This window comes from Lentilactobacillus kribbianus (assembly GCF_013184075.1).
GTDB lineage: Bacteria > Bacillota > Bacilli > Lactobacillales > Lactobacillaceae > Lentilactobacillus > Lentilactobacillus kribbianus.
In genome coordinates, this window is the sequence record NZ_JABEQQ010000001.1 from 690,339 (window position 1) to 748,009 (window position 57,671).

60 protein-coding genes (2 of these 60 cut by a window edge) are annotated in these 57,671 nt (G+C 40.0%); 39 read left to right on the forward strand and 21 right to left on the reverse strand.

Annotated features, from left to right (window positions below; all coding sequences use genetic code 11):
- The 3 genes from HII32_RS03510 to greA form a co-directional block, all read right to left on the reverse strand.
- Positions 1 to 623 carry the 5' portion of a class I SAM-dependent methyltransferase gene (locus HII32_RS03510; protein WP_172188347.1) on the reverse strand. 91 nt of this gene lie to the left of the window's left edge, so the window shows 623 of its 714 coding nt (coding positions 1–623); the start codon lies at positions 621 to 623; its stop codon lies beyond the left edge, outside the window.
- Between the two features lie 132 nt (positions 624 to 755).
- Positions 756 to 1,613 (reverse strand): DNA/RNA non-specific endonuclease, encoded by an 858-nt coding sequence (locus HII32_RS03515; RefSeq protein ID WP_172188349.1) that lies wholly within the window; start codon positions 1,611 to 1,613, stop codon positions 756 to 758.
- Between the two features lie 152 nt (positions 1,614 to 1,765).
- Positions 1,766 to 2,275: a transcription elongation factor GreA gene (gene greA / locus HII32_RS03520; RefSeq protein WP_172188351.1), complete on the reverse strand. Its 510-nt coding sequence runs from the start codon at positions 2,273 to 2,275 to the stop codon at positions 1,766 to 1,768.
- A 36-nt stretch (positions 2,276 to 2,311) separates the two neighbouring features.
- On the opposite strand from greA, the gene HII32_RS03525 reads away from it, so the two are divergent.
- Entirely contained in the window at positions 2,312 to 2,815 is a 504-nt protein-coding gene (locus tag HII32_RS03525) for a VanZ family protein (RefSeq protein WP_172188353.1), read from the forward strand.
- Positions 2,816 to 2,890: 75 nt separating this feature from the next.
- Here the strand turns inward: HII32_RS03525 and HII32_RS03530 are convergent, their stop codons facing one another.
- Positions 2,891 to 3,340 carry a universal stress protein gene (locus HII32_RS03530; RefSeq protein ID WP_172188355.1) on the reverse strand — a complete coding sequence of 150 codons (450 nt, stop codon included), beginning with the start codon at positions 3,338 to 3,340 and terminating at the stop codon, positions 2,891 to 2,893.
- Positions 3,341 to 3,544: 204 nt separating this feature from the next.
- On the opposite strand from HII32_RS03530, the gene HII32_RS03535 reads away from it, so the two are divergent.
- Together HII32_RS03535 and HII32_RS03540 are read left to right on the forward strand one after the other, a co-directional pair.
- Positions 3,545 to 3,919, forward strand: a complete 375-nt coding sequence (locus HII32_RS03535; protein WP_172188357.1) for an aggregation-promoting factor C-terminal-like domain-containing protein — start codon at positions 3,545 to 3,547, stop codon at positions 3,917 to 3,919.
- Between the two features lie 238 nt (positions 3,920 to 4,157).
- Complete coding sequence (locus HII32_RS03540) at positions 4,158 to 5,468, forward strand: nucleobase:cation symporter-2 family protein (protein WP_172188359.1); 1,311 nt, start codon at positions 4,158 to 4,160, stop codon at positions 5,466 to 5,468.
- A 51-nt stretch (positions 5,469 to 5,519) separates the two neighbouring features.
- Here HII32_RS03540 and HII32_RS03545 read toward each other — a convergent pair whose 3' ends face one another.
- Positions 5,520 to 6,458: a LysR family transcriptional regulator gene (locus HII32_RS03545; RefSeq protein ID WP_172188361.1), complete on the reverse strand. Its 939-nt coding sequence runs from the start codon at positions 6,456 to 6,458 to the stop codon at positions 5,520 to 5,522.
- Positions 6,459 to 6,761: 303 nt separating this feature from the next.
- Between HII32_RS03545 and rpsN the strand changes: the two genes are divergently transcribed.
- The 3 genes from rpsN to HII32_RS03560 all read left to right on the forward strand — a co-directional run bounded on the left by rpsN (position 6,762) and on the right by HII32_RS03560 (position 8,501).
- Entirely contained in the window at positions 6,762 to 7,031 is a 270-nt protein-coding gene (gene rpsN / locus HII32_RS03550; protein WP_172188783.1) for a 30S ribosomal protein S14, read from the forward strand.
- Positions 7,032 to 7,320: 289 nt separating this feature from the next.
- A complete protein-coding gene (gene argR, locus HII32_RS03555; protein ID WP_172188363.1) occupies positions 7,321 to 7,809 on the forward strand; it encodes an arginine repressor in 489 nt (162 codons plus the stop codon).
- Positions 7,810 to 7,925: 116 nt separating this feature from the next.
- The gene (locus HII32_RS03560) at positions 7,926 to 8,501 is read left to right on the forward strand and encodes a methylated-DNA--[protein]-cysteine S-methyltransferase (RefSeq protein ID WP_172188365.1); all 576 of its coding nucleotides are present in this window, start codon (positions 7,926 to 7,928) and stop codon (positions 8,499 to 8,501) included.
- On the opposite strand, the gene HII32_RS03565 is transcribed toward HII32_RS03560, so the two are convergent.
- Together HII32_RS03565 and HII32_RS03570 are read right to left on the reverse strand one after the other, a co-directional pair.
- Entirely contained in the window at positions 8,473 to 9,330 is an 858-nt protein-coding gene (locus HII32_RS03565) for an SAM-dependent methyltransferase (RefSeq protein ID WP_172188367.1), read from the reverse strand. The genes HII32_RS03560 and HII32_RS03565 overlap by 29 nt on opposite strands.
- Positions 9,331 to 9,332: 2 nt before the next feature.
- On the reverse strand, positions 9,333 to 9,761 hold the full coding sequence (locus tag HII32_RS03570; RefSeq protein WP_172188369.1) for a helix-turn-helix domain-containing protein: 429 nt from the start codon (positions 9,759 to 9,761) through the stop codon (positions 9,333 to 9,335).
- A gap of 144 nt (positions 9,762 to 9,905) precedes the next feature.
- Between HII32_RS03570 and HII32_RS03575 the strand changes: the two genes are divergently transcribed.
- Together HII32_RS03575 and rny are read left to right on the forward strand one after the other, a co-directional pair.
- Positions 9,906 to 10,853, forward strand: coding sequence for an alpha/beta hydrolase (locus HII32_RS03575; RefSeq protein ID WP_172188371.1), 948 nt, complete (start codon positions 9,906 to 9,908; stop codon positions 10,851 to 10,853).
- A gap of 107 nt (positions 10,854 to 10,960) precedes the next feature.
- Complete coding sequence (rny, locus tag HII32_RS03580; protein ID WP_172188373.1) at positions 10,961 to 12,574, forward strand: ribonuclease Y; 1,614 nt, start codon at positions 10,961 to 10,963, stop codon at positions 12,572 to 12,574.
- A gap of 266 nt (positions 12,575 to 12,840) precedes the next feature.
- Here rny and HII32_RS03585 read toward each other — a convergent pair whose 3' ends face one another.
- Positions 12,841 to 14,130, reverse strand: coding sequence for an adenylosuccinate synthase (locus HII32_RS03585; RefSeq protein WP_172188375.1), 1,290 nt, complete (start codon positions 14,128 to 14,130; stop codon positions 12,841 to 12,843).
- Positions 14,131 to 14,302: 172 nt separating this feature from the next.
- Between HII32_RS03585 and purB the strand changes: the two genes are divergently transcribed.
- Positions 14,303 to 15,601 (forward strand): adenylosuccinate lyase, encoded by a 1,299-nt coding sequence (gene purB, locus HII32_RS03590; protein ID WP_172188377.1) that lies wholly within the window; start codon positions 14,303 to 14,305, stop codon positions 15,599 to 15,601.
- 37 nt (positions 15,602 to 15,638) lie between these two features.
- On the opposite strand, the gene HII32_RS03595 is transcribed toward purB, so the two are convergent.
- Complete coding sequence (locus HII32_RS03595; protein WP_172188379.1) at positions 15,639 to 17,210, reverse strand: bifunctional metallophosphatase/5'-nucleotidase; 1,572 nt, start codon at positions 17,208 to 17,210, stop codon at positions 15,639 to 15,641.
- Positions 17,211 to 17,348: 138 nt separating this feature from the next.
- Positions 17,349 to 19,394 (reverse strand): cation:proton antiporter, encoded by a 2,046-nt coding sequence (locus tag HII32_RS03600; RefSeq protein ID WP_172188381.1) that lies wholly within the window; start codon positions 19,392 to 19,394, stop codon positions 17,349 to 17,351.
- 226 nt (positions 19,395 to 19,620) lie between these two features.
- Between HII32_RS03600 and spx the strand changes: the two genes are divergently transcribed.
- Both spx and HII32_RS03610 read left to right on the forward strand, forming a co-directional pair.
- Positions 19,621 to 20,016 (forward strand): transcriptional regulator Spx, encoded by a 396-nt coding sequence (gene spx, locus HII32_RS03605; RefSeq protein ID WP_172188383.1) that lies wholly within the window; start codon positions 19,621 to 19,623, stop codon positions 20,014 to 20,016.
- 176 nt (positions 20,017 to 20,192) lie between these two features.
- Positions 20,193 to 21,008 (forward strand): Cof-type HAD-IIB family hydrolase, encoded by an 816-nt coding sequence (locus HII32_RS03610; RefSeq protein WP_246224809.1) that lies wholly within the window; start codon positions 20,193 to 20,195, stop codon positions 21,006 to 21,008.
- Positions 21,009 to 21,081: 73 nt separating this feature from the next.
- Here HII32_RS03610 and HII32_RS03615 read toward each other — a convergent pair whose 3' ends face one another.
- The gene (locus HII32_RS03615; protein ID WP_172188385.1) at positions 21,082 to 22,041 is read right to left on the reverse strand and encodes a nucleoside hydrolase; all 960 of its coding nucleotides are present in this window, start codon (positions 22,039 to 22,041) and stop codon (positions 21,082 to 21,084) included.
- Positions 22,042 to 22,182: 141 nt separating this feature from the next.
- Between HII32_RS03615 and HII32_RS03620 the strand changes: the two genes are divergently transcribed.
- Together HII32_RS03620 and HII32_RS03625 are read left to right on the forward strand one after the other, a co-directional pair.
- Complete coding sequence (locus HII32_RS03620) at positions 22,183 to 23,250, forward strand: PrsW family intramembrane metalloprotease (protein WP_172188387.1); 1,068 nt, start codon at positions 22,183 to 22,185, stop codon at positions 23,248 to 23,250.
- Position 23,251: 1 nt separating this feature from the next.
- Entirely contained in the window at positions 23,252 to 24,244 is a 993-nt protein-coding gene (locus HII32_RS03625) for an NAD(P)/FAD-dependent oxidoreductase (protein WP_172188389.1), read from the forward strand.
- A 46-nt stretch (positions 24,245 to 24,290) separates the two neighbouring features.
- On the opposite strand, the gene HII32_RS03630 is transcribed toward HII32_RS03625, so the two are convergent.
- On the reverse strand, positions 24,291 to 25,073 hold the full coding sequence (locus HII32_RS03630; protein ID WP_246224811.1) for a potassium channel family protein: 783 nt from the start codon (positions 25,071 to 25,073) through the stop codon (positions 24,291 to 24,293).
- A 9-nt stretch (positions 25,074 to 25,082) separates the two neighbouring features.
- Positions 25,083 to 27,230, reverse strand: coding sequence for a sulfatase-like hydrolase/transferase (locus tag HII32_RS03635; protein WP_172188391.1), 2,148 nt, complete (start codon positions 27,228 to 27,230; stop codon positions 25,083 to 25,085).
- Between the two features lie 170 nt (positions 27,231 to 27,400).
- Here HII32_RS03635 and HII32_RS03640 point away from each other — a divergent pair, with 170 nt between their 5' ends.
- Genes HII32_RS03640 through HII32_RS03655 form a run of 4 tightly spaced genes read left to right on the forward strand, consistent with a single transcriptional unit; the run spans position 27,401 to position 29,677 of the window.
- Positions 27,401 to 28,060 (forward strand): histidine phosphatase family protein, encoded by a 660-nt coding sequence (locus tag HII32_RS03640; protein WP_172188393.1) that lies wholly within the window; start codon positions 27,401 to 27,403, stop codon positions 28,058 to 28,060.
- Positions 28,050 to 28,493: a GNAT family N-acetyltransferase gene (locus tag HII32_RS03645; protein WP_172188395.1), complete on the forward strand. Its 444-nt coding sequence runs from the start codon at positions 28,050 to 28,052 to the stop codon at positions 28,491 to 28,493. Before HII32_RS03640 ends, HII32_RS03645 begins: the two co-directional genes overlap by 11 nt.
- 58 nt (positions 28,494 to 28,551) lie before the next feature.
- The gene (locus HII32_RS03650) at positions 28,552 to 29,043 is read left to right on the forward strand and encodes a hypothetical protein (protein WP_172188397.1); all 492 of its coding nucleotides are present in this window, start codon (positions 28,552 to 28,554) and stop codon (positions 29,041 to 29,043) included.
- Entirely contained in the window at positions 29,030 to 29,677 is a 648-nt protein-coding gene (locus HII32_RS03655; RefSeq protein ID WP_172188399.1) for an ATP-binding cassette domain-containing protein, read from the forward strand. Before HII32_RS03650 ends, HII32_RS03655 begins: the two co-directional genes overlap by 14 nt.
- An 81-nt stretch (positions 29,678 to 29,758) precedes the next feature.
- Here HII32_RS03655 and HII32_RS03660 read toward each other — a convergent pair whose 3' ends face one another.
- Complete coding sequence (locus HII32_RS03660; protein ID WP_172188401.1) at positions 29,759 to 30,244, reverse strand: C40 family peptidase; 486 nt, start codon at positions 30,242 to 30,244, stop codon at positions 29,759 to 29,761.
- A gap of 196 nt (positions 30,245 to 30,440) precedes the next feature.
- Complete coding sequence (locus tag HII32_RS03665) at positions 30,441 to 33,170, reverse strand: MMPL family transporter (protein WP_172188403.1); 2,730 nt, start codon at positions 33,168 to 33,170, stop codon at positions 30,441 to 30,443.
- A 300-nt stretch (positions 33,171 to 33,470) separates the two neighbouring features.
- Between HII32_RS03665 and HII32_RS03670 the strand changes: the two genes are divergently transcribed.
- The 3 genes from HII32_RS03670 to trxA are packed head-to-tail and all read left to right on the forward strand — an operon-like array spanning position 33,471 to position 35,215.
- Complete coding sequence (locus HII32_RS03670; RefSeq protein WP_172188405.1) at positions 33,471 to 34,103, forward strand: glycoside hydrolase family 73 protein; 633 nt, start codon at positions 33,471 to 33,473, stop codon at positions 34,101 to 34,103.
- 49 nt (positions 34,104 to 34,152) lie between these two features.
- The gene (locus HII32_RS03675; RefSeq protein WP_425483264.1) at positions 34,153 to 34,932 is read left to right on the forward strand and encodes a TerC family protein; all 780 of its coding nucleotides are present in this window, start codon (positions 34,153 to 34,155) and stop codon (positions 34,930 to 34,932) included.
- Positions 34,883 to 35,215 carry a thioredoxin gene (gene trxA / locus HII32_RS03680; RefSeq protein ID WP_172188409.1) on the forward strand — a complete coding sequence of 111 codons (333 nt, stop codon included), beginning with the start codon at positions 34,883 to 34,885 and terminating at the stop codon, positions 35,213 to 35,215. The genes HII32_RS03675 and trxA overlap by 50 nt, the downstream gene beginning before the upstream one ends.
- On the opposite strand, the gene HII32_RS03685 is transcribed toward trxA, so the two are convergent.
- Positions 35,199 to 35,588 carry a hypothetical protein gene (locus tag HII32_RS03685; RefSeq protein WP_172188411.1) on the reverse strand — a complete coding sequence of 130 codons (390 nt, stop codon included), beginning with the start codon at positions 35,586 to 35,588 and terminating at the stop codon, positions 35,199 to 35,201. The genes trxA and HII32_RS03685 overlap by 17 nt on opposite strands.
- A gap of 75 nt (positions 35,589 to 35,663) precedes the next feature.
- Between HII32_RS03685 and HII32_RS03690 the strand changes: the two genes are divergently transcribed.
- From HII32_RS03690 to HII32_RS03700, 3 genes are all read left to right on the forward strand, one after another.
- Positions 35,664 to 36,218, forward strand: a complete 555-nt coding sequence (locus HII32_RS03690; protein ID WP_172188413.1) for a GNAT family N-acetyltransferase — start codon at positions 35,664 to 35,666, stop codon at positions 36,216 to 36,218.
- 325 nt (positions 36,219 to 36,543) lie between these two features.
- A complete protein-coding gene (nhaC, locus tag HII32_RS03695; RefSeq protein ID WP_172188415.1) occupies positions 36,544 to 37,944 on the forward strand; it encodes a Na+/H+ antiporter NhaC in 1,401 nt (466 codons plus the stop codon).
- A 232-nt stretch (positions 37,945 to 38,176) separates the two neighbouring features.
- Positions 38,177 to 38,830, forward strand: coding sequence for a LysM peptidoglycan-binding domain-containing protein (locus HII32_RS03700; protein WP_172188417.1), 654 nt, complete (start codon positions 38,177 to 38,179; stop codon positions 38,828 to 38,830).
- 57 nt (positions 38,831 to 38,887) lie between these two features.
- On the opposite strand, the gene HII32_RS03705 is transcribed toward HII32_RS03700, so the two are convergent.
- The gene (locus HII32_RS03705) at positions 38,888 to 39,121 is read right to left on the reverse strand and encodes a CsbD family protein (protein ID WP_172188419.1); all 234 of its coding nucleotides are present in this window, start codon (positions 39,119 to 39,121) and stop codon (positions 38,888 to 38,890) included.
- A 384-nt stretch (positions 39,122 to 39,505) separates the two neighbouring features.
- Here HII32_RS03705 and HII32_RS03710 point away from each other — a divergent pair, with 384 nt between their 5' ends.
- From HII32_RS03710 to HII32_RS03770, 13 genes are all read left to right on the forward strand, one after another.
- Complete coding sequence (locus HII32_RS03710; protein ID WP_172188421.1) at positions 39,506 to 40,342, forward strand: metal ABC transporter solute-binding protein, Zn/Mn family; 837 nt, start codon at positions 39,506 to 39,508, stop codon at positions 40,340 to 40,342.
- Between the two features lie 229 nt (positions 40,343 to 40,571).
- Entirely contained in the window at positions 40,572 to 41,525 is a 954-nt protein-coding gene (manA, locus tag HII32_RS03715; RefSeq protein ID WP_172188789.1) for a mannose-6-phosphate isomerase, class I, read from the forward strand.
- 11 nt (positions 41,526 to 41,536) lie between these two features.
- On the forward strand, positions 41,537 to 42,130 hold the full coding sequence (rdgB, locus tag HII32_RS03720) for an RdgB/HAM1 family non-canonical purine NTP pyrophosphatase (protein ID WP_172188423.1): 594 nt from the start codon (positions 41,537 to 41,539) through the stop codon (positions 42,128 to 42,130).
- 1 nt (position 42,131) lies between these two features.
- Positions 42,132 to 43,241 (forward strand): PfkB family carbohydrate kinase, encoded by a 1,110-nt coding sequence (locus HII32_RS03725; protein ID WP_172188425.1) that lies wholly within the window; start codon positions 42,132 to 42,134, stop codon positions 43,239 to 43,241.
- Positions 43,242 to 43,395: 154 nt separating this feature from the next.
- Complete coding sequence (locus tag HII32_RS03730) at positions 43,396 to 44,349, forward strand: PfkB family carbohydrate kinase (RefSeq protein ID WP_172188427.1); 954 nt, start codon at positions 43,396 to 43,398, stop codon at positions 44,347 to 44,349.
- 27 nt (positions 44,350 to 44,376) lie between these two features.
- Entirely contained in the window at positions 44,377 to 45,069 is a 693-nt protein-coding gene (locus HII32_RS03735) for a phosphoribosylanthranilate isomerase (protein ID WP_172188429.1), read from the forward strand.
- 5 nt (positions 45,070 to 45,074) lie between these two features.
- A complete protein-coding gene (locus HII32_RS03740; protein ID WP_172188431.1) occupies positions 45,075 to 45,722 on the forward strand; it encodes a YczE/YyaS/YitT family protein in 648 nt (215 codons plus the stop codon).
- Between the two features lies 1 nt (position 45,723).
- Positions 45,724 to 46,884: an iron-containing alcohol dehydrogenase gene (locus tag HII32_RS03745; protein ID WP_246224812.1), complete on the forward strand. Its 1,161-nt coding sequence runs from the start codon at positions 45,724 to 45,726 to the stop codon at positions 46,882 to 46,884.
- Between the two features lie 18 nt (positions 46,885 to 46,902).
- A complete protein-coding gene (locus HII32_RS03750; RefSeq protein WP_172188433.1) occupies positions 46,903 to 48,087 on the forward strand; it encodes a NupC/NupG family nucleoside CNT transporter in 1,185 nt (394 codons plus the stop codon).
- A 19-nt stretch (positions 48,088 to 48,106) separates the two neighbouring features.
- A complete protein-coding gene (locus tag HII32_RS03755) occupies positions 48,107 to 48,499 on the forward strand; it encodes a hypothetical protein (RefSeq protein ID WP_172188435.1) in 393 nt (130 codons plus the stop codon).
- Positions 48,500 to 48,514: 15 nt separating this feature from the next.
- Entirely contained in the window at positions 48,515 to 49,456 is a 942-nt protein-coding gene (gene rihA / locus HII32_RS03760; RefSeq protein ID WP_172188437.1) for a pyrimidine-specific ribonucleoside hydrolase RihA, read from the forward strand.
- 192 nt (positions 49,457 to 49,648) lie between these two features.
- A complete protein-coding gene (locus tag HII32_RS03765; protein ID WP_172188439.1) occupies positions 49,649 to 50,827 on the forward strand; it encodes an MFS transporter in 1,179 nt (392 codons plus the stop codon).
- Positions 50,828 to 51,838: 1,011 nt separating this feature from the next.
- A complete protein-coding gene (locus HII32_RS03770) occupies positions 51,839 to 52,702 on the forward strand; it encodes an alpha/beta hydrolase (RefSeq protein WP_172188441.1) in 864 nt (287 codons plus the stop codon).
- Here the strand turns inward: HII32_RS03770 and HII32_RS03775 are convergent.
- Entirely contained in the window at positions 52,674 to 53,330 is a 657-nt protein-coding gene (locus tag HII32_RS03775; protein ID WP_172188443.1) for a YczE/YyaS/YitT family protein, read from the reverse strand. The two genes, HII32_RS03770 and HII32_RS03775, sit on opposite strands and share 29 nt — an antisense overlap.
- 124 nt (positions 53,331 to 53,454) lie before the next feature.
- On the opposite strand from HII32_RS03775, the gene HII32_RS03780 reads away from it, so the two are divergent.
- Positions 53,455 to 54,078, forward strand: a complete 624-nt coding sequence (locus HII32_RS03780; protein WP_172188445.1) for a hypothetical protein — start codon at positions 53,455 to 53,457, stop codon at positions 54,076 to 54,078.
- Positions 54,079 to 54,122: 44 nt separating this feature from the next.
- Here HII32_RS03780 and HII32_RS03785 read toward each other — a convergent pair whose 3' ends face one another.
- The gene (locus HII32_RS03785; protein WP_172188447.1) at positions 54,123 to 54,323 is read right to left on the reverse strand and encodes a hypothetical protein; all 201 of its coding nucleotides are present in this window, start codon (positions 54,321 to 54,323) and stop codon (positions 54,123 to 54,125) included.
- A 133-nt stretch (positions 54,324 to 54,456) separates the two neighbouring features.
- Here HII32_RS03785 and HII32_RS03790 point away from each other — a divergent pair, with 133 nt between their 5' ends.
- Both HII32_RS03790 and glpK read left to right on the forward strand, forming a co-directional pair.
- Positions 54,457 to 54,678 carry a hypothetical protein gene (locus HII32_RS03790; protein ID WP_172188449.1) on the forward strand — a complete coding sequence of 74 codons (222 nt, stop codon included), beginning with the start codon at positions 54,457 to 54,459 and terminating at the stop codon, positions 54,676 to 54,678.
- 190 nt (positions 54,679 to 54,868) lie between these two features.
- Positions 54,869 to 56,389 carry a glycerol kinase GlpK gene (gene glpK, locus HII32_RS03795; protein ID WP_172188451.1) on the forward strand — a complete coding sequence of 507 codons (1,521 nt, stop codon included), beginning with the start codon at positions 54,869 to 54,871 and terminating at the stop codon, positions 56,387 to 56,389.
- Between the two features lie 239 nt (positions 56,390 to 56,628).
- Here the strand turns inward: glpK and HII32_RS03800 are convergent, their stop codons facing one another.
- Together HII32_RS03800 and rlmD are read right to left on the reverse strand one after the other, a co-directional pair.
- The gene (locus HII32_RS03800; protein ID WP_172188453.1) at positions 56,629 to 57,042 is read right to left on the reverse strand and encodes a hypothetical protein; all 414 of its coding nucleotides are present in this window, start codon (positions 57,040 to 57,042) and stop codon (positions 56,629 to 56,631) included.
- Positions 57,043 to 57,056: 14 nt separating this feature from the next.
- A protein-coding gene (rlmD, locus tag HII32_RS03805; RefSeq protein WP_172188455.1) for a 23S rRNA (uracil(1939)-C(5))-methyltransferase RlmD crosses the window boundary here: on the reverse strand, positions 57,057 to 57,671 show its end. It continues 798 nt past the right edge of the window; 615 of the gene's 1,413 nt are visible here — the last part of the coding sequence; the start codon falls outside the window, past its right edge — the gene reads right to left on this strand; it ends in the stop codon at positions 57,057 to 57,059.

Here is a 57,671-nt window from a genome sequence, read left to right on the forward strand (position 1 = left end):
CCTAATTGTTTTAAGGTCGTAATGAATTCGGTATCCTTGTATTCAGTATCCACAATAATTAACTGACCGTTGGGTTTTAACACTCGCACCATTTCTGCTAGTGCCTGGTAACGATTACTGGCTGGTTTAACATTATGAATAGCAAAACTAGTGGTGATGCCGTCGAACGTATTATCGGCAAACGGCAATTCCTGCATATCAGCCGTTTGAACGCTAACTTGATGATTTAACCCGCGCGTTTGAATCTCTTCAGTAACTGCTTGAATGGAATTATGTGCTTGATCGCTATTATTCCAAATATCGATCCCAATGACTTGTCCCATTTGCAATCGCTTAGCTACTTCAAACATGACCAAACCATGACCGCAACCGATGTCTAGATAGTTTCCGTTAGCGTTAATTTTGGTTTGCTGTAAAACTTTTTGCCAAATTAATGGCTTGCCAACTAGGCTAGTATGTAAATAAATGAGACCACAAATAAGTAGCCAACCGCCACCAATCCAATTACCCAAAGAATGGGTGATGGTGATGGGCGGAATAAATCCTAGTGTTAGGATAATTAAGCCCCCGCCGCAAAATAAGATGGGGACCAGTGGTGCGTCCACGTTATGTGTTTTAAACATGATTTTCTCCTTAATTAAGAATTAACTTTTAGGATACAGTAATCATAATATAAATACCAGTTGTTACAAAAAGGGCGCTAGTTGCTGACCAATAAAAAAACCGTGACAAACTTTTAATTTGTCACAGCTTTTTTATTCGCTGACACTTGCAACTTTCATACTACGATCAATAGTGGAGCGACCAGTAGCATAATCGAATTTTACTTTAGGTTGAACGTTGAAGAGATAAACGTTGAAATTCAGCGAGCCGTCGGTACTAAGAGCTTGTAGGTGAACTCCTCGAGCCATCAATTCATTGCCCCGGAAAAGGGGTTGGGCCGCGTAAATGACTTTTTTATTGTTGTAAAGAGCATTTCTGACCTTTTGCTCATATTTGGTTTGTAGGTCTTGGTTGGAATAGGCCGTTTGGGTAAATAGATTTTTCGGATTGTTTTGATCGCCAGACTGATCATTAGGATTGTATTTACCGCTGGTGCTGATACCTTTAGAAATCGAATAGGCCATTAAATGCCCCCGGTTAATAATGGGATCATCATCCACGAATTTTTGGTGCCAGCCCGTTGGTTGAACATATTGGCGCACTCGTAAGCTACCATCAGCGATGTTGCGTTTTTCTAAGTAACCGGTGTTAGTACCACTAGTACGATTTAAGTTATCTAAGTCTTGGTAGTCGACCTTGTTAATCTTCCAATCACTAGCTTTTAAATCGGCCTTATTATGGTTCACAACGACGACCGGATTATCCCCGGATTTAAAATCCAGACTGGCTAATTTATCACTGGTCACGCTGTTTTTATTACTAGTTTTACTTTGACTAGCGCCGTTAAAAACATCGATGATTTGGTTGGCCAAATTAGCGTTAGGTTGATTATTCGAAACGCCTTTACCCGTAATCAAGCCCCCGATGACCACCACGGCCAATAAAATAATACTATTAAGGGTGATTTTAGTATTAGTAGGCAATTTTTGTTTCCGTTTTTTTCCTGACATTACTTTTCTCCATTCATGACTAATAACAAACTCATAGGGTTCTACTATATCATTTCTAGACTTAAATGGCGATTGGAATCAGGCAGTTAACACCGTTTCATTCAGCCTTTAAGCTTGATTTAACTTGGATTTAGTATGCTACTAATAGGTAGTTAATTCGGTAGGCTCACTGCTTGAATATTGATAGCAAATGTGGCCGCAGGAGCATGGACTGTCACAGTTTCGCCTAAATGATGATTTAAAACAGCTTTACCTAAGGGAGAGGCAATTGATAATTTATTTTGGTCCACGTCCACTTCTTGGGTGCCCACAATTTGGTAAGTCACGGTTTCGTGATCATCTAAGAATTCGACGGTCACTAAATTACCGATTTCAACGGTGTCACTATCCGTGGGTGTGACAATTCGGGCGTACTGGAGTTGTTTATTTAAGAAGCGCAACTGACTTTCTAAATGGCGTAAATCACGCTTAGCCGAACTATATTCGGCGTTTTCTGATAAGTCACCGAGAGCCCGCGCTGCCGCTAAGCTTTGAATTTTGTGGGGCCGATCAGCTTTTAGCGCCTCGATTTTAGCTTCGATTTGTTGGTAGCCGGCAGCAGTAATGGGATTGAATTCTGAATCGATGATGACGCACCTCGTTTTAGCAGATTTACCTATCATATTACCGCAAAATGAGTTTAAAAAAACTAAAAAAGATTGATTGAAAGAAGTGATTTTATGCGTTGGCTATTTGGCTTGATTTTGGCCTTATTGTTAACCGCCTGGTACTTACCTAAAGAAAATCGCAAACACCTTCATTTATGGGAATATCTTTATCTAATGACGGTGAATGTATTGGTGTTTACGCCATTGTCGATTACTGATTTTTGGATCAGTATCACTCCGTTAGGGACAGGGCGGGTATCTTTTGAAGTGTATCTTTGGCAATTTTCAGTTTTAGAAAATATTTGGTTAACCATCCCACTGGGAGCTATGATAGCCAAACATCGACCAGCTTGGTCGTTGATAATTAGTGGTCTTGTGGTTGGTGGTGGGATTGAAACGATACAATATCTCATTTCTCATTGGTGGTGGTTGAACCGAAGCTCTGATATCAATGACGTTATTGCTAATGCTATTGGGGTGATGATTGGGGGCGTTGTCTGGAAAGTGGGCAGTAAATTAAAGGGGAGCTTGACTACGGTCATGAAAGGAAACTAATCAATAAAAAAAGATTTTGACCATTTTAGTCAAAATCTCGTTGGGTTATTAACGTTCACTTACCGCAGTCACTAATTATTCATCTTGAGAAACAATCATAACGTTGTTATTAGCATAACGTGCCACGTAAGCAGTTGTCGAACCAATCATGAGTCTAGTTAAGGCGTTGGCCCCTGACTTACCCATTACCGTTAAATCAATATCATATTCTTCCGGAATATCCTTAGCAATCATTCCCTTAGGACTACCTTGGAAAACCTTAGTTTCGTAAGGAATATTACGGTTTTTCACTTCACTAACGGCCTTTTTGATGTAGCTTTCGGCTTCTTCAATCATTGGGCCAATTAATTGATCCGGACCCACGGCGGTATGTGCTTCTAACATTACCCCAGAAACACGACCAGGATCAACTACGGAGACGATGAAAACTTTAGAATCGAACTTTTGCGCAATAGTTAAAGCTTCATCTAATGCTAAACGTGAATTTTCGGAACCATCTAAAGGAACTAAAATATTTTTATACATAACATAACCTCCTGTTAGCTTTAATTAAAGTATTCTTTTACTATGTCTTAATTGTAAGGGAGAGTCAGTTCGTTTAGCAAAAACGACGCCTATTTAGATTCTGGTTTTGAATTAATCTATTTGTAACATGGTGTTAATTTGTCTGTAAATCCAGTTAGATATAATGAAAGTATTGAAGACGAATTTGGGGGAATTATTTTAACCATGAAAATTAAAAAAATGGCACTAATGGCTGTTAGTTCATTGGCCTTATTTACTTCAGGTGATTTGTTAAACTTTACTAACGTGACCACACCGATGACCCAAGTGGCAAGCGCTAAAACCAAGAAAAAGGTTTATAAGTGCAAATTATCTAAGAAAAATAAAGCAGCCAAAGAATGGATTGCTTATCGTGAATCTCGCGGCTCATACAGTGTTCGTAATGGTCAATACATTGGTCGGTATCAGTTATCACGCGCTTACTTAAAGGGCGATTTCTCAAAATACAATCAAGAAATGACGGCCGACCGGTACGTTAAAAATCGTTACGGTAGCTGGGTAAATGCGAAAAAGCATTGGCGTTGGTACGGATGGTACTAAATATTCTAGTCATTGAAACCTTCACAATTAGTTGTGGAGGTTTTTTTAGTATGCTTATGAAAGCGGTTAATATTCAGTAAGACCCGAATATTAATAGTGATTTAACCGGAAAACACGAACAAAAAGATGACGAAAACCATTATTTTTCCTGGAATTAAGAATAATCTTCGTATTTTACATTGAATTTCAAAAGCGAAGATGATAATATTAGTCTAATTTAAAACAAATGGAGGTTGTCATGGGAAATGATTCGGTTTCTAACCAAAAATCAGTAGTACGTAATGCAATTTTAGGGTTACAACATTTATTAGCAATGTATTCGGGCGATATACTTATTCCATTACTGGTTGGTGGAGCGCTTCATTTTACGGCCTTACAAATGACTTACTTGGTGTCGACTGATATCTTTATGTGTGGGATTGCCACTTTTCTACAAATTAAACGGACGCCGTTGACTGGGATCGGCCTGCCGGTGGTGCTGGGATGTGCAGTGGAGTACGTGGCACCGCTAGAAGCAATCGGCAAAAATTATGGCCTAGCTTATATGTATGGTGGCATTATTATTGCGGGGATTTTCGTGATGTTGATGGCCAAGCCGTTTGCTAAGATGCGCCGGTTCTTTCCTCCGGTGGTTACTGGTTCTTTGATTACTTTAATTGGATTTACTTTGATTCCAGTAGCCTTTCAAAATATGGGCGGCGGGGACTTGACCAGTAAAAACTTTGGACAACCACTTAGCTTAATGATTGCTTTGGTGACGGCGGTCACTATCTTGATTTTGAATATTTGGGGTCGCGGTTTCTTAAAGCAAATTTCAATTTTAATTGGAATTTTAGTAGGTACCTTGTTGGCCTTTGGGATGGGTATTGTTAATTTTAAAACCGTTGGTCAAGCTAACTGGTTACAATTGCCACACTTCTTTTACTTTGCGACACCTAAGTTTGAATGGTCCTCGGCCTTAACCATGATTATGGCAGCTTTCATCTGTATGATTGAATCCACTGGGGTTTATTTCGCCCTAGCTGATATTGTGGGTAAAGATTTAAGCGACAATGATTTGGAACGGGGTTACCGTTCTGAAGGGCTTTCTGCGATTTTAGGGGGGCTCTTTAATACTTTTCCATACTCTACTTTTTCTCAAAACGTCGGTATTGTGCAATTATCTGGAATTAAAACCCTCGCACCGGTTTATTATTCTGCCGGGATGTTAGTTATCCTGGGACTAGTACCTAAGTTTGGGGCAATTGCGACCTTAATTCCTACCTCCGTCCTCGGGGGTGCCATGTTAGTAATGTTTGGGATGGTGGGCGCTCAAGGAATTAAGATGTTATCGAACGTGGAAATGAACAATAAGAACATGTTAATTATTGCCATTTCAGTTGGGTTAGGCATTGGGGTTACTAGTGTACCTAGTTTGTTTCAATACTTACCAGCCAGCGTTCAAACTTTGATGAGTAACGGAATGGTTGTTGGTGGGCTAGCTGCTGTAATTCTCAATCTATTGTTAAATCATACTGGGGTTAAAGACCAGGTTGAAGAAGAACTTTAATAATGAACAATAAAAAACAACCATCAAAATGATGGTTGTTTTTTTGTGGTGCTATTTATTTTCGTTACCATGAACTTCATTAACTACGTTGGTAACAATATCAACTAAATCATTAACTGGTTCAGAGTTTTGCTTGGTTTTGATGTATGAAACCCCGAAGTTAGAAGTGAAGACATCTTCAGGAATTTCGATGAAGTTTAAGTCTTCTTTAGCTTCGTCACTAAGTTTATCTTCTTCAATCAAATGTTTTGGTGTAATGACGGCACCTAATTGATTTTCAGAAAGGGTAGTCGCCAAATGAATGTCTGGAACTTCTACGTTGTATTCAACTGAAATTCCTTGATCATTCAAGAAGTTGTTTACCATGCGTTGGTAATTGCTGTCATGTGGTGTACCGATGAAAGCTTCACCAGAAAGTTGGGAAACCTTAGCGGCACTGTAATCAGCCCAGAGCTTACCACGTTCATACAACTTAGAGTAACGTGGTACGATCAATACCAATGGGAAATTCATAATAGGAATGTATTCCACTTTATGGTTACGTAATGGTTGACCCATGAAGAAGTCAAGTGAACCAGATAATAACCGGTTTTCGGCATCCCGACTGGTCATTTTAAGCAGTTGGGCGTGAATCTTAGGGTACTTGTTATAAAATTGGGTCAAAACAGGGTTGAAGATGCTGTTATCAAGCACTTCATTAGAAGCAATCGTTAAATGACCGTATTTAAATTCTGACAAATGAGTCATTTCGCGATCAAGACTAGAACGGAGTCGATTTTCTTCTTGTAAATAGCTGAGTAATCTTTCGCCCGCATACGTTAACTGGATTGGATGAGATGAACGATCAATTAAACGAACGCCGAATTGAGTTTCAGCATTTTTAATTACCCGACTAATATATGGTTGGGTAACGAATAAAATTTCGGCCGCTTTAGACATGTTACCTTGAGCCTTAATTTCTTCAAGGAACGATAGTAATTTTCGATTCATATGGGCATAATCTCCTTAGTATAAGTTAGATTGGGTTGGCTAACGAACTATGAGTGGTTTGGTACTTTGATCAAATTGTCATAATCGTTCCTTAGTTATGGTTATGATACGCAAACCTTAATAACAAAACACTTTGAATTATATCAAGATAATCCCTACTCGTAAACTATATATACCAATTGACACAAAGTCGTAAAATAACTCACAAAAATTGACATTTTTTGTAAGTGTGGTATTCTTCTAAATGGTAATTATTACTTTTTAAAAGAACAACTACAATATATTTTGAAAGAAGGGTTTATTATCGCAAAAAAATCAAAGATTGAAAAGGAACGTAAGATTGAACGAACTGTTCAAAAGTACGCTGCTTTGCGGGCGGAACTAAAGGCTAATCACGATTATGAAGGTCTTAGCCGCTTACCTAAGAATGCTTCACCGGTTAGAATGCACCGTCGTGACAGTTTAGATGGTCGTCCACGGGGATTCATGCGTAAATTCGAGTTATCTAGAATTAATTTTAGAAAACTTGCACATGAAGGCCAACTACCAGGTGTTAAAAAAGCTAGTTGGTAGCAATGACTATAAGGGTTATCTTAAAGGTTGGGAATTAAATTCCCAACCTTTTTTCACAATCTAAGTACAATTTTAAGAATTGTAATTATAAATTATTGTTACTAATTATGTAGCTAATTTATAATTTAGGTTAGTTAAATATTTATGGACTATTGTTTTTTATTTAACCACTCATTCATACCAACATTATTGTTATTATTACACAGATTAGTGTATGATTAATGAATAATATTCATTTTTTTAGTTAAATATAGAATGATTAAACATTTAGTCAAAAGTAGGAGTTTATATGAAAAAAGAAACTCGTCAAGCTCGCATTGAGCAAATTATTAACCAAGAGGCCATCACCACTCAAGAAGAATTAATGGAAAAACTGAAACAAAATGGCATCGATGTTGCACAAGCGACTCTGTCTCGGGATATTCGAGAAATGAAAATCGTGAAACAACCAGATAGCTTTGGTAACTCCCGGTATATGATTTTTAAAACGGGTAATAAAAATGAAGTAGAACGGTTGGAGAGAATGATCAATAGTACTGTGACTGACGTTACGCAGGTGCAATTCGTGAACGTTATTCACACGTTACCCAGTTACGCGAACGTTTTAGCAGCGATTATTGATGATTTAAAACTAGAAATGGTAACTGGCACCATTGCCGGTCATGACACGATTGTGACGTTTAGTGCTTCTGAAGCGTTAGCACAGGAACTTAAGGAGTTTTTTGATAAGTTTGCTAACCCCGAATTAGCTAGTCAAATCCATGATACAAGTGAATAATTTCCAAACGCTGCGGAAACTACCGGAGCGTTTTTTTGGTTAACTAAGGTGCTAAATAAATGGTCGTTACCAAAAGATGTTACAATGTTAGTATTAAATATTGGAGATTTTTATAAATGAAACAAATTTATTGGGATGCCGTGGAAATTAGTAATCACAAATTCTTTTTCACAATGACCCAAGACGGGGTGAACTTTGTCTCGAGTCCAGAAAGTTATTTGTCTGAAATTTTTGATTTTTATCCGGATGACCACTTTAACTATCAATTTAAACATGATGAAACAGTTACTGCTGATGTGAAACGCCAATTTGAACATTACTTAACTGGCAAGCGAGAAACTTTTGATGTTAAGCTAGATTTGACGGTGGGCACAGCTTTTCAACATGAAATTTGGCAGGTGGTTAGCAAGATTCCGTACGGAACTACCATGACTTATGCCGAGGTGGCTAAAAAAGTCAACCGGCCTCGAGCTGCCCGAGCCGTAGGACACGCCTTAGCGTTAAATCCAGTATTGATACTGATCCCGTGTCATCGGGTGATTTTAAGCAACGGTGATCTGGGACGTTATCGAGGGGGCACTGACAGCAAAAAGGAATTATTGCGAATTGAAAAAAGTGTGGTCGCAAAAAAAGCAACTACCAAAAAATTGGTGTTGCCCAGAATTAGTCAATTAGGTAAATCTGATCTTTAATTAAATCGAATGGTTGGTGGTGCCGATTCAACTTAGCAGTGGCCTCTGGTTCAATATAATGAGCCATTTCCCAGAACTGCTTGGAATTGGTAGCACCATTTTTTTCGCCTAAAACGATTAACTTTAATGGTCGAGCTGATTGGCGCAGCGTTGCTAGAATTTCTTGATCAATCGGTAAACCGTCCGGGGACCAACTCATGATTACGTAGTCCACTTGATCTTGGTATTTTTGAATAGCAGCGATAGCATCCAGTTTTTCAACGTCGGTGACTTGGTGTTTCCCGGTTTGATTTTCAGTGGTCCAAGCTAAGCTATCAGTGGTGTAGACGGTTTTATGCAGGTCTTTGAGGCCTTTAGAAATATAGCCGTTGCCAGCCATTACTTCTAACACCGCGCTGTCGCCCACGTAACCAGCGATGTCAGCTACTAGTGGTGCTGATATGTAGGCCCACATACCGTATTGTTCTTCTAAGTAATCCCGAAAGCCCCGTAAATCAGCGTCTAGCTGAGGTAAAGCTGCTACCAATTGATTCCATTTTTGGTCGCCCGCGGTATCTCCCGGTGCAAATTGCTGATTTATTTTTTGGAAAATCTGATCTTGAATATCATCTGGTAACAAAAGATATGGTAAATCTTGAGGGAGCAAGCTTTGTTTAATTAAGCGATCGCTTTGCAAAACATGGTTAATCAAAAATTTGACGGTGGGATAATCACTAAATAACTCACCGTAAGCTTGCATCCGACTAATATAAGGAGCGGTAGCCACCGGAGCTGAATGGGTGATTTTTTTATTTTTTAGTAGCTTTTTTCTTTGTTTATTAGAAACCATTCCTAGTCCTTTCCATCCCGGTTATTTAAGCCTAAATCAAGTTGTACATCCCGGTTACGCTTGGTAGCGTGGCGTTGAGTTTTACCGTGCATGTAGCCTTCGATTAGTTGATAAATTTCGTAGCGGTCCTGGCTGGTTAGCATTTCTTGGTTAAATAACAGTTCTTTATCAGAAATAAAGAGGCGTCCTAAATCTACCTGGCTGTTATCAGCCAAGCCGGTTAAATAATCCATTGAAACTCGGAAAAAACGAGCGAGTTTTTGAACCTCTAAATACGAAGGGGTTCGCACGCCCCGTTCCCAGTTTCCGATTTGAGAGGCCGTATTTTCGTGTTCTTCATCCGTGGGGAATTGGACGTTTAATGCATCGGCTAATTGTGCTAGTGTAATGTTTTGGCCTTTTCGTAAGGCACGAAGTCGTTCGGGAAACATTTAATCACCTTCCTAACAAGTATCATTATACTTCATTTGCGCCAATTGGGCACCGTTAGAATGGTTGCGCTGCTGGCAGGGGGAGCATATAATTTGCTTAATTGACGAAAATTATTTGTTTTTAAGAAATGAGAGGTCCCTGTGATGAAGAAAAAAACCAAATATTGGTTAATTGGTGTGGGTTGCTTGGGTGGTCTACTGGCAGTGCTGGCTTTGGGGGCCGGTTGGTATTTCTTTAAGGTAGCGGTCGTGCCTAGCCCCAAGTCCTTTTTGTCCAAACAGGAACGAGTTACTAAGGCCAGTTCCTTATATCCGGCACAGAAATGGTATGACCATGCTGATAAACAACCGTGGCAACAACAAGCGGCGGGAGCTGACCTCACGTTAGTGGCTAACTACATTCCGGCCACTCAAAAGACCGTCAAAACAGCGGTCGTGGCTCACGGCTTTATGGGTAATAAGGACCAAATGTATCAATATGCCTACATGTTTCATAACTTAGGTTACAATGTGTTGGTGCCAGATGATCGTGCTCATGGTGATAGTCAAGGCGACTACATTGGCTACGGTTGGCCAGATCGGCGTGATTACGTGAAGTGGATCAAAAAAGTCGTAGCTAAAAATGGACCAGATTCACAAATTGTGATGTTTGGGACCAGTATGGGTGGGGCTACGACAATGATGGTTAGTGGCGAAGCAGATGTTCCTAAGCAAGTCAAAGCTTACATAGAAGATTGTGGTTACACCAGTGTTTATGATGAAATCTCCTACCAAGCGAAGTCCATGTATCATTTGCCTAAATGGCCAATGGTTCCTATCGTTAGCTTAATTACTAAGTTGAAGGCGGGGTATAGCTTTCAACAGGCTAGCTCGCTAAAGCAGGTACAAAAAAATCATCGACCAATGCTATTTATTCATGGTAGTAACGATAAATTTGTTCCTACCAGCATGGTTTACCCACTGTATCATGCTGATCATGGCCCTAAAGAGTTATTTATCATGAAAGGGGCGGCGCATGCCCGCTCCTATGAGAAAAATCCGGCATTGTATACAGCTAAAGTGCAGAAATTTTTAGCGAAATATGTAAACTAAGTTCGCGAACCCGCTAACTTTCGGTATAATAGGAAGTAGCGGCATTTATTGTCGCGTCAAATAAAATTTTAATATTGAAACCAGATAATAATTAAAGGAGGTTAAGAATGCCAACGGAACTAATTGTCATATTGTTGATTGCGATTGTTTTAGTAGTAATCAGTGGAATTACGGGCTATAAGTTGCAAGAAAAAAAGCACCAAACTGAATTAGATCAAGCTAATCAGCAAGCGCAAAAGATATTGCAACAAGGTAGCCAAACGGCTCACCAGCAGGCCCAAAGTATCCAGCAAAAAACTAACCGTCAAACCGATAGCTACAAGTTGTCGATGACAGAAGAACTTGATAGTTACGAAGCGGATAATCAAACTCGAGCTAATCGGGTGGAACAACATCAAAAAATGTTGGATAGCACGCGCGTTCATTTGAACGAAGTGGCTGATCGTTTGGGTCAATTAAATCATGAATTAAGTCAAACTAAAGCGCAAATCAAACAGGATCGAGATGCCGGCAATCAATTACTCGACACCCGGGTGAATATGATGGCACAAACGGCGGGGATGAGTGTTACAGATGCCCAAAACCAAATTTTGACACAATTAAGTGAAGACCTAGAACAAGAACGAGAAGTGGAATTACGTTTCCGGCGTGAAGATGACGAGGGTAATGTCAATAAAGCTGCTAAAGCGATGGCGACCGATTTAATTCAACGGGGACCGGTAGATTTTCCTAGAGAACACTTAGAGCATTCAGTGATTATTGCCGATGCGGATAGTCGGCGTAAATTAATGGATCGTGATGAACAGGTGCTGCGTTATTTGGAAACTTTGACCGGGACGAGCTTAATCTTTGCCCCTGCTAACGAAACTGAACTTCAAATCGTAACTGGAGATCCATTACGACGAGAAATTGCCCGTTTAGCCATTACTAACTTGGCAGTAGAACACCAGTGGGGACCACTAGCCGTGGAAAAACACGTCAATGATGCCAGAAGTGAAGTGCTTAACGATCTACGTCGCACCGGTGAAGATGTGGTGGCCAAGTTACGGGTGGGGTGGATGCATCCTGATTTGATTAAAATTTTAGGCCGCTTAAAGTTTCGAACTAGTTATGGTCAAAACGTGTTGTATCATTCGGTAGAAGTGGCTCAAATGGCTGGTAGTATTGCCGCTGAATTGGGCCTTGATGCCCGTTTAGCTAGACGAGCTGGTTTATTACATGATATCGGTAAAGCAATTGATCATGATATCGACGGCACGCACGTTGAATTAGGGGTTCAACTAGCTGAATTATACGATGAAGATCAACAAATTATTAATGCAATTGCGGCCCATCACGGTGATGTGGACGCAACGTCGCCATATGCCGCATTGGTAGAAGCCGGTGATTCCGTTTCGGGTGGCCGACCAGGTGCTCGAAGCGAATCGGTAGAAGATTACGTTAATCGGCTTAGAAGTCTTGAAAAAATTGCTGATCAACATGATGGCGTTAAGGAAAGTTATGCTATTCAAGCGGGTCGAGAAATCCGAATTATTGTGGATCCGCATGCGGTGAATGATGAGCAAGTGGATGCGTTGACGAAAGACGTTAAGGACCAGATTGAAACGGAATTAACGTATCCGGGTAAGATTAAAGTGACGACTATTCGTGATTTTAGGGCGACTGCGTATGTGGGAGCGGACCGGAATAAGAACAAGAGTAAGAAGAAAAAAAGGGCTTAATTCAGAGTGCAACAGGCCTCGGTAAAAAATTGAGTACTAAAGCTAAAAACCACCAATAGTTCGGTCTTTGACCGCTATTGGTGGTTTTTGATTTAAACGGATATTTTTGAGGCCTGTCGCACGTTTTCGATAAGTATACGATCTTTTTTAGTTAGATGAAAGGGATGCTGATGAGAGCACGTTTTAACTATATGTTGGTAATCACAATTCAAACAATAAAAAGACGTTCCGCTATCCTTTTCGATAGTTAGAACGTCTTTTTATTTTTACCAAATCTTTTGCATTTGCACAGTTTGACTACGATCAGGTCCAATTGAAAAAGCAGCAATAGGAGTATCGGTTAATTCAGCAATTCGTTTCAAGTAGTTTTGCGCATTAACTGGCAGTTGGTCAAAGCCAGCTACACCAGTGATGTCTTCGTCCCAACCAGGTAATTCTTCATAAACTGGTGTTACTTGGCTTAGTAGTTCGTCATCGGCGGGATAATAATCGATAACTTCAGTGCCAACTTGATAACCGACACAGATTTTAAGGGTTTTAAAACCGCTCATTACATCCATGCAGTTAATCACTAACCCGGTGAACCCGTTGATTTGCGTTACATATTTCATTAATACGGCATCAAACCAACCAATTCGCCGTGGACGATGAGTTACGGTTCCGTATTCGTGAGCGATATCTCTAATGGTATCACCGATTTCGTTGATTTGTTCGGTAGGAAACGGACCATCACCAACGCGAGAAACGTAAGCCTTGGCTACCCCTAAAACATGGTTGATCTTAGTAGGACCTAAGCCAGTGCCGGTACAAGCGCCACCAGCCGTTGGATTGGCTGAAGTTACAAATGGATAGGTTCCGTGATCGATATCTAACATGGCACCCTGTGAACCTTCAAATAAAACGTGTTGAGCGGCATCAACCGCTTGATTAATTAAGGTGCTAGTATCTTTAATTTGCGATTTTAATTGTTGTCCCATGGCGTAGTAGGTCTCAGTTAATTCATCTAGGGATGGGAGTTGTTCGTAAAGTTCGGCGGATAAGACCCGTTGCTTTTGGATTAAATTAAAAGCTAATTTCTTCTTTAAGCCGGCCTTATCTAATAAATCAATCATCCGAATCCCGATTCGTTGCATCTTATCCATGTAAGTAGGACCGATGCCTTTATTAGTAGTCCCGATTTTTTCACCGGATTGAGCCCGGTCTAATTCTTGTTGTTGGTCTTGTAAGATATGATATGGAAAAATGACGTGTGCCCGTTGCGAAATCACGAGGTGGTCAGTGGTAATGCCAGCGTCGTTTAACTCCTTCATTTCGGCTAATAAAACTGTGGGGTTAACCACCGTTCCGTTAGCAATTACACATTGTGCGTTTGGATTTAAGATTCCTGATGGAATTAAGCGCAAGGCGATTTTACGGTCGCCAGCAACGATAGAATGACCAGCGTTGTCGCCACCTGAATAACGGACGGTCAGTTGAGCATCTTGACTAAGTAAATCAATGATCTTGCCCTTTCCTTCGTCGCCCCATTGGCTCCCAATTACAATTGCAGTTGTCATAATTTCCTACCTCCAAGTTTGATTACGAGAGCATCATAGCATATTCGTTCAACATAAATCAAGACAAAACCGAATGATTATAAAACTACTAAAAGTAAAAGTTCGTGTTTTCAAAATGGATAAAATTTGGTATGCTATTGATATAATCTTTAAAATCAAGGGAGAAACTAACATGATTGAACGGTACGCACGACCAGAAATGCAAGCAATTTGGAGTCGGGAAAATCAATTCGATAGTTGGCTAAAAGTTGAAGTAGCAGTTGATAAGGCTTGGGCTGACTTGGGTGAAATTCCAGCAGCTGATTATCAAAAAATTGCTGCTAATGCGAACTTTGATTTAGATCGTATCGATGAATTAGAAGCCCAAACGCATCATGACGTGATTGCCTTCACTCGGGCAGTTTCCGAAAGTTTGGGAGCAGAACGTAAGTGGGTTCACTACGGCTTGACTAGTACCGACGTAGTGGATACCGCTCAATCACTAAGAATTAAGGCCGCTAATGAAATTATTGAAGCTGATTTAGTGGAATTTGCCACTACCTTGAAGAACTTGGCCGTCCAATATAAAGACTTAGTGGTTATCGGTCGAACTCACGGTATTCACGCTGAACCCACTACGCTAGGCTTGAAATTTTTGCGCTGGTACGCTGAAGCTAACCGGAACTTGGAACGGTTCCGCCATGCCAGAAAAGAAATCGAAGTAGGCAAGATTAGTGGGGCCGTGGGGACGTTTGCGAACGTACCACTAGCCGTTGAAGAATCAGTTTGTGAAACCCTAGGGCTAGGCGTGCAACCGATTTCGACGCAAATCTTGCCACGGGATTTACACGCCCAATACCTCAGTAGTCTTGCTTTGATCGCTGCCATGGTGGAAGAAATAGCCACCGAGATTCGCAGTCTACAACGCACCGAAATCAACGAAGTACGCGAAGGATTTGCCAAGGGCCAAAAGGGTTCTTCGGCCATGCCCCATAAGCGTAATCCGATCAGTTCGGAAAACGTTTCGGGACTAGCCCGGGTGATTAGAGGAGAGATGGTGACGGCCTTTGAAGACATCAACTTATGGCACGAACGCGATATCTCTCACTCATCAGCCGAACGAGTGATTTTACCAGATAGTACCGAAGCCACTGATTACATTTTGCACCGCATGAACCGGGTCTTGAACAATCTGGTGGTTAATGAAGCTGAAATTCAAAAGAACTTGGAACTCAACCACGGCCTCATCTTCTCTCAACACGTGATGCTAGCTTTAATTGAAGCGGGCTGGTCTCGTGAAAAGGCCTACGATACCATTCAACCAATTACGATGGCGGTCTGGCAAACCGGTCAACCGTTCAAGCAAATGTTGTTACAAGACCCGGCCGTTAGGGCGACGTTAACAACCACTGAAATTGAACAATTATTTGATATTAAATACCACTTACGCAACGTCGATAATATCTATCGCCGCTTAGGGGTCATTGAATAATAAAAAAGATGCTGGCCATAATAGGTCAACATCTTTTTTAATTGCACTGTGGTTTATTCACTACTTGGAAATTATGATTGTTTTTGGCCACCACCACCGGATGATTTTCTAAATATTCAAAAATTAATTGACTCATAGTGGTGTTGTTTCGGCGAATGATTTTACTTTCATCAAACATCGGGTAATGACCGCCACCAGTAGCACGGTACTTGTTTAAGGCCACGTCTAAGATTTGCTCATCATGTAAGTCATGACCGTGGTACTTAAGCTTAGTGACCCGTTGTCCAATCGGATTAGCAATATTTAGTTCGTAATCGATGCCTTCATACATATCGTAATTGTAGAAGCGGTGTTTCGGAAACAAGAAGCGGGGATTAACGACGATGTCATTGGTTTTTTCGTTAATGGCAAAGTAGCGGGCCGAGACTTCCAACGCAGCCCGTAAGTCAGCGCCAGTAATGCGCACGACTGCTAGGGTATTCGGGTAAACGTAGTTAGTGATGATGTTTCTCATCGTAATGGGATTTTCAAAACCATGGGCTTCGTTATTGTAAAGCGCGGTGGCCGAAATGTCGGTTCCCATAGTGGCCATTTGCACGGTTTGAATGAATTCGGTAAAGGCAGTTTCTTCCAGGCGGGCTTGAGCTGCGTTAGCAAACGTTAAGTCACCCTTAATGTGAGAGAGAGGTTGATCTAACCATTTTTCTAGCGGTTTTTCTAAGGGAGCCAAGGTGGCCACAATTTGGGAATCTTCTGTCGCCGGCGCACAAGACATTAAGTTTGGTGTACCAGTAAAGACCCGTTTAGTTTTGTCATCGATATCGAGGGTGATTTTGCCGACAAATTCACCGCGGTGACCGGGTTGAACTAGTGGCACGCCAAATAAATGATTGGCTAATTTACGGTGTTGGTGCCCGGAAATGAGCGCATCAATGCCCGGAACTTGTTCTAAGAGGGCGTAACCTTCGTTTTCCCCGGGTGTGATGTCGGTCCAAGTACCGCTTAAATCTCGTTCAAAGCCACCGTGATAAGCTACGACCACTACGTCAGCGTACTTTTGTAAGAAGGGCACGTACTTTTTGGCAACGGCAACGGCCGATTCGAGATGAAAATCATTAAGTTGATTGATGTTTTTCCATTTGCGCGCACTGGTGGTAGTTAGCCCCAAGATACCGATTTTTAAGCCGGCTTTATTAATGATAGTGTAGGGTTTTCCTAATAATGGCACGCCTTGACTATCAACGACGTTAGCGCACAAGAATTTGCGGTCGGACTGGTTTATACAATAGTGAAGGTAATCCAGCCCGTAGTCGAACTCATGATTGCCAATGGTGCCGATATCGTAATCCACTGCGTTATAACATTCAGTATAGGCCTGGCGCTGTTTCGCGTTAGCCTTGGTCGCAGTAAAATAAGCGAGGGGTGAACCTTCTAAAAAATCACCATTTTCAATAGTTAAGGTGATTTCGTCGGGATGGTCTTGTTTGTATTTTTTAATGACTGCAGCGGCTTTTTCTAACCCATATGGTTTATCGTCAGCAATGTCGACAAAGTTAGTGGGTGGAATAAAACCATGGGTGTCACTGGTCGCTAGAATGGTTAATTTCATATACTCACCTGAATTATGTTTAATGATTAAATTATAAGCAACTTGGCCATTAAGTGCAATCCGTGGCTATATAAATTGTCGGGTGGGGTGCATTTGGGCCACAAAAAATCTCTAAGCCAAGGGCTTAGAGGTAATGAGTTAGTCACTAATGGATTGCATATATACCAATTGATCAGAAGAGATGCTTTGGTTTAATTCGTCGGCTTGTTGCTTCGAAATTTTATGCTGACCATATAGGTTAGCGACGTAAGAATATTCACTTTGTAGGGCTTGAATGAACAATTTGGTTCGTTGATCGTTATTAGCAACGGAGTTAGTAATGCGGTTGTGGCGAACGTTGTAGAAACGTCTTACATAAGCTACCGCAGCGGCATTTTGCTTAGTACTAATTTCATCTAAGTAGTTAATAACGTTTTTAAAGATAGCATTTTCGGCGGTGGCCAGTTGTTGAGTCATGGTTTGGATTTTTTGTTGACCATCATCGCTTTGAACAAATTGTTGGAAGTTTTTCTTTTTTTCACGGAAATGTCGGCGTTGCTTGCGGTTAGCTGGTGAATAACGCCGCCATAAGAAGCGGAAGTAATTGGAAAAACTACGTTGGGTCATGCGAGAATCTCGTGAAGCGGTAATGTTGGCGACTCGTCCGGTAATTTGGTTCGTATCTGATAAATTATTTAACGTATCCTGCGCTACTTTGACCGTTTGCTTTAAGATTTTATTGACCTCGGCGCGATCAGCTTGCTGGTTCTTTTGGGTTACTAAAGTATCGATAACGTAATCACGATCAACGAGTGGGGCGGTGGAATTATTTTTCAGTTGATTGACACTGTAATCCACCATTTCGGCCCGGTATTGCGCGATGGTTTCTTTATCGACCTTGGCGACGGCCGGTAAAATTTGCGGCAAGATGAGAGATGGGGCCAACAAACTCAATAAAATAACGACAGCGGCTAGGAAAATGATGTCATTTCTAAATGGAAAGGCCACCCCATCCACGGCTAACGGAATTGACAGTGCCATAGAAAGGGTAATGGTGCCATGAATACCACTAACAGCGATGATAAATGCATCTTTGACCGATGAAGGTTGGTGGCGTTGTCGGCGCTGTTGATGAGGGTTGCTGGCTAATTTTTTTTGCAACGAGTTAGATTGTGGCGAATCGTCTTCTGGCATTAATTGAGCCCAGCCTAAACGGGCCCAAATGAAACGACAAACAAACATAACTAGGTAAATCCCAACGCCAAGTAGGGCCAGTCCACTGATACGTTGCCAAGAATAACCAGACATTTGACTTAAAACGGTGGGCAAAGTAACCCCCATTAATACGAACACGAATCCGTTTAAAAGGTTAATGATAATTTGCCAGGTAGCTGAAGCAACAATTTGAACGTTGGTAGAAGTTAACTTGAGCCGATTTTGCGAAATACCGAACACAATCCCGGCAGCCACGGCAGCTAAGATACCCGAACTGCCCATGATTTCAGCAATTAAATAAATGGCGAAGGGCGTCATAATACTAAATGGAACGACAACACTGGTAGTATCCATTGATTGACTGATGAACCAGCTTTGAATATGAGTGAATAAAAATCCAAAAACCAAGCCAATTAATAAACCGCCTAAAAAACTGACCGCAAAATTTTTGATACCATTGGCAATCGAAAAATTACCGGTAGTAAAAGCAACTAATGCCAGATTAAAAATCACAATGCCGGAAGCATCGTTGAATAAAGATTCATTCTCTAAGGCGGCATCTAAATGGTCAGGCACCTGTAAACCGCTGGTAATAGAGGACAAAGCGACCGAATCTGTTGGCGTAATAATGGCAGCTAAAGCAAAGGCTAGCGCTAATGGTAAGGCAGTATAGATTTGTTTAGTGAACAAACCGACTCCGATAGCTGTGACCAGTGCCAAGAAAACGGACAGAGAAATGATTTGACCTACTGAACGCGATAGGCGTTTCAAGTTGGTTTGCTGACCGTCATTAAATAGTAGTGGCGCAATGATGACCAGCATAAACATTTCTGGATACAACGTGTAATGATGAAAAATTGGTAACAGTGACAGTAATAAGCCACTGCCGATTTGATAAAAAGCTAATGGCACTACAGGCCACTCGGTATAAACGATGTTGGCGATTACGGCGGCAACCACCAACAAAGCGATGGAATAAAAGATTTCCATTATGTAAACTCCTTGTTTGGATATTGTTCATTTTCATTATAGAGATGCCGATTACAGAAAACAAATGTTTTATACTAATGTTCCTATAAAAATAATTTATGGTGTTGACAATGTGAATGGCTATGATAAGATAAAAATGTGGAGAATAATTGTGTAAATATTCATAGGGGAAGATTATTTTTTACAATCTTATTATTTTGAGTTCGTGATAAGGGGGAGATTTTGTATGTTAAACTTATATGTAGCACCAAGTAGCGCATCAAGTCGTAAAGCACGAGCATGGCTCAAGGAACACAATATTGCGTTCAAGGAACGAAATATTAATTCTAAGCCACTCAATAGTGATGAGGTCAAAGATATCTTGCGACTTACTGAAAATGGTAGTGAAGATATCATCTCAACGCGCTCTAATATTTTCAAGAAGTTGAATTTGGATATGGAAAACTTGTCAATTTCTCAATTAATTGACCTAGTGGTGAAGTATCCTGATCTTATCAAACGGCCAATTTTGTTTGATGATCATCGACTTGAAGTCGGCTTTAACGAAGAAGAAATTCGTCGTTTCTTACCTCGCGAAGTGCGAGAAGCCGAATTGAAAGCTTTAGAAGCAAAAATCAGTTAATTATAATCAACCGATTACTAACTTAGTTGGTAATCGGTTGATTTTTTTTATTAAAAATTGGTTCCCACCATTTCAGAAAGGTGTATTATCTAAAGTGTCTAATCAAAGTGATAGTCGTCACAAAGTATTATAGTCCTTTATCACCTTGATTAGTAATACTAGGAGGAGAAATATTAATGAGTGAAATTAAAATGATTGCCCTAGATCTTGATGGCACGTTGCTAACTAGCCAAAAGACCATTAGTCCAGCTACTGAAACTATTTTAAAACAATTACATAATGATGGCATCAAGGTGGTCTTGTGTACCGGTCGCCCAATTAATGCTATTTGGCGTTTCATCGAACAATTGGGGTTAACAGGCCCAGAAGATTACACCATTACTTTTAACGGAGCTTTAGTGGTAGAAAACGATAATAAATCAGAACTCTTTAAACAAGGATTAAATAAGCATGATTTTGATCGTCTTCATGCCTTTGCTAGAAGGGTTCATGCCCCACTAGACTTATTAGATTTTGAACGGGCTTATCCATTGACGGATTTGAAACCTTCTAATTACCAAAATCAATTTAAACCTGGGGTTTTGAATTTTGAACCGGAAAACTACGCTAACATTAGTAATGAAGACGTCTTTCCTAAAGCGGTAATGTGTGATTCTAAGGAATTGTTGGATGAATACTTAGCTCAATTACCAGCAGAAGCCAACAAGCATTACCATATTGTTCGGTCACAACCCATTATTACCGAATTCTTGGCGTTAGACATGGACAAAAAAGTGGGCTTGAGTCATTTGTTAAATCACTTTGGCTGGGATTTCAGTAACCTAATGACCTTTGGTGATGCTGAAAATGACCTTGGTATGATTGAATCCGCTGGTACGGGAGTAGTGATGACTAACGGTCAAGAACCAGTGAAGGCAGCCGCTAATGCATTAACGCAATTTGATAATGATCATGATGGGGTGGCCCATTATTTGGAAGAATACTTTAGTTAAAAATAAAAATGACCTCCTTTAGGAGGTCATTTTTTAGGTTAAGTTCAAAGTTTAAATGCTGGAAGTCACCCTGTTAGTTATTTTCAAACAAGGTCGTCAATAACTTCATAAAGGTGTCCAAATAAGCATCTACATTCGCATTTACTGCAACCTTAACGTTAGTGTCGGGTTCAGACAAGCGAGCGGGATCTCCAACAGTTCGACCATAATATTTTTCATCGGTCGTAACGTACATATTAAGATCAATCGTTGAAACGAATGAAGGATCGATTGCGACCCCAACCGCAAATGGGTCGTGTAAAGCACAACCATGAAGATCTGGACTGGTAACTTCATAGGCTTTGATATAGTAATCAACGATATCAGCAAAAGCCTGACCAGATTTAGTGCCTAAATCGCGCCATTGCTTAGTTTCATTTCTAGTTAATAGGGTTCTTAAAGTAACGTCTAAACCAACCATAGTTAAGTGTAGTGGACTAGTAAAGACATTATTAGCAGCACTAGCATCTTGATTAATGTTGGCTTCAGTTACTTGAGTAACGTTACCAGGAACGGTTAAAGCACCACCCATGATTGTAACGTTGCCAATTTCGGAAGTAATTTCTGGAGCTTTGTCGATGGCTGCGGAAAGATTGGTAAGGGGGCCAGTAGGTACTAAAATTAAGTCCTTACCGTATTGTTTAACGGAATCAATCAAGAAATCAATTGCGTCACCGGTTTCTGGTTTGCGAGTAGGTGCTGGTAGATCCACTTGACCAATCCCATTTTCACCGTGAATTTGAGCACTAATAGGCATCCGGTCAAAGTGGTCTGATTCAGAAGAATGTGGTAAACCAGTATAAACGGGAACATCAGTAGCACCAAGTAATTCCAAGATCTTTAGGGAATTAATGACACCATCTTCCACGTACACGTTACCATAAGAACCGATAATACCAATCAAATCAACTTCAGGGTTAGCAACCGCATAAGCGATGGCCATTGCGTCGTCGATTCCAGTATCTAAATCAAGAATCATTTTCTTTTGAGCCATTTTCAAACCTCCAAATGAAATTATTAAAGCGTGTGCTTATATCATAGCGTAAAAGCGCTTTATTCTCAAACCTAAAAGGGTTAATCAGTTGAAAGCGGCGAGGCAAAATCGGTATAATTAGGACTAGTTTAGGAGAAAAATATGAAAAATAAATTAAATGACCGCGGCCTTCACTGGTGGGATCTGGTATGGACCGGTGTGCGGCGTAATTATGATAATTTAGATGACGCCATTGCGCGCCGCTTAGAAGATACACCTGCCGATGATCAAGTAGAAATTCATTTATCCAAAATGTTTTCTAGTATTTTTAAACGGCATACCAAAAACGAAGCTGACCGAATTTTCATTGTCGGTACGGCTACCACTACTCCGGGTTTACGTAAGGTTTCCAGCCGACCGGTGAAACCATGGTTTTTTACCAGAGTATTTGCGGTGTTGGCCCTGAGTTTTACCATGTTAATGCTATTACTGTATTTTTTTGGTAGCGATAAGGCCATTCCGGGGATGATTTTTATCGGTTCGTTGGCGGTTCCGTTTTCGTTACTCATGATGTTTTTTGAAATTAACGTTTACCAAAATATTTCGATTTTACAGGTCTTACAGACCTTTTTAGTTGGAGGGATTTTATCGTTACTAGTGACGATGACCTTTTATACGATTTTGCCGATTCAGGCGATAGTTAGTATTGAAAATGCCCTGTTAGTGGGAGTGATAGAAGAAACCGCCAAATGTTTGGTGATTATTTTGTTTATTAATCGCTATAAGTTAAACTATATTTTTAATGGTATTCTAATTGGGGCAGCCGTTGGTGCTGGTTTCTCGGTGTTTGAGAGTTCCGGTTACGTTAGTGATTACGGCTTGGCTACCATTTATACGCGCAGCTTTCAATCCATTGGGACTCATACTATTTGGGCGGCTATTTTAGGTGGCGCCATTATTTTAGGCAAAGTGCGGCAACGACGCTTTAACGTGCACGATTTCTTTACTAAGCCCAAATTTTTTATCTTTTTATTAATCACGATTGGTTTACATACTTTATGGGATTGGGATATTCCCAACGGTACCTTGATGACATCGTTATTACAAGAATTACTGGTGATTATCATTGGTTGGTTTTTAATTTTTGTGTTAATTGATGCGGGGCTACGCGAAGTGCGAACCTTGCAAGGTCAATTAATTGTTAAGAAACGAAGAAAAAGGAGACACTAAATTGACGGATTATGATATTACGATTGTTGGTGGCGGTCCTAGTGGGATTTTTGCGACCTTTTTTGCTGGGTTACGCAACGCTAAGGTCCAACTGATTGAAAGCCTACCAGAATTAGGGGGCCAAGTGATGGCGCTTTATCCGGAAAAAACCATTTTAGACGTGCCCGGTTTTACTGGTATTAAGGGTCGAAACTTAGTTGAACACTTGGACCAACAGCTGGCTGAAATGGATGTCGACGTTAAGCTAGGAGAAACTGTCCAAAATGTAGCTCGTATTGACACGGACTTCAAGATTGTGACTAATAAAGGAATAACTACTAGTAAAACGGTGATTGTGGCTACGGGAGTCGGCGCCTTTACCCCTCGTAAACTAGCGGTGGATAATGCGACGGATTTTGAAGGCACGCATTTGTTTTATAGCGTTAAAGATCTGGAACATTTCCGTGATCGGGTAGTGTTAGTGGCTGGTGGTGGTGATGCCGCCATTGATGAAGCGCTATTGTTAGAAACGGTGGCGTCTAAAGTCTATTTGCTGCATCGTAGAGAGCAATTTCGGGCGTTAGAAAATACGGTTGATCGTTTATATGCCTCAAACATTGAATTAATCACACCCTATTTAATTCGTGCTTTGCAATTAACTCCAGCTGATCAGGTTCAGGTGACGGCGAAAAAAATGCGTACGGAAGCTGAAATGACCGACTTGGTAGTTGATGATATTGTGGTTAATTATGGTTTTAGTGCTGAGAACTCGGTCTTAGACGAGTGGACGGTTAAACCAACCGGACAACGGGGCCAAGTGGAAGCCCAATTGGCTGGGGTAACTGACGTGGCTGGCATGTTTGCGATTGGCGACGTTAGTACTTTTGCTGACAAGCAGGCCTTGATTGCTACTGGTTTTGGGGAAGCACCGCTAGCCGTTAATGCGGCGTTGAAATATATTGATCCCAATAATCGGGGCGGCATGCATAGTACATCACTAAAATTAAAGCATTAAACGCAAAAATGGTATCTGGACGTTCTCACGTTCAGATACCATTTTTTTAAGATTTATTCGACGACTGTGTTTTCGTCGTTTTTTTACTCTGATGCAGTTCACGTTGTAAGGCATTGACCTTGCGAGTTAATTGATTTACCTGCTGGGTCAGTTCTTTTAAGGCCTTGGTCTGTTCATCTTCGGTATCATCTTGCGCAGTTTGGGTGAAGTAATCGGTAATTGTCGAGGTTAATAAACCGATAAAACCAATCCCACCAAACATCAAGACGGCGGCCACGATTTTTCCTCCCGCAGACTTAGGGGTGACATCACCATAACCGACGGTCGTTGATGTTACCACGGACCACCAGAGTGATTGGGCTAAAGAGTGATGTTCAAAAAAGGAAAAGAGCAGCGATGCAAAAATCAAAATGACCAAACTAAATGAAAACAAGTAAATAAAGCCGGTGTCATAAAAGAAATTGTGGATTTTACGACTCCAAGTACCTGACCAGCCTAATTTCCAAAAGACGTGGTATTCCCGCAACACTGCAACGATCCGGGCCGCTCTGAAAAAGACAAAGATGGGATGGGAAGGTACTAAAGCCAGCAGATCAAACAAATTTTGGATCAAGAAATCCTTTTTAGACTTAGCTACCAATAATCGTGTTAGGTAATCAATCAAAAAGACTAACCAAATGGCGGTAAGGCTCCAATTCCAAATGCCAGATTTAATATTAATCAAGTGCAGCAGGCCCAAAAAGACGATACTCATCGAAATTAGGGCTAAGCCACAAATGAAGAGGTGATAAATTAAGATTAAACTGTTGTTTTGTTTTTTGGCTTTCAAGCTGTTCGCCTACCTTAGTGAGGCTGAATTCACGTCGTCCGGGTTGGTAATCTTAATCCGACTAGTGTCAGTCTTTTTGTGATCCACTTCTGGAGCATCGGTAAAGTATTGAGAAGCGGTTGATTTGTTACCGTTACGAGAGTACAAACTAGTAGATTGACTGCCCTTCTTCTTTTCAACCTGTTTTTCTTTGGCTAGTTCATCGGCGTAATTGTAATTTTGCGGATTAATTGGTTTAAAGCCTTTAGGCGTATAGAAACGAAGTAAGTTCTTTTCGTTAAGTGAATCCGATAGGGATAATTCGGTTTGGACTTTTTTGTCGTTCTGGGCGAAGAGCTTCTTTTGTTCATCAGTCGGATTGATAATTTCTTGACCGGTTTGATTATCATAAACCGTTTTGTTTAAAGAGGTGTATTTAGGTGATACCCAATCTTGATTTCTAAAGGCGACTAATTGATCGTGTTGTTTGGAAAGTAAATCAGTCCCAAACTGAATGTAGCGTTTACTACTAATACCCAAAAGATGCATTAAGGTTGGTAAAGCATCAATTTCACCGCCATAGGTCTTAAAGATCTTTCCGTCACTACGACCAGGAATATTTACCATGTACGGTACTCGTTGTAATTGGGCATTGTCAAAGTCATCCCAATCATCAGGATTTTTGCCTAAGGCTTTGGCGAGACTCTTATTTTCAGAATTAGAGATTCCATAATGATCACCATAAAGAACGATTACGGAGTTATCTAATAGCCCGGTTTTCTTTAAGTAGTCATAAAATTCCTTGATAGATTGATCTAAATAGTGCGCCGTCTTGAAGTAATTATCCACGGCCTTGTCGCCGGTATCGGTAGTCTTGAAGTCAGAATCTTCACTATCGGTATCATAAGGGAAGTGGTTAGTAACGGTGATGTATTTGACGTAAAATGGTTGTTGCAAATGTTCCAAATAAGGAATTGAATCATGGAAGAGTAACTTATCTTTGAGCCCATAACCACCAGCACGATCACCGGTAGTATTGAAGTAACTAGCATCAAAGAAGTATTGGTAACCCATGTTTTTATAAACATTGTTACGATTCCAAAAACTGGCAACGTTACCATGAACCACGGCTGAGGTGTAGCCAGCTCGTTGGTTTAAAATAGCGGGGGCAGCTTGGAAGGTATTATCGCTACCCAGTTGGGCGAATAACGATCCCTGTGGTAAGCCGTAGGTACTGGTTTCAAGCATATTTTCAGCATCGGAAGTCTTCCCTTGGCCAACTTGGTGGAAGAAGTTAGAGTAGGCATAAGTGGATTTACTATTATAGATCTTGTTTAAGAATGGGGTCACTTCTTTACCATTAATTTTTTGGCCGATTAAGAATTGTTGGAAACTTTCCAAATGTAAGACAATTACGTTTTTGCCTTTAGCCACTCCATAATATTTATCGTTAGGTTTGGCGTAGTGCTTTTGAGTGAACTTCTCTACGGCTTTTAATTCGGATTTAGTGGCCGTTGAACGCAATTCGTGGTTTTGCTGGGTCTTCATCCCGTCATAGACCGTAAAGGCGTCTAATCCTAAATATTTAACGATATAGGTTCGATCAAAGGTCCGGGTAAGAAGTTGGGGCCGATCCATTTCGCCTAGTGCTAGGTTAAAGGTAAAAAAGAGCACTGACAGCGAGGTAGCGGCAAAACCGATCCGTTTATTAAGAGGCCGATTATCGATTTTGATTTTCTTGGCCAACATGAGCCCTAGCACTACTAAAATATCAAGCCAGTACAAAATATCGTGGATATCAGTTAGGGCTAGAGAGCTACCACTTAATCCTTGGTTAACCTTGGAATAACCAGTCATGGTGGCGACCGTCATAAAGTCGGTGAATTCCCGGAAATAAATGACGTTTAGATATAATAAGACGGTGTTAGCAATATCCATGATAAAAGCCATTGGATAAAAGTAGCGTGACTTCTTGAAATAAATGGGAAGACTAAATAATAAAACAGTGGTGGCAATAGGATTAATTAATAAAATAAAAAATTGAAAGGGATTAGACACGCCTAGTCGAAAATCAACTACATAGGCAAACATGGTTTTAATCCAAAATAAAACTGCTAATAGGGTTAAAAATCCCAATCGAGTACTGCTGGTTTTTAGAATTTTATTTACGTATTTCACGGTTGTGCTCCTTAAAATTTTAGCTGTAATTATCTTAGCAGACCAACTTCCAAACTGGACAAAAATTTAGCAAATTTAAGTGTTTGTTGAACATTATAAGCTAAAAACTGAATAGTATTGCTATTTTGCATGCGGTATACTAGAAGTAATTAAGAAAGGATGTGGCATTGATGGCAAAGATTACGGTTTATATGGTGCGACATGGTCAAACGTATTTTAACATTTATAACAAGTTACAGGGGTGGAGTAACTCACCACTGACGCAAAAGGGTCAGCAAAATGCTCAAGATACTGGAGCTAAGTTAGCTCAAACACCATTTGTGGCGGCTTATTGTTCTGATACTACCCGAGCCATGGAAACTGCGGCCGCAATCTTAGCGGCCAATCAAGTTTCCCATCTTGATCAGCCGGTGACATCGCCATTTTTCCGCGAAGAATTCTACGGTTATTTTGAAGGAACTGATATGGATCAAGCCTGGTACTTAGCGGGGGCGCCACACGGGATGCCTACTTTTGCTGATATCGTGGCAAAATACTCAATTGGTAAGGCCAAAGATTTGTTAAAGGCGGCTGATCCGTTTCATCAAGCCGAAGATAATCAAGAATATTGGGCGCGGTTAAATCAAGGCCTTGATCTCATTAAGCATAATCCTGACTTGCATGATGGTGATAACGTTCTTTTGGTTAGTCATGGAAATACCTTGCTGAGTTTAGTAGAACGGTTTGGCAACGGTAAGTACGATGTCAGTCAACGACCAGCCAATGGGAGTATCACTAAGTTAGAAATTAATGATGATGAAATTGAGGTTAGTGCCTTTAATGTCCAATAGTTTAACAATTAAAAACAGCCAACAAGTAGATAGTCAATTAGTCAAAGATGCCCATTTCATTCGCGAAATGGTTTTTGTAAATGAACAGGGAGTGCCGTTGGAATTAGAGTATGACGGTACTGATAACGAAGCGACCCATTTTGTGGGCTACGTCGATCAAACGCCGGTGGTGACTGCTCGGGTTACTATAACAACTCAAGGTGCTCATATTCAACGAGTTGCCACTTTAAAGCAATTTCGGCGGCACGGGTACGCACGTGAGTTACTGCTAGCTTTGATGGATACCGTGTCAACTCAATTTACAGAGGAGATTTTTTATCTAGATGCGCAATTAACGGCAATTCCATTTTACGAAACACTGGGATTTCAGACCGTGGGGACGGTCTTTATGGATGCTGGTATTCAACATAAAAAAATGATTAAAACTAATTAATTGGGGGCCGAGAAGTTGCTGGCCCTTTTTTTAGTCACAAAATATTGGAGTAAAGACAATGGATTTGGCAAATCGAGATCTAAAAGTAAATAATAAACAAACGCTGGTATTAGTCTTTTTACTAGCAATCATAAGTGCCGGCGCCAGTTGGAGCTTAGAATGGGCATTAACCACGGCGGACTTAGGTCTAGAGTGGTTAATACAAGGGCTGAGCGTTGGCTTAATGATGGGGCTAATGGCTGTTGGTCCCTTTCCTAAGCGTCGGTTAGCTATTAACCTCCGGGTGCACGGCATTAGTCGCGGCAAAATTATTGTGCTGGCATTATGGCAAGGATTAAGCCTGGCAATTATGAGCTTATTATTAGGTGATGTGATGATATATGTAGTGTTTCGGTGGTTGTTAGCCGGGCATTTGACTGAAGCACCACACTGGTGGTTAAATCTCGAATTATTAGTGGCGATGTTAATAGGGGCTGTGCTCAAAATTAGTCCAGCACTTAAAAAAGATCCGTATGTTATTGATCGGAGGAATCATCATGGCAATCATTGAATTAAAAAAAGCTACTAAAATTATTCAACAACGGCTAGCGATTGCGCCAATTAATTTGCGAGTGCGAGCGGGTGAATTTGTAACGTTAATTGGACCAGCTGCGGCTGGTAAAACGACGCTGTTGGCGATGATGGGTGGTCTATTGACGCCAACAACGGGTTCCGCAATGTTAAATGGTTATGATCTGGCTGATGTTTTAGAAGAACAGCGCCAAAAAATGCGATTAAGTCAATGTGGTTACGTATTAGGTCACAATGATTTAGTACCGTTTTTGACGGTGGACGAACAGTTTAGCTTAATTGAGCAACCCAACTTGGCGGGAAATAAATTAGAAGAGATGCATTTATTAAATGAATTTGCAGTACTTGATGTTCGACAACAATTAGTACAAAATTTAACCCCGCAACAACAACTAAGAGTGGCTATGGCCCAAGCTTTTTATAATCATCCCACCGTGATTTTTGTTGATGACTTAAGCCGCCAGGAGTCGGCTGACGACTGGTTACAACCATTAAACACCCTCCGTTACTTAGCACAGCGTCATAATGTAGCCGTAGTGATGGCGACACGAAGTGAAAATCTTAATTACATTGGTGATACTAGGTATCATCTAGCGGCAGGGCATTTAGAATAAAAAGAAAGGTCGATGCAATAGATATGCATCGACCTTTTTATATGTCGTGGGATTAAATTAAACTAAAGATATTATTATGAATTATTTTAAGTTAGCAACTCGTGCAGAACCATAGTAGTTCCACCATGGTGCCAAGATTTGTTCTTTAACGACACCGTTGTTTTGGGCGTCAATCATTTGACCATTACCGATGTACATTCCAACGTGATAAATTGAATAAGCGCTGTAACCGAAGAAAACTAGATCACCTTTCTTCATTTTGTCATAAGCAACTTTTTTACCAGCTTGATATTGGGCAGCGGCAGTACGAGGAATTTGTACTTTAGCGGTCTTTTTGTAGATGTAGCTAGTGAAGCCAGAGCAATCAAATGCTGAAGGACCAGTAGCACCATATACGTATGGCTTACCTAAGTTCTTCTTAGCAGTCTTGTAAACTGACTTGTATTTTACTTTAGTAGTTGGGATGTTAGTTGAAGCAGCTTCAGCAGTAGTTGAAGCGATAAAACCACCAGCAAGTAAAGAAACGAATGCAACCAAACTCAAAAATAGATTTTTATGTAATTTCATAATTTAATATAGCCCCCATATGTTTATGCTCTTACTTTAACAAGCCAATGTTGCAAAATTGTAACAAAACGTTTTCAAACAAATTAAATACTTTCTTAATAAATAAAAGATTTCCTTAATAAATAAGAATAAACCGCGCCAACATTGGAATAGACCACAAAAAAAGACCTCCGAAAAAAGAGGCCTTTTTTAGAAATTATTTTGTGAATTTTTTCAATAAACGACTTTTATCGCTCGCTTTAACTGCCATTTTACCTAAAGATGACACAATCATTGGCAAGATTAGGTAGTAAATAATGAAGGTAAAACCGGTAATCAAGGCTAATTCGATCATTGTCATGGCCATGCCTTGCGCCCAAGCAGTCAAGGCAACGCTGGTAACGATAACTAACATGACTAACATAATGTAGCGAACTACCTGAGCGTAACTCGCCATGGTAGGGCGAATCCACTCTAAGAGACTTAAGCGAGTATAGCGCATAGATAATCCTAAACTAATGATTTGCCAAGCCCCCACAGCAGTTACCGCTACTAATACTAACGGCAATACGTGCCAGTCAAAACTATTGGTGTGATTGAAATATCCCAAACTGAGGTAGGTCAGTTGAAAACCAGTGATAAGGGAAATGACAAAAGCAATGGTCCAATAAAGTGGCTGTAACATCGCTCGGCTTAAGCTAAAGACGGCAATTAAGATGACCGTTAAGATAATCGCCATGGCAATGATTAAGTCGTGTTTCAAACCATTTTGGGCTGCAGCCACGGCCACTGGTTCGCCGGCAAGGGCCACCTTAACGTAACGTAACGTTGATCCTTGGGTTTGGGTTTTGATTTGATCTTGCAATTGAGTCATTTGAGCGCTGGTTTGATTGCCCGGAGCTTTGTTAAAGACGACTTGCAAGGTGGTAATTTTATTGTTTTTACTATTATAGTTATACATATTTTGCAAGAAATCAGTATCTTGCAGTTGATCACTAGTAATGTAGTAAACGTCAGCCGCAGATGATTTTTGTAAACCGTGTAAGTAGTTATAGACGCTGTCTAGTTGTTTCTTCACGGCTTGACTTTTAATTTGGACATCATCTAAATCATCTTTGACTTTTTGAATTTTAGTACTGTAAGCATCTAGACTAGTATAAGAACCACTTAAGCCGCTTTGAGCTGCGTTCACATTAGCTACTAAATCGGCTACATCGGTTGAAGTTAAATTCAACTTAGTTTTTAAGGCGGCTAATTTACTTTCATAAGTTCGCACTTTTTTATTAGCGCTACTTTGTTGAGAAGCGGACGCTTGGCTAGCAGCGGCCGTAACTTGGTTTTTAATTTGACCACTTTTATCGCTAATGGTTTGGTTAGTGGTGGTGAGTTCATCTAACTTAGCTACTTGTTGTTGCAGTTTTTCAACGTCAAGGCTTTTTTGACTACCTTTAAGTTCTTTTTTGATTTTGTCTAACTGTTTAGCAGCAGATTTAACTGAACTGGTAATATCTGTTAATTGATTAGAAACATAATATTTATCAATAGGCATACCGCTAGGTTGAGTGACAGAATACACATCGTGAACACCAGGCATGGTTTGTAACTTAGTAATTAATTGATCGATTTGTTGTAAGTAAGCTTCTTGGTTAAATGGCCAATCATTTTTTAAGTAGATAGTCACCGGAGTGGGTTTACCTTCATTAAAATGAGCTTGCAGCACCTTAGCACCATTTACCGCTTGATTATGGTCTTTGATGGCGGCGACTGGTGTGAAATCTAGGCTGGGCCGGAAGTTATAAATGAAAGGAAAAGTTAAGTAAACAGCTACCAAGAGACCTGCCAAGGGGCGCCACAAAGAAAAGCTGACCACTTTGTTCCAGAAATGAGATTGAACGTGTTTATTAGGACGGTTATTGGGCCAAAATAAACTTTCACCTAAAGCAGCCGTGAAAATCGGATTAATGGTTAGCACTGCAAGCATTAAAACTAAATAAGCAATGCCCACACCATACAGGGCTTTGATTGGAATAAATGGTAGAAAACCAGTGAGTCCAAAGCCAATGGCTAAAGTAAAACCAACGGCAGTGATGGGAAACCGCAGGCCTTTGATCATTTGTTGGGTAGCGTAAGCCCCATCAGGCTGTAACAAGAGGGTGCGTTTTAAGTGACGGTAAAGATAAATATTCCAAATTAAGCCCATAGTAAGGGTCGCAATTGCGATTTCTAATTGTGAATATACTGAAAAGGCCCAATGATAATGAATGGCTAAGTTAGTGACGATGCTTAACGATACTACGTAACTAGCAAAGAGAACGATTAATGAAACAAAAGCGGCAAGGATTGATCGGAAGTAAATTAAAACAATTAAGGCAGCTACTACAAAGAGAGCAATCGTAACAATATTGGTAATTTTGGCAATTTTTTTCGTTTGGAGCTGGTTAATAATAGTTGGGCTGGTAACGTAATTTTTCAGGCCACTAATTTTACTAGCAGATACTAGTTGGGTAGTAATACTAGGTAAATCGGCATTAGCTTGTTTTAAATCCAAAGTGATAACTTCAGTCGTTTTGTCTTTACTTAGAATTTGGGCTTTACCAGCTTTGTTAGTTTTTAAGCTAGTAATTCGTTTAATACCATAGTAGTCTTGATCTTTCTTTAAGGTAGTTAACTTAGCATTGATCTTCGCCTGTTGTTTTTTAGTAATCGGCTTGTGACCATGGTTATAAACTAAGCTGACTTGTTTGGTATGACCTAGGCCATGTCCCATCTGCGCTTGAATCTTAGCAGCTTGTTTAGGTTGGGCATTAGAACTGTATGTAATATCGCCGGCCTGTTGAATCATATTGTTTAGGCTAGGTGTATAAATAATGGCAATGAAAATAATAGCCAGCCAAATAATTAATGAAAAAATGCGATTTTTATGTAATTTACTAACGGTGCTTTTCATATTCTCCAAACTCTCCCCGTAATCGATTTAACGTTAGTCACTGTAAGTATAATTTTAGCATTATCTTAAGCAAAGTTATTAAAAAATTTAATAATATTAGAATTATGCAACCGTTTTTACGGAAAAATTAAGTTTTCGGAGGATAAATTTCGGTTGAAATGATTAGTTAAAACTAATTTATCCCCCGATGATTATTAAAAATACCTTAATGAAATTATTTTATGAAGCGAAAAGCTGCCGTTTTAACGTCGTTGATGATAAAATATCGATAACAAATCCGATAAAAGTGGGGGAACGCAATTGCGAAAAAAATCCGGGGGATTCATCATTATTGCGACAATTTTAATTTTAGTAGTACTAGGGGCTTTTTACGTGCGGCGAACTTCTCAGATCAATCAAGCTAACGCCCTAGCCCAACAGGCTGCCCAACAAGCATCAGAGAGTGCGCATGCAGCCGTGGTCAAAGAACAAAAAGAACATAATCAATTCATTGCATCGGTAGCTAAACCAGCCACGGTGCTATATGAAAAACAACAACAAGTATTGCCTAGTATTGTGGTGGCTCAAGCAATTTTAGAGTCAGATTGGGGTAAGTCTGGTTTATATAAGAATGCCAACAATCCGTTTGGTATCAAAGGAAACTATAAGGGCCAGTCGGTACGTTACGAAACCACTGAAGTTTTAGATGGTAAAAGTCAAAAAGTTTTAGCTGACTTTAAGAAGTACCCAAACCTAGAAGCAGCCATTAATGATCACAACCAAATTTTAGTAACTAATTACGTTAAAGAAAATAATACTCAATCTTATCAACAAATGGCCAAAAGTTTACAAGAGCATGGTTACGCTACCGATCCGGACTATACGGATAAAATTGTTAGCATCATTCAAAAATATAAATTAAGTGACTATGATTTAAAAGCCATTAATGGTTAAAATGGTGTTAAGATAATGGTTACTTAAATGGATGGAGGAATTGTATTTGCTGAATTGGCTTGTTAATTTATATGCACCATTTTTTGATTTGAACAATTGGAAAACGGTAATTGAATCTGGTCAAGATTGGCTGATTATTTTATCGTTGGTTTTGATTGAGTGTTTGCTTTCCGTCGATAATGCGGTGGTGTTAGCAGCACAAACTCAGGTCTTACCTACTAAAGAAGAACAAGAAAAATCACTTTTTTATGGTTTATGGGGCGCTTATATTTTCCGCTTCCTTATTATTGGGATTGGGACATATTTGATTCACTTTTGGGAAATCAAGGTCATCGGTGGGGGCTATTTACTATATTTAGTTTATTCCTTCTTTAGAAAGACCAAGAAAACCCATACCCGCAAATTAAAAAAAGGCGGCAAAATCTCACTATTTTGGTCAGTGGTGATTCAAATTGAATTTATGGATATTGTCTTCTCCATTGATTCCGTGTTAGCTTCGTTAGCTATTTCATCGAACCCAGTTATTGTGTTGATTGGTGGGATGATCGGTATTTTAGCAATGCGGGGAGTGGCCGAAGTAATTATGAAATTAATGGCCAAAATTCCTGAATTACAGCCAATGGCTTATATTTTGATTGGATTTATCGCCATCAAATTAATTCTTTCAATTCCAGCAATTGATATTGAAATTCCATCAAGTGTCTTTGGAATTATCGTATTATTAGCTATCGCTGGAACCATTATTTTCCATTATGTAAGAAAAGGACGGGGTAATAATAGTGGCAGTGGAGATCAATCAACAAAACCTAACGACAGTGACCAACAATAAAATGACCGTGATTGATTTTTGGGCACCTTGGTGTGGTCCTTGTAAAATCATGGATCCCATTTTAGAACAATTGGAAGCTGAATTAGGCGATCAGATTCAATTTGCAAAAGTAAATGTCGATAATAATCAGGCTTTAGCCGAACAATATCATGTGATGAGTATCCCTAGCATCGTGGTATTTAAAAACGGTGAGGCCAAAGAAAAAGTCTCTGGGTTATTTCCCAAAGACAAATTAAAAGAATATTTAGTTAAAAAATTAGGCGAGGCTAGTGAAACGGCTTAATGTCTTTACTAGCTGCTAATTGGGTAACTTGACGATCTAATGAGTTCAGATTTTGAAGAGAAAAATTCAAAACTGGACTCATTATGTGTTTTTTCTGGGGATCGGGGACTACTTGTGATTTTTTCAAGTCGGGCAACATGGCTATTAAATCGGCCTGGGTCAAATTAAGGGCTCGAGCGTAGTACATGGTGCGTTCAAAGACTTCGTTTTTAAACGCTAAATAATATGCAATTCCCGCTCCAGCAATCAGCCAAAAGGCAGTCCAAGGTAACCCAACTTGACTTGGACCAATAATTTTAAAGAATAACATGCCAAATGCATATATAATGTAAAGAATGGTGCTAATGATGGTCCATTTTGTTTTGGAAGTCATAAAACGCCTACTTTCTGGTTAATTAATATAGTTTATTATAAACCACAAATTTTGAGAAGATAGAGGTTGTTTATTGTGAAATTTTCAATTCGGGTTATTCATCCGAACGATTATGCAGCGGTGCATGAGTTAGTGGCCTTAAGTTATGGTCAAAATGATCAGGCCACTGATCGCGTGGCGACGATTGAACGATTACGGCAGTGGAGTGATTACAATCCCCGCTTTGAAATTGTTGCTGAAGAAGTTAATACTGGTCGAGTGATCGGCCATAGTCAAATGGTACCAGTAACGGTTAAAGGTCTAACTAACCAGCCCTTTAAATTGGTATCGATTATTAGTGTTAGTGTTTTGCCGGAATTTCAACATCATGCTATTGGCCAAGGCTTAATTAAAGAATTAGAAAGTCGGGCACAACTTGCTGGCTATCCAGCAGTGAGTGCGATAGATAAAGGCGATTTCTTCTATAATGATGGTTATGTGGCCGGGGAGAATTTTAACATTCAATCCACCATGCCCATTGATACGTACGATAATTTGATTAAGCCATTGTTTGATGGAGCTTTATTTAAAAAAGCCGGTAAGATTTATTATCCGGATGAATTCTTTGGCGTGAAGCACCATTTTAATTAATGGTTGACGATGGTCGTTATCGTTGGTAAAATTGGTGCACAATTAAAATGAAAACGATGATGCTATATCAAGTAGCTGTTTATCTGTGGGTCAGGAAGCCGGTGGTTGCTGCGAATCGGTCAGGGTAATTCAGACGAAATACTGTAGCTAGTGTCCTTTGGACCGGAAAATAACTAGAACCGTTACTATCTAGTGAGAAGAATTTGGGCTGCTTGTAGTGGCTCCAATTTTAAAACTGGGTGGTACCACGGTCATGCGTCCCTACTGAATTAATTTTCAGTAGGGGCGTTTTTTTGTGGTCTCAGGAAAAATAGGAGAGATGAGTATGAAAGAAAAGCAACAACAATCAAATGTAAGTATGATAGAAGGTATTTGGATTTTAATCATTATGATGGTTATCTTGGGAACGGCGGTTATTAAATTTCAAGTTAGTCCAGAAGTTCCTATTTTACTGGTGATAATGTTAATTATGTTTTGGGCTCGTCTTCGCGGCTTTTCGTGGGATGATATTAATAATAGCTTGATAAAAGGAGTTAGTACCGGTATTATTCCCATTTTTATTTTTATATTAATTGGGGCTTTAATTAGTACGTGGATCTTAAGTGGGGTTATTCCTAGCTTAATGGTTTGGGGCTTTAAATTGATTTCGATTCGTTGGTTTTTACCGTCAGTATTTGTGGTTTGTGCTGTGGTAGGGAGCGCTATTGGGAGTGCCTTAACGGTGATTTCGACCGTGGGGATTGCCTTTTTAGGAATGGGAATTACGATGGGGATGAATCCAGCGATGGTAGCTGGGGCCATTATCTCCGGAGCGGTATTTGGCGATAAAACTTCACCACTATCCGATTCAACTAACTTAGCGGCCGCAATTGTCGGTGCTGATTTATTTAGCCATATTAAAAATTTGATGTGGTCGACGATCCCGGCCTTTATCGTTTCTTTGATTGGTTACGCGCTTTTGGGCCATGGTAGCAATCATTTTAATGGAGCGACTATTAACCAAACTATTAGTACTTTGCAACATCATTTCTTCATTAGTCCGTGGGCTTTATTACCAATTGTGTTGATGTTTGTCTGTGCTTGGGTTAAATTACCAGCTATTCCCACGTTATTTGTGAACGTATTAGTGGCTATTTTAATGAGTTTCTTAAATCAAGCACATTTGAGTTTGACTAAAGTCGCCGACGTGATTATTAATGGAATTGTTGCTAAGACGGGCAATGCCAATGTTGATAAATTGCTCAGTCGTGGTGGTATTAGTGCCATGATGGGGACCGTTTCCTTAGTAATCTTAGCTCTAGGACTAGGGGGATTATTAATGCACCTAGGAGTGATTGAAGCGGTTATGAAGCCGGTCTCTAAATACCTAAATTCGCCTAAAGCATTAGTGACGGCTACTTTATTAAGTGGCTTGGGGGTTAACTTATTTGTCGGCGAACAATATTTAGCCAGCATCTTACCTGGAAATGCGTTTAAGGACACCTATCGACGGGCAGGATTGGCGCCAGTAGCTTTAAGTCGGGTGTTAGAAGATGGTGGGACCGTCATTAATTACTTAGTACCGTGGGGAGTTGCCGCTGTTTTTACCGCTCAAACTCTAGGAGTAGCGACTCTAAGTTACTTGCCATTTGTCTTTTTCAGCTTAGCTTCACCACTATTCTCATTACTAAGTGCTTACACCGGAATCGGTTTGAAATATTTAAAAGACGAGGTGAAAGACGAATAGATGCGATGAGCACGCGATATATCCGTTTTTAAAATCCTAATTTCAATAACACAATTGTTACTTAGAGGTGACATTGTTACGAAATTTCTGGGTTAGTTTAATCTGGCTGATATTGAGTGGTAACAGTCATGCTTTATAGTATGTAATTGTTAAATCGATGAGCCGAACAAAAGAAACGGCCGTCATATGTATCTAGAAACTAAATGGATTTTAATTAATAGGAGAATATATTTTGAAAAAACAATTATCTTTATTTTTAGCAACCGCTACTGCAGCTTTAGGTTTATACGTTGCCGGCTACACTTACGCTGATGCCGCAACTGTTACTGTAAAATCAGGTGACACTGTTGCTAAGCTAGCTGCTGATTACAATGATACTATTAATGGTATTAAGAACCGTAACAACCTTGCTGACGTTAACTTTATCGTGGTAGGTCAACAATTAGAAGTTGGCGAAGACACTGCTAAGGCTGCTACTACTAGCACTCCAGCAACTGCTGCTACTACTCAAAGTGCACCAGCAGCAACTACTAATACTAACCAAAACACTCAAGTAGCAACTACTAACAATAACGCTACTCAAAATACTCAAACTAATACTGCTTCAAAAGCAGCATCTACTACTTCAAACAGTAGCAGTAACTACAGTACTGGTTCACATGCCGATGTATTGAGCCAAATGGAATCACGGACTGGTGTTTCAGCTTCTACTTGGAACTACATCATCAACCGTGAATCAAACTGGCAAGCTAACGTAGTTAACAGCACTTCAGGTGCCTATGGCTTGTTCCAAAACATGCACATCAGTGGCGGTTCAGTGCAAGACCAAATTGATGCTGCCGTAAGTCTATACCACCAACAAGGTATGGCTGCTTGGGCAATGTAATTATTACCCAATAAAATTTAAAAAGGTGAATCGACTATGTCGATTCACCTTTTTTGTTTAAAATTTTTTCTTTAATTTATCAAAAGCTTCCTTAGTTTTGTCTTTGGCGTCATCAAATTTATCTTCGACATCATCTTTAACATCACTAAGTTTTTCTTTTAGTTTTCCACCAGCATTTTCAGCTTTACCTTGAGCTTCCCGGGCCTTATCGTTGGTTACTTTCCCTTCGACTTCTTTAGCCTTACCAGTTACTTGGTCCTTAGTTGCGTCCACTTTATCATCTAAACTCATTGTAAATACCTCCTCAATTAATCCGAGTAAATTAACGTCAGTTAGTCGTCTAAATCATCAACCGTATGCTTTACATGCCGAACTGTGCCACAAAAACTAGTTTGTAAAGAGCAGTCCGGCTGTGGTAACTGCTTAGTAGGAGTAGATTCATATAGGTTCATAAGCCAGCCTCCAATTTATTTATTAACCATAATTATTGCAGAAAAGCGCTACCAAAACAAAAAATATGCTTGCAGGCCTAAATTACAATTGACGAGGAAAATATTTTCTTGTAAAGTTAAACAGTAATGATTACTTTTTAACCAAAATTAATTAAGGAAAGCGAGCAAAAAATTGAAAATAAAATGGCAGCGACTGGTAACAATATTAGGGTTATTGGGATTAATGGCAGTGGTAACTGGGTGTGGCAAACAAACTACTACTAACAGTGAGCAGATTAAGGTGGTTAGTTCCTTGGATTTTTACGGAGAAGCGGCGCGAGCGGTACTTGGCCAACATGGTCAGGTTACCACTATCATTAATAGTCCTAGTGTGGATCCGCATGATTTTGAACCTACCACTAAAGATGCTCAAACTGCGGCTCAAGCCAACGTTACCATTGCCAACGGGATTGGCTATGATGATTGGATGACTAAAATTACCACTGATAAGACTAAAAACATCAAGGTGGGAAAATTAATGAATAAGCACGATGGCGATAATGAACATCTTTGGTATAATTCGCAAACCATGCGCCAGCTGACTGACAAGTTGGCTCAAACTTATAGCCAAATCGATCCCAAGCATCGAGCTGATTATGAAAAGAACGCGAAAAAATATCAGCAACAATTACGCCAATTAGATACCTTAATTAAGCAAGTGAAGACCCAGGTGAACGGAAAAAAGGCCGATGTTAGTGAACCAGTCTTTGATTACGCGTTAGCTGATTTAGGAGTTAAAATTAATAATCGCCAATTCGAAAACGCAATTGAAAAGGGAGTTGATCCGACCCCAGCCGCCATTAAGGCGATTCAAACGGATATTACTAAACACCGAATTGCCTTTTTTGTGGATAATTCTCAAGTAAGTAATCCAACGGTGAGTGGTTTAGTTGACTTAGCCCATAAAAATAACGTTCCAGTACTCAAAGTGACTGAAACGTTACCTAAAGATAAAACTTACTTAGACTGGATGATGGGTCAGTACCAACAATTAAGAAAAATTACCGCGTCAACACATTAAACGAATTAGCGGTTAATAAGTCGGTGTAGTGAATAATTCTTGTAAATTTTTATCGAGTCGAACTTTTAGTCGATCAATTTCTTTGGCAGCAGCGATGATTTCATCGTTGGTGTCAATTTTTTTGTCCCTGTTAGCAATTTCTAATTATGAGAATGGTACAGACTAATCGGGAAAAATATTCTATACTCAAGATAGCACAGAAACTATGTTGGGGGTTAAATGTATGTCAATCAACGAACCACTTTTTTTAAATGCACCACTACACGATAAAATCTGGGGTGGTACTAACTTAACTCAATACGGCTTTACTTTATCTTCTGATCATGTGGGTGAAGCCTGGATTGTGTCAGCTCATGATCATGGAACGAGCACCATTTTAAACGGTACGTTAGCTGGCCAAACCCTCAAGCAAGCCTGGGATAAACACCCAGAATTGTTTGGTGGTCACCCGGCTGAACAAGCTTTTCCGATGTTAGTTAAAATTTTAGATGCCAATAAGGATCTTTCAATTCAAGTTCATCCAGCAGACGAGTACGCTCGTGCTCACGGTGACAAGTATGGTAAGACCGAAAGTTGGTATATTCTCTCTGCGACGCCAGACGCTAAATTATACTTTGGTCATAAAGCGCAAACCAGAGAGGAATTGGCCGCTGCCGTTCATGAAGGTCGTTGGGATGACATTTTGCGGACAGTTCCCGTTCATGCTGGGGAATTTGTGTACGTTCCTGCTGGCACGTTACACGCTTTAGGAGCCGGCATTGTGGCCTTGGAAACGCAACAAAGTTCTGATACGACTTTTCGGTTTTACGATTTTGATCGACCCGATGCCCATACGGGAAAGTTACGACCACTACAAATTGATCCAGCCATTGAGGTTACAACGGTTCCCCACCAAGATTATCCCACTCAAGCAACGGTTAAAGACGTCGAAAATGGTCAGTTAACTTTATTAGTTGACGCGCAGTATTTTGCGGTGGCTAAGCTAGAAATCCATGGTACCAGTCATTTACGGGCGGCTAAACCATATCAAATTATGACGGTGATTGCTGGTAACGGTGAAATTAAGGTGAATGATAAAACCTACCCGTTGATTAAAGGCCAATCTTTAATTTTGCCTACCAGTATTGCTGAATATGAATTAAGTGGTGACTTAACTTTAATCATGAGTCACGAAAATCGCTAGGAGGAATAAACATGACCAAAACGGTAATTATTGCGAGTAAAAATGACCACAAAGTAGCTGAATATAAGCAAATGCTAAGCGACGTAGATGTTGACGTAAAGTCGTTAGCTGATTTCGCCGATGTGCCAGAAATCGATGAAAATGGCGCTACTTTTTCGGAAAATGCTCATATTAAAGCAGCTGCGATTGCCAATCATTTTCAATTACCAGTAATTGCTGATGATTCCGGCTTGATGGTACGAGCATTAAACAACGAACCGGGAGTACATTCGGCTCGTTATGCGGGAGATCATGATGACGCCGCTAATCGGGCCAAGGTATTAGCTAAATTAACGGATAAAACAGATCGTTCGGCAGTTTTTCACACGACGATTGTGGCGCAAAAACCAAATGGCTCAGTGTTAGAGACGGTGGGGGAAGTGCCCGGCCAAATTGTCAAAGAACCACGTGGTTCGGAAGCCTTTGGCTATGATTGTCTCTTTTTACCAGATGGTAAAGATAAAACATTTGGTGAAATGACTAAAGAAGAAAAAGATGAAGACAGTCACCGCGGTCGGGCGTTAGTGAAATTATTGGCGCAATTTGACGAATGGTGGCATGCTTAAAATGCCTGATAATAACGAACTGACCAAACGTGAACAACAAATTCTAGAATGGATTCAACAGGATCCGATGATTAGTCAAAATGATTTGGCCAAATTAGCTGGAATTTCGCGCTCCGGTGCGGCAGCTCATATTTCTAGTTTGATGAAAAAGGGCTACCTCAAGGGCAAAGGCTATATTGTGGCTGAAAAACGCTATGCTTTAGTCATTGGTGGGATCAACATTGATACTTACGGAATGGCTACGCAAAATTTCACTACTAAAACTTCTAATCCCGGACATATTTCGCACCAAATTGGGGGATTAGGGCGTAATATGGCACTGAATTTACGTAAATTGGGAGTGTTTAATTACTTTATTACGGCTTATGGTGATGATTTTTGGGGTGAACAATTTAAGGCGGATGTGGCTAATAACAACATGGATATTAGTTATGCCAAACAATTTTCAAACCAAAAAACCTCTAACTATATTTATTTAAACCGCGCTAATGGTGAGCGTTTTATCGGTTTAGATGATATGGGCATTAACGATTTGATTACTCCCGAGTTTTTACAACAACGCTTAGAAATTATTAAGGCGGCTCAATACCTGATAATTGATACTAATTTACCTCAAGCAACGATTGACTGGTTAGCGGCTAATTATAGTGGTCCCCTTATTGCTAAGGCGGTCTCAATTACCAAAACTGGGCGTTTGAAATCCGTCCTAAACCAGTTAGATACCTTAGTGATTAATGGGGTAGAAACTCCTATTTTAACCGATATTGATCCGTTAAACCGCGCCCTCGCCGAACGAGCTGCGGCTAGTTTAGTGAAGCAAGGAGTCACCAATGTCTTTTTGTATGTTGATGGTTTGGGTGCCGTCTATGCTAACCAAAAAGAAATAAAATACTTCAAGCAACCTAATTCACAAATTCTGAATACTAATGGCGATGGTGCCGCTGCGACGGCCGCTATTGTCTTTGCTAAAATCAAGCAAATGGACTTTGATTTAACTGGTAAAATGGGAACGGCAGCAATGGCAATTACCGCCAAAAGTCAAGAGTCCGTAAATGCAGAGATGAATTCACATTTGTTAATTGAAACTGCAAATAAAATTAAAGTGAGCTGAGAAAAATTATTCTCAGCTTTTTTATTTGGCTCAAAATTATGTGAAAAAAATTACAAAATTCATTTGACAACGCTTCCAAAATGTTATATCTTAATACCAACAAATGTTAATGCTAGCTAACAATTGTTTAGAAGATTTTTAGGAGGATTCTAACATGAGAAGCCAAAACAATGCTTTGGAAGACTACGTTGTTGTAATTGGTGGAATGAACATGGACATTTTCGGAATGCCCCATGAAAAGGTAATCGACCGTGACTCTAATCCTGGAGAAGTTGGGATGACGGTTGGTGGCGTTGGCCAAAATATTGCTCAAAATCTAGCTCATTTGGATGTACCAACCTACTTAATTACGGTATTTGGTGATGATTACAACGGTAAGTTACTCAGTGCTTCATGTGCTGAAAACAACATTCGCTTAGATTATGCTGCTGAAATCAAAGGTGAACGTTCTTCAACTTACATGTACATTACGGATGAAACTGGCGACATGCTAGTAGGTGTTAATGACATGGGTATTTGCGAAAATATCTCACCAGAATTTCTGGCCCAACGGTTAGATTTCATCAATGGTGCCAAGGTTTGTCTAGTCGATGCTAACTTATCTAAAGAAACCATCGATTGGATTGGCGCTAACGTAACTGCACCATTGTTTGGTGATACTGTGTCAGTTGCTAAAGCTCGTCACTTCGAAGATATTTTAGACAAGATGCATACTTTAAAGCCTAATGCGCTTGAAGCTAGCTTGTTAACTGGAATCGAAATTCATGACGAAGCTTCTGCTAAGCAAGCGGCTCAAGCACTACTTAATATGGGCGTGGAAAATGTCTATATTTCATTGGGAGCTGCTGGAATTCTTTGCGCCGACAACGACAAGATGGTAGTTATTCATCCATTTAAGACCAATATCGTTAACGCTAACGGTGCCGGTGATTGTGGGATGGCAGCCATTACTTGGAGTTACTTCGATAATCCAGAACGTAACTTAGGTGAAATTGGCCGGATTGCCCAAGCCGCATCAGCTATTACCCTAGAAAGTTCTAAATCAGTTTCAGATATTACTATTAATCAAATCTTTGCTAAATTAGCTAGCATGACGGTCGTACTTTAATATTTATATTTTTTGGAGGAAAGCGAAATGATTAAACAAATTTATTCTTTGATTCAATATGATGAATCAGTTAAAACAATGGAAGCCGGTGCCGATAACATTGGTTTAGTACCAATGCAAAACGGTGGTGTGCCTGCTCATCGAGTTCCAATCGAACGAGTTCACAAAATTTTTGATGAAGCTAAACGTCGGGGCGTAACATCAGTGGCTATTATGCTAACTAATGATCCTGAAGAAATGCTTCAAATTGCTGAAGAAGTTCAACCAGATATTTTGCATGTTGCTGGTGATGGCTACGCTGCTACCCCAGAATTTGCTAAACGTCTAAAAGAAATTGCGCCTAACACTGAATTAATGCAAGCTGTTTTAGTTGATAATGAATCAGCGATTGATCGGGCCAAGAAATTCGCCGAATACGTTGATTACATTTTGCTTGATTCAGGCTTAGCTCCAGATACTGGAATTGGTGCCAGTGGCCAAACTCACGATTGGGATATTGATGCTCGAATCGTTCAAGAAGTTAACGTTCCCGTAATTGAAGCTGGTGGAATGGGTCCTGACAACGTGGCCGAAGCCATTGCTAAGATCAAACCTTACGGAGTGGATTCATTAACTAAAACTAGTATCAAATACGAAGGCGGTAACATGGAAAAGGATATCGACAAAGTTCGAGCATTCTGTGAAGCTGCTGATAAAGCTGCGGCTGAATTGGGACTTTAATCTCAATGGGGGACGTAACAACGACTAAGAGTCGTCTAACCGTTAAAAAAGTGGTCGTTGCGATGTTGGGCATCTTTCTAGTTTGTCTAGGCGTGGCGTTTAATAACAACACTGGCCTAGGTAATGATCCGGTCGGTATTGTTTATGACGGTATTCGCGCTGCCTTTCACATTCCGTTGGTGCGGCTAGGATTTGTTTCTAACTTTATTAACGTTGGACTAGTCATCATTTTATGGTTAATTGGTCGTCACTACGTTAATATTGGGACCGCCATGTACCTGATTCCCTACGGCTTATTCATTACCATTGGTTCTCATTTATATCCGTTGATTTTTACCAGTCACACATTGCCTACCCGGTTATTGGGAGCGGCAGTGGGGATTAGCCTGTACTATGTCGGCATTAGTTTGTTTGTTGCCGCTGACATTGGGGTCGACCCTTTTAATGGTTTTATGTTAACGATTCGAGATCGAACTGGTTGGAGTATTCGCCGGAGCAAGATTACCTTTGACGTTGTTTTGATGACTGCGGGCTTCCTACTTGGTGGGAAGTTTGGTCTCATCACCATTGTAACCGCTTTAACGACTGGTCCAACGATTCAGGCGTTAGGTGGCTGGTTTCAACAACATCTGTTTAACGAAAGGAAGAAATAATTTGGTAAATTATAAAATGCTTCAAAATGTCAAAGTGGTTAACACCGATAACTTGGCTGAGACCTTACTAGATATTTTGAATACAGAGGGCTACAAACGCCCATTATTCGTCATGGATGGTTTCTTAAACACCGTGGAGACGGTGGTAGCTGCTAAACAAAAATTAGCTGACAATAATATTGAATATGCTGTTTTTGATAAAATCGTTCCTGATCCACCAGCTGAAGTAGTTGATGCTGGGGTTAAAGCGTTTAATGATAATAATTCAGATAGTATCATCGCTATCGGTGGTGGTAGTTCGATTGACGTTGCTCGCGGCATTAACATTGTTCGCGTTAACGGTGGTAACATTAGAGACTATGCTGGCGAAAGTCGAGAAATTGCCCACACTCCAGGCTTGATTGCTGTGCCAACCACTTCTGGTACGGGTAGTGAAATGTCTAATGCGTTAGTAATTACTAACAAAGAAACGCAACAAAAAATTGCCATTTTAGCTGACAATGCGGTCAGTGAATACGCCGTATTGAACCCAGATTTGGTATTAACTTTGCCAAAAGGGATGACCATTGCGACTGGATTAGATGCTTTTTCTCACGCCGCTGAAGGTTACTTATCTAACTTGGCCACTCCTATGACTGATGCACTTTGCGAAAAAGTAATGTTTTTACTTTATAACTATTTACCAACTGCAGTTCACGATGGTCAAAATCGGGAAGCTCGCGAACGCGTAATGGTGGCTGCTAGTTTAGCTGGTTGGATGCTAAACAATGCCGGTACTAACATTGGTCATTCTACCGCTCACATCTTAGGTTCTAAATATCACATTGTTCATGGTGAAGCCGTTGCTTATGCCTTGCCAGGTGTGTTGGAACTAGTTGGTCACGCTATGCCTAAGAAGGTTCGCGAAATTGGTCAAATTTTGGGGGCTACTTTCCCAGCAGATGCCACTCCAGAACAAATTATTGAAATTACAGTTACAAGTTATAAAGACTTCCGCGACAACGTTTTAGGTCTTCATTCATTTACTGATTATGAAATTTCTAGCGATGAAATCGTTAAGAATGCTGACGAAGTTTTACACGAACGATTTGCCGGTAATACACCAGTTGATTTGACTGTTGATAACGTTACCGCTTATCTCCGCAAATTTGGTCAACAATAAAACTATGAGGTGAACAACATGAATTTTGTCTTTTTACTTACAGGAATGGCGTTAGTGTTTGTAGTTGGTTGGTTAATTAGTAGCGATCGCAAACACATTCGTTACATGTCCATGCTTCGTTTATTCATTCTTCAAGCCGTTATTTCTTTCCTATGTTTACATACAACTGGTGGGATCAACGCCTTGAAAGGTATTTCTGCATTCTTTAGTTGGTTAATGTCACAAGCTGCCGGCGGGGTTGATTTCGTCTTTGGTGGTTTGATGATTAAGCCCGGTGGTTCCGTATTTTTCTTAACTGTTTTAATGCCAATCGTCTTTATTTCCGCTTTGGTTGGGATTTTGAACTACATTAAGGTTTTGCCATTCATTATCAAGTGGACCGGTTGGGCTTTAAACAAAGTTTCTGGCATGGGTGAACTAGAAAGTTACTTTGCCGTTTCTACTGCCGTATTAGGTCAACCAGAAGTTTTCTTAACCATTAAAGATCAAATTTCTAAATTAAACGAACAACGTTTATACACTATCTGTGCCTCAGCAATGAGTGCCGTATCAGCTGCAATGTTAGCTTCATACATGAAGATGGTGCCTGGTAAGTTCGTCGTTGTAGCGGTATTTTTAAACATTCTATCTTCATTGATTGTGTCATGTATCGTTAACCCTTACGAACCAGTGGCTGAAGATGAAACAGTCGAAGTTCAAGAAGGCGAAAAAGAATCATTCTTCCAAATGCTAGGTGGCTACATTACTGATGGTTTCAGTTTAGCTATTACCGTTGGGGCCATGTTAATTGGTTTCATTTCATTGGTTACCTTCTTAAACAACAGTTTTATTGCCGTTATTCACATTAGCTTTACTGAATTAATTGGTTACGTTTTTGCACCAGTAGCTTTCTTAATGGGAGTTCCTGCTCACGATATCGTTAAAGTTGGTAGTTTGATGGCCACTAAGTTAATCACTAACGAATTCGTTGCCATGGGTAGCTTACATGAAATGGCTGCTCAATTAAGTGCTAAATCTCATGCAATTATTTCTGCTTACCTCGTTTCATTTGCCAACTTCGGTACCATCGGAATTATTACTGGTTCAATCAAATCAATTAGTTCCCAACAAGGTGCTTACGTTGCTAAGTTCTCAATGAAATTATTATTGGGTGCTACTTTAGCATCAGTCTTGACCGGTACGATTGTTGGATTCTACTTCTAAGAAATAAAGGAGCTTAGTTATGAAATCAAATCGTCAAAATCTATCATTATTAGTCGTATTAGTAGTCATCTTATTTGCCTTAGGTAATGCCATTGCGTTTGTGTTAGGCAACAGTCATCCAGATATCAGTTCCTTAGTTCGCTCAATCGTATTTGTGGCAGCCCTTTACGGGTGGGCACTAGTTCGAGTACTAGGGAATAAACTGTTTGCGCTACCATTTCTAGGGTTTATTGACTTCGTTTATGCGGTTGGTTTTGTTAGCAACATCTCGGTAGCGATGATGAAGATTTCGGGCTTTGCTCTTGGTGCGGTAGTGGCGATGAGTATTTTAGGGATTATCCTAAGTGTTTTCACCTTTATCGCGGCTAAAAACGTGATTAGTACGCAATCAGTTGCTCATTCAAATAATTAATTGGAGGAATTTACAATGACAAAAACAAAAATTATTCTTGATTGTGATCCAGGCCATGATGACGCCTTAGCAATGATGCTTGCCGTGGCTTCACCTAAGATTGAATTGGCTGCGGTAACTACTTCGGCTGGTAACCAAACCCCAGAAAAGACGTTAAATAACGCGATGCGGATGTTAACGCTACTTAACCGGCAAGATATTCCGGTAGCTGGTGGGAATCGCACACCATTGGTGAAACCATTAGAAACGGCTGGTAATGTTCATGGTAAGTCTGGTTTGGACGGAGCTGAATTACCAGACCCTGACTTTAAACCGCAAGACATGACGGCCATTGAATTGATTGCCAAAACTATTAGTGAGTCTAAAGAACCAATCACGCTGGTTGTAACTGGTCCAATGACTAATGCTGCCTTATTCTTACGCGTTTACCCAGAATTAGGACAAAAACTGGAACGCATCGTTTACATGGGTGGGGCCATGGGCTTAGGTAACTGGACACCATCCGTTGAATTTAATATTTACGTGGATCCAGAAGCTGCCAAGATTGTCATGAATGCGGGAATTCCGTTGACCATGGCACCATTAAACGTTACCCACAAGGCGCAAATTACTAAAGAAGAAATTGCTGAGTTAGATCAGATTGATAACCCAGTCGCTCACGCCTTTTATGGTTTGTTGAACTTCTTTGAACTTTATCATGAAGCACCTAAGTGGGGATTCTTCGGAGCCCCTTTGCATGATCCATGTACCATTGCCTGGTTAATTGATCCAGATATGTTTGAAAGTGAGTACATGAACGTGGACGTGGAAACTAAGGGTGAATTAACCACTGGGGAAACGGTTTGTGATTACTACGAATTAACTGGCAAGCCTAAGAATACCGATGTGTTATTGAATATTGATCGGGATAAATTTATTCAATTGATTAAAGATTCATTAGCTACTTTTAATAAATAATAGTTAATAAAAAGATCGTCATTGTCTGTGAGCAGTGACGGTCTTTTTGTTTTGAAAATGAATTGAAAATAAAACAATTTATTTTCAATTTGCTGTTGTTTATACTAGACGAACGGTAGTTGAACCTGTATCATAGTTGAAGTCTGTCAAAAACGATTTTATGAAAAAATATGAAAAGGAAGTGATAAAACGATGAAGTACTTCAAATTTCAAAGTTTTGTATTAGTGTTAATTGCCTTTACCCTTGGGTTTAGTGAATTTTTAATTGTGGGAATTTTAGACGACTTGTCACGTCAATTTCAAGTTTCAGTGGCCACGATTGGCTATCTCGTGACTATTTTTGCCCTTGTTTATGCTATTAGTACACCCATCATCACGTTAATGCTGGGTAAGGCTAATTTATTTTGGAGTTTGCTGGCGCTAATGGGGGTCTTTACAAGCGGTAATATTTTAAGTTTAACGGCATCCAACTTTGGCTGGTTCGCGGTATCGCGGGTAGTGACGGCATTGGTATCTGGCGTAGCCATTTCGATTGCTTTATCGTTTGTCAGCCGCATTGCCCCGATGGCTAAGCGTGGTTGGTTGTTATCATGGGTCTTTTCTGGTTTTAGTATTGCTTCCGTTTTAGGAGTCCCTTTGGGAACTTGGATTTCGACTAACTTTGGTTGGCGGGTCTCATTTTTAACCATCATTGTGATAGCGGTGATCACTATGGGATTAACCTTAGTCGCATTGCCGCGAGACTTTAAACAAAAACCTAGTAGCATTAGCGGTCAATTAGCGCTTTTAAAGGATCGTCGCATTCAGGTAGGAATGTTTCTTCCAATGTTTAATTTAGCGGCTATATACGTCTTTTATACGTATTTACGACCAATTATCACCACTAAGTTACACTTTTCGACGACGATGTTGACCGTCTTATTATTTGTTTTTGGGATTGCTAACATTATTGGCAATCAAATTAGCGGTAAGTTAACTGAGGGACCAGGTCTTCGAGTAATGCCCGCCATTTATTTGGCTCAGTTTATTTTATTGATTGTAATGCCCATTACATTTAATTTTAGCGGGGCAGGGGTGCTGGTATTAATGCTTTTGATTATCAGTATGCCATTATTGAATTCACCGATTCAGATTGAATTTTTACAAGTAGCTGAAAAAGATTATCCGCAATCGATTGTTTTAGCTTCTTCATTAAATTCCATTTTTTCTAATTTTGGTATTGCCTTAGGATCAGCTACCGGTGGTTTGGTGGTTACTCATTTGGGTATGAATGCTGTTGGGCCTGGTGGGGCAATCTATGCCTTAGTTACCTTTATTTTAGTCATTTGGTTGAATCGCTTAAATAAGCCTCAATTAAAAAATAAGTTATAAAGATCAACACCCCCCTGATTAATTCGTCAGGAGGGTGTTTTAGTATGAAGTCAACAAAAAAGAGTCACGCCTTAATCAGAGGCGCGACTCCTGTGGAAAGTTCTCAAATGATCGAGCTTGGTACTACTGTTAAATACTTAATCACTTAACAACCTCATTACTTCTTTATTGAGCTGCCCTAGATGCTTGTTACGGGCAATTCGGTGAATCGGTTAGATCTTTACTTAAAGCTTGGTGGATAAGGGAGAGCCATTAGTTATTTAATACTCTCGTGGTTCAAAATCATTTACTGTACAAGATAATTGGATCAAAATTCTGTGTTGCTTAAGTTACTATCCCAAACTTTTAATTGGTACAGATACTATTAAACTTTGACCATCTCTCAATGGAACGACTTTGACGGATAGTAACACTCGTACATAGATTCTTATGGTGTAACATTAATCAGACAAATCATGAAACGAAAATCTCGATCAAGTGAACTATTACCTTTCCACACTCTAAGAATAACATCATCTAATTAGACTAGCAAATTTAAAGGCTCAACTTTTTAGACATAAAAAAAATCGACCAGGGGAGGTCGATTTGATGTTTTTATATCAATTCTAGGGGAAGAATATGAAATATGAAAAACTGATTAATAAATTAAAGGGGGATTTAATTTATTAGGAATGTAGGGGGAATAGAAACAAGGTTTTAAGTACTTATCTCTTATCTACAATTAATAATATAAAGGATAGAAATTGCGTTTTTTAGGACAAAGTATGAAGTTTTTGTGAACCTATATTAAGAAAAAGTGAAATAGGCTTTAAAAGTAATACAAACGGATTGAAGCCCAAGCATTTACTTATAGTTGCTTGAGATGCTTCACTTAATCGTCTTTATTTTTACCCATTATAACACTAACTAGAAAGCATTTTAAGTACTAACAAAGGTTGACCTTTTACTAGAAATGACGTATTTTCGATATAGAGAATTATTGAAACGGTTACATAATTTTGGAGGTGCACCATGAGTTTTGCAGCACGCAGACTGCAACGGCGATTAACTTCGACCGATTATAAACGGGTGGTTGCAGAAAGATTCTTAAACCCGGATCAAAAAGTTAATATTTTTAAGGAGCACCCCAACTGGGCCGCATCGGTAATTCCGATGGGCGGCGGTCAATTAGTGGAAATGTATGCAGATCAGCCGATTCAAGGGCAATTATTATATTTTCACGGTGGGGCCTTACGGGTGCCACTCAACGAAGAGCAGCTTGATTTCATTGATTCTTTGGCGCAGGCTAGTCATAGTAAACCATTTATCGCTGATTATCCGCTATTAAACGAGGAAACTGATGGTGCTCAAATTATTCAATTTGCCGAAGAGGCTTTAGAGTGGTTAGGAGAAGACGGTAAGACTACTACCATTGTGGCTGATTCAGCTGGAGCTTGGTTGGCTTTTTACCTATTATTAACTCACGATAATTTGATTAATTCAGCTATTTTAGTGTCACCATGGCTCAATTGGAATCTCAGTGATCAACCAGTAGTGGAGCGGGCAGCCGCAGACGTAATGTTAGATATTCCGACTCTACGCCAAATTGGTAAACAGTTCTGGATGGGCTTAACAGATGCCCAACGGCAAACCTTCACGCAAGAAACACTCTCAGTCACGAGCCCGGTCCAAATTCTGTACGGTAATGACGAAATGTTGGTACCTGATAGTGAAGGGTTGGCCGATGATTTGTCAGAAAATAACCCTAACGTGACCATTACGCGATTTAAAGACGGCTTTCATGATTTTATCTTATGGCCCGATTTACCAGAAACAAAAAAAGCCATCAATGCGATGGCGGAGTTTCTTAAAGATCAACGTGGTGTTTCAAACTAGGAAAAACGTGAGAATCAGACCATTTCATTACCGCTCCTTGGGTCACAATCGCCCAAACAGTTCCGAAGCCAATAGCGTGGACCGTTCCAGTGAAAATATAGGTTAAAATAATAATGGTCACTGGAGGAATATAGCTCAACCATTGGGCCGAGACGGCATTACCATGGGCGTATTTAAAGCGAATAATGTAAGCTAGATCATCATTGGGATGCATAATTAAGTTCGAGCGGCTGTAGATGGAAACAGCGGCAGCCACGCCAAACAACCCAACGATGTCTAAGATTAGCCGGGGGATTAACTCCAGTTGAGATACCCCAAGAAATTGCCAAATATAACCGGTCCATTCAACTAGGTAACTAAAGGGAATAGTGTACATGATGTTAGAAACAAACCGACGACGATCAAAATGGCCTAATAAGAATTGGTTTAAAATAGTAACGGCTACCCCATAAATAAACATGGCCGTTCCTAAAGGAATACCAGTCCAAGCCGACAAGTTAACCCCTGATCCGGTCCAAACGGCACTCCCCAAGTTAGAGGCAATGGCCAGTGAATTAGAGGCAGCATTGATAAAAATTGAAATCACCAGAAAAAACATCCGCTGGTTAAAATCTTGCATTTTTGCCATGAAGTCGCTCCTTCAAATAGAATCTGTTTTATTATAGCTCTTCTAGAGATCAAATCAAAATTAACAAGTTGTCATTATAATCGTGATACCATATCAATAAGCAGAGGAAGCAGAGGTGATATATATGACTACTGGTTATTCAGAAGAAAACGCTGAAAGATTACTGTCTAAGAATCATTATTGGTTTATGCGGTTTCGCTCTACGATGTCATTTAACAAGCTGACTAAGAGCGAACAGGCCAACGCTTTTTACATCACGCAAGCATTTGTAGGATTATCTTATCGGCACCAGCTGAGAAATAATCGGCGTTGGACCGCAGCATCTGTTACTGAAATTATTACTAAGTATTTTCCGAGAAACATTGCAGCTGATGATGTTTATTTTAATGCTATTTTACCGGTATTACGCCGTTATTTCCGCTTTTTAGGAGTGCAACATAAGATTAGTAATAGTCAAACGTTGATTAATGCAGTAGATGCAATTGATGTACAACAAGTTACGTTAGCTTCTCATGATTCTACCAAATGGTCCGAAAAGAAGCGGGCCGGTATGCATTATCTATTTGGGGTTGATAATGGCTGTGGCAGTCTCGAAATGAATAAGTGGGCGGATGTTTTCAACATGCAGGTACCGTTAAACCTGAATGGTGAGTCACTACAAAATGCCTATAAAGATAATGATAAAGTCATTGTTTTAACGCCTAGACGCCGACAAGATGCAGCGGAAAAACTGCGACGACGGCAATAAAAAACTTCGGTTTAAGTGAGAGCTTAAACCGAAGCTTTTTTATTTTATAAATTATCTAATTGAGTGATTGATTTAATAGTCAACATGACTACTCCTTTAGCCGGCAATTCTACAAAGACGTGATCACCATTAACTGCTTGAACTTTACCTGTGTGGGTAACTTTGTTGGCAGTAATCCGCACAAATTGTTGACTTTGGCTAGCCTGAGCTAGGCGGGTTGCAATATTAGATTGAATTGTATTCATAATATCACCTCGATTGAAACTATACTGTAAGACTAATTGTTATAAATGTAAAGCAAATAACTCAGCTATTTAACTTTCAAAAAGAAAGTAGACGTTGTATAATATGTGAAAATAATAACAAGAGGTGAAAGAGATGACTGAAACAACCACGGATTATGCTCAAGAAGTATTGAATAACGCTAGTGACGGGGACCACTATCATTGGGTCGGTGAGTACCAGGGACGACCATATGAACCGCTATTAATTTCTCATGATAATCATTGCGGTGCGGTCTTCTTAATCTCGCCACAAGATTTTGCTTCGGGAAAACGTTGCTACTTGCACCAACATTGTGGTTGGCACCCTAAAAAGTAACAATTAATAATTGGTATAGTCATAATCGGTGAAAATAATCACGATAAGATTGGGATATTTGTTTGATAAAGCACACTATGGTATAGTTCATAGTGTGCTTTTTATATTTAATTTAAACCTTTAAAATTTTGGATATGGTAATATTAAAAAAAGAAAAATGAAATCGCTTACGATAGTTAGGAGAAAATAAATGTTAACGGACCAAAAGAAATATATTTTATCAATTGACCAAGGGACCACCAGTACCCGTGCCATGATTTATGATCACTCCGGGCGCAAAATTATCGAAGGCTATAAAGAAGTGGAACAAATTCTACCTCACAGTGGCTGGGTGGAAGAAGACCCCAATGAAATTTGGAATTCAGTTTTATCAGTGATTGCTAGTGCACTAATTGATGCCGGTGTTCATCCAGAAGATATCGAAGGCATTGGGATCTCTAATCAACGAGAAACTACCATTATTTGGGATAAAGAAACCGGTGAGCCGATTTATAATGCAATTGGTTGGCAATCTAAGCAAACGGCTAAATTAGCCCGTCAATTACATAATGATGGTTATGCTAACTTAATTCATAAAAAAACGGGCCTAATTATTGATTCATATTTCTCAGCTACTAAAATTCGTTGGATTTTAGATCACGTACCTGGGGCACAGGAACGGGCTGAAAAAGGCGAATTGTTATTTGGGACAGTAGATACCTGGTTAACTTGGAAATTATCTGGTGGCCGTTATCATGTCACTGATTACACTAATGCTAGTCGGACGATGCTGTTTAATATTCACGCCTTACGTTGGGATGAAGATATCTTAAAATTAATGAATATTCCACTAGCAATGTTACCCGAAGTGAAAACTTCGAGTGAAGTTTACGGCACCACACAAAATTACCAATTTTATGGAATTGAAGTGCCGATTGCCGGCTTAGTTGGTGATCAACAGGCGGCTTTGATTGGACAAATGGCGTTTGAACCCGGGATGGTGAAGAATACTTACGGTGACGGGGCCTTCTTAATTATGAACACCGGTTTAAAGCCCGAATTGTCAGACGAAAATTTATTAACGACGATTGCCTATAATATTGATGGAACCGTTCATTATGCTTTAGAAGGTTCTATTTTTGCGGCTGGATCAGCGGTGAGTTGGTTGCACGATAACATGGAAATGATTGATAACGTGCCAGAATCTAGACAAGCAGCGATGAATTCGACCGACAAAGATGAAGTTTATGTGGTACCAGCGTTTAACGGATTGGGGGCCCCTTATTGGGACCAAGACGTACGGGGATCAGCATTTGGGATGACCCGTGGTACTACCCGAAATGATTTTGTTAAAGCTACTTTGCAATCAATTGCTTACTCTACTAAAGATATTGTGGAAACGATGGAACAAGATACCCACATTCGAATTCCACAATTAATGGCGGACGGTGGCGCATCAAGAAACCGTTATTTAATGCAATTTCAATCTGATATTTTAAATATTCCGATTGTGCGGGCTAATAATGAAGATACGACGGCCTTTGGTGCAGCTATTTTAGCTGGACTAGCAGTTGGCTTTTGGAAAGATCTAGATGAGGTCAAGGGATTAGTGGAAAATGGTCGGCTATTTAAACCTAATATGACCGCTGATCATCGAGCTAAGTTGTATCGTGGCTGGAAGGCGGCGGTAGCGGCAACTCGGACGTTTAGAATTAATGAATTGGAAGAATAATGGAAGGTACTGACCTAAGCGTTTAGACTTCGAGCACTAACCTAGCATAGTCAAAATCCCGAAGTTGGATTTAGACTAAGCGTAGTTAGGTAAGAAGTTTGCTTAGGGAGGTCCAGTTAATTGTAGTTAGGTAAAAAAGTTGCCTTTTGTAGCTCGGTTATGGAAGGTAATGCTAAACCGTTTAGAAAAAGCCAAAATTAAAGCACCATATAAAAAAGACAGCCAAAAGGCTGTCTTTTTTAATCTTCTTTTAAATAATGACTACTTATTAACAAATCTTTGGAACGTTTATCCGCAGGTTGAAAACCTTTATTAAAGAGATGCCGGAAATAAAATAAATTATAAAAACCGGCCCATCCAATTTGGAGGACGTAAGCAATCATGGGATATGCAGTGGTAAATGGTTGACCAATGGCCATGGAAAAGCCCATGCCCACGATTAATTCCACGCCGACCATACAAAAGAAGTTGTACCAATCCGAGCGGAAAATGGCGGGAAGTAAACCAAATAATAAAGTGGTCCAAGAAAAACCAACTTTTCCAATGCGCATATTACCGTCTTGATTCTTAACGACCGCAAAATTGGGCGGAATGGGAATTTGATTGTTATTTTGATCATCATTATTACCATTATTTCCAAAAGGATTTTGCATGTCATTCCTGCTTTCTAGTCTTTTTTAGTAAACGTTACGACGGCTTCAACCCGAGCGGTTTGGGGGAGCATATCGATTGTTTGAATTTTGTTAACATGATATTTACGAGTTAACTTTACCAAATCGCGAGCCATCGTTGATGGGTTACATGAAATGTAGACAAATTGATCGGGCGCACTTGCTAAGATAGCGTCAATCAGTGAATCAGCTAATCCAGTTCGTGGTGGATCCACGATAATAATATCGGGTTCAAAGCCTTCGTCTAGCCACTTAGGTAAAATGGCTTCGGCTTCACCGACTTCATAGTGGGCATTAGTGATGCCATTCTTTTGGGCATTTTCATTGGCATCTGCTACCGCTTCGGCAATCGTGTCCATACCACGAACTTCGGCAACGTAGTCAGCAGCGGTTAACCCAATGGTTCCCACGCCAGCATAAGTATCGACTAACTTTTCGCTACCATCTAATTGAAGGGCGTCAAAGGCCTCGTGATAAAGAGTCGGGGTCATGAAGGGGTTCAACTGAAGAAAGGCGCGAGCTGATAAATCAAACTCTAATCCATCTAGGATTTCGGTAATAGCGGTCTTTCCAGCTAAATGAAGAGTTTTTTCACCCCACACGAGTGAGGT

Excerpts from the sequence above, each read along its gene's own strand:
- HII32_RS03515 (WP_172188349.1), bottom strand. The coding sequence starts at position 1,613 with ATGTCAGGAAAAAAACGGAAACAAAAATTGCCTACTAATACTAAAATC.
- greA (WP_172188351.1), bottom strand. The coding sequence starts at position 2,275 with ATGATAGGTAAATCTGCTAAAACGAGGTGCGTCATCATCGATTCAGAA.
- HII32_RS03530 (WP_172188355.1), bottom strand. The coding sequence starts at position 3,340 with ATGTATAAAAATATTTTAGTTCCTTTAGATGGTTCCGAAAATTCACGT.
- HII32_RS03535 (WP_172188357.1), top strand. The coding sequence starts at position 3,545 with ATGAAAATTAAAAAAATGGCACTAATGGCTGTTAGTTCATTGGCCTTA.
- HII32_RS03540 (WP_172188359.1), top strand. The coding sequence starts at position 4,158 with ATGGGAAATGATTCGGTTTCTAACCAAAAATCAGTAGTACGTAATGCA.
- HII32_RS03545 (WP_172188361.1), bottom strand. The coding sequence starts at position 6,458 with ATGAATCGAAAATTACTATCGTTCCTTGAAGAAATTAAGGCTCAAGGT.
- argR (WP_172188363.1), top strand. The coding sequence starts at position 7,321 with ATGAAAAAAGAAACTCGTCAAGCTCGCATTGAGCAAATTATTAACCAA.
- HII32_RS03560 (WP_172188365.1), top strand. The coding sequence starts at position 7,926 with ATGAAACAAATTTATTGGGATGCCGTGGAAATTAGTAATCACAAATTC.
- HII32_RS03565 (WP_172188367.1), bottom strand. The coding sequence starts at position 9,330 with ATGGTTTCTAATAAACAAAGAAAAAAGCTACTAAAAAATAAAAAAATC.
- HII32_RS03570 (WP_172188369.1), bottom strand. The coding sequence starts at position 9,761 with ATGTTTCCCGAACGACTTCGTGCCTTACGAAAAGGCCAAAACATTACA.
- HII32_RS03575 (WP_172188371.1), top strand. The coding sequence starts at position 9,906 with ATGAAGAAAAAAACCAAATATTGGTTAATTGGTGTGGGTTGCTTGGGT.
- rny (WP_172188373.1), top strand. The coding sequence starts at position 10,961 with ATGCCAACGGAACTAATTGTCATATTGTTGATTGCGATTGTTTTAGTA.
- HII32_RS03585 (WP_172188375.1), bottom strand. The coding sequence starts at position 14,130 with ATGACAACTGCAATTGTAATTGGGAGCCAATGGGGCGACGAAGGAAAG.
- purB (WP_172188377.1), top strand. The coding sequence starts at position 14,303 with ATGATTGAACGGTACGCACGACCAGAAATGCAAGCAATTTGGAGTCGG.
- HII32_RS03595 (WP_172188379.1), bottom strand. The coding sequence starts at position 17,210 with ATGAAATTAACCATTCTAGCGACCAGTGACACCCATGGTTTTATTCCA.
- HII32_RS03600 (WP_172188381.1), bottom strand. The coding sequence starts at position 19,394 with ATGGAAATCTTTTATTCCATCGCTTTGTTGGTGGTTGCCGCCGTAATC.
- spx (WP_172188383.1), top strand. The coding sequence starts at position 19,621 with ATGTTAAACTTATATGTAGCACCAAGTAGCGCATCAAGTCGTAAAGCA.
- HII32_RS03610 (WP_246224809.1), top strand. The coding sequence starts at position 20,193 with ATGAGTGAAATTAAAATGATTGCCCTAGATCTTGATGGCACGTTGCTA.
- HII32_RS03615 (WP_172188385.1), bottom strand. The coding sequence starts at position 22,041 with ATGGCTCAAAAGAAAATGATTCTTGATTTAGATACTGGAATCGACGAC.
- HII32_RS03620 (WP_172188387.1), top strand. The coding sequence starts at position 22,183 with ATGAAAAATAAATTAAATGACCGCGGCCTTCACTGGTGGGATCTGGTA.
- HII32_RS03640 (WP_172188393.1), top strand. The coding sequence starts at position 27,401 with ATGGCAAAGATTACGGTTTATATGGTGCGACATGGTCAAACGTATTTT.
- HII32_RS03645 (WP_172188395.1), top strand. The coding sequence starts at position 28,050 with ATGTCCAATAGTTTAACAATTAAAAACAGCCAACAAGTAGATAGTCAA.
- HII32_RS03650 (WP_172188397.1), top strand. The coding sequence starts at position 28,552 with ATGGATTTGGCAAATCGAGATCTAAAAGTAAATAATAAACAAACGCTG.
- HII32_RS03655 (WP_172188399.1), top strand. The coding sequence starts at position 29,030 with ATGGCAATCATTGAATTAAAAAAAGCTACTAAAATTATTCAACAACGG.
- HII32_RS03660 (WP_172188401.1), bottom strand. The coding sequence starts at position 30,244 with ATGAAATTACATAAAAATCTATTTTTGAGTTTGGTTGCATTCGTTTCT.
- HII32_RS03665 (WP_172188403.1), bottom strand. The coding sequence starts at position 33,170 with ATGAAAAGCACCGTTAGTAAATTACATAAAAATCGCATTTTTTCATTA.
- HII32_RS03685 (WP_172188411.1), bottom strand. The coding sequence starts at position 35,588 with ATGACTTCCAAAACAAAATGGACCATCATTAGCACCATTCTTTACATT.
- nhaC (WP_172188415.1), top strand. The coding sequence starts at position 36,544 with ATGAAAGAAAAGCAACAACAATCAAATGTAAGTATGATAGAAGGTATT.
- HII32_RS03705 (WP_172188419.1), bottom strand. The coding sequence starts at position 39,121 with ATGAGTTTAGATGATAAAGTGGACGCAACTAAGGACCAAGTAACTGGT.
- HII32_RS03710 (WP_172188421.1), top strand. The coding sequence starts at position 39,506 with ATGGCAGTGGTAACTGGGTGTGGCAAACAAACTACTACTAACAGTGAG.
- rdgB (WP_172188423.1), top strand. The coding sequence starts at position 41,537 with ATGACCAAAACGGTAATTATTGCGAGTAAAAATGACCACAAAGTAGCT.
- HII32_RS03725 (WP_172188425.1), top strand. The coding sequence starts at position 42,132 with ATGCCTGATAATAACGAACTGACCAAACGTGAACAACAAATTCTAGAA.
- HII32_RS03730 (WP_172188427.1), top strand. The coding sequence starts at position 43,396 with ATGAGAAGCCAAAACAATGCTTTGGAAGACTACGTTGTTGTAATTGGT.
- HII32_RS03735 (WP_172188429.1), top strand. The coding sequence starts at position 44,377 with ATGATTAAACAAATTTATTCTTTGATTCAATATGATGAATCAGTTAAA.
- HII32_RS03740 (WP_172188431.1), top strand. The coding sequence starts at position 45,075 with ATGGGGGACGTAACAACGACTAAGAGTCGTCTAACCGTTAAAAAAGTG.
- HII32_RS03750 (WP_172188433.1), top strand. The coding sequence starts at position 46,903 with ATGAATTTTGTCTTTTTACTTACAGGAATGGCGTTAGTGTTTGTAGTT.
- HII32_RS03755 (WP_172188435.1), top strand. The coding sequence starts at position 48,107 with ATGAAATCAAATCGTCAAAATCTATCATTATTAGTCGTATTAGTAGTC.
- rihA (WP_172188437.1), top strand. The coding sequence starts at position 48,515 with ATGACAAAAACAAAAATTATTCTTGATTGTGATCCAGGCCATGATGAC.
- HII32_RS03765 (WP_172188439.1), top strand. The coding sequence starts at position 49,649 with ATGAAGTACTTCAAATTTCAAAGTTTTGTATTAGTGTTAATTGCCTTT.
- HII32_RS03770 (WP_172188441.1), top strand. The coding sequence starts at position 51,839 with ATGAGTTTTGCAGCACGCAGACTGCAACGGCGATTAACTTCGACCGAT.
- HII32_RS03775 (WP_172188443.1), bottom strand. The coding sequence starts at position 53,330 with ATGGCAAAAATGCAAGATTTTAACCAGCGGATGTTTTTTCTGGTGATT.
- HII32_RS03780 (WP_172188445.1), top strand. The coding sequence starts at position 53,455 with ATGACTACTGGTTATTCAGAAGAAAACGCTGAAAGATTACTGTCTAAG.
- HII32_RS03785 (WP_172188447.1), bottom strand. The coding sequence starts at position 54,323 with ATGAATACAATTCAATCTAATATTGCAACCCGCCTAGCTCAGGCTAGC.
- HII32_RS03790 (WP_172188449.1), top strand. The coding sequence starts at position 54,457 with ATGACTGAAACAACCACGGATTATGCTCAAGAAGTATTGAATAACGCT.
- glpK (WP_172188451.1), top strand. The coding sequence starts at position 54,869 with ATGTTAACGGACCAAAAGAAATATATTTTATCAATTGACCAAGGGACC.
- HII32_RS03800 (WP_172188453.1), bottom strand. The coding sequence starts at position 57,042 with ATGCAAAATCCTTTTGGAAATAATGGTAATAATGATGATCAAAATAAC.